Annotated in this window: 62 protein-coding genes; 40 read left to right on the top strand and 22 right to left on the bottom strand. The window is 64.4% G+C overall.

The features are described 5' to 3' along the window. Positions 1-87: 87 nt before the first annotated feature. Positions 88-720: a methyltransferase domain-containing protein gene (locus tag IV113_RS22025; RefSeq protein WP_291089591.1), complete on the bottom strand. Its 633-nt coding sequence runs from the start codon at positions 718-720 to the stop codon at positions 88-90. A gap of 89 nt (positions 721-809) precedes the next feature. Here IV113_RS22025 and IV113_RS22020 point away from each other — a divergent pair, with 89 nt between their 5' ends. The 4 genes from IV113_RS22020 to IV113_RS22005 all read left to right on the top strand — a co-directional run bounded on the left by IV113_RS22020 (position 810) and on the right by IV113_RS22005 (position 5734). Continuing rightward, positions 810-2189, top strand: coding sequence for an FAD-containing oxidoreductase (locus IV113_RS22020; RefSeq protein ID WP_291089588.1), 1380 nt, complete (start codon positions 810-812; stop codon positions 2187-2189). 95 nt (positions 2190-2284) lie between these two features. After that, positions 2285-3229: an MBL fold metallo-hydrolase gene (locus IV113_RS22015; RefSeq protein ID WP_291089585.1), complete on the top strand. Its 945-nt coding sequence runs from the start codon at positions 2285-2287 to the stop codon at positions 3227-3229. Between the two features lie 93 nt (positions 3230-3322). Continuing rightward, a complete protein-coding gene (locus tag IV113_RS22010) occupies positions 3323-4045 on the top strand; it encodes a nitroreductase (protein WP_291089582.1) in 723 nt (240 codons plus the stop codon). 21 nt (positions 4046-4066) lie between these two features. After that, positions 4067-5734: an acyl-CoA synthetase gene (locus IV113_RS22005; protein WP_291089580.1), complete on the top strand. Its 1668-nt coding sequence runs from the start codon at positions 4067-4069 to the stop codon at positions 5732-5734. Positions 5735-5749: 15 nt separating this feature from the next. Here IV113_RS22005 and IV113_RS22000 read toward each other — a convergent pair whose 3' ends face one another. Further along, positions 5750-6436 carry a Crp/Fnr family transcriptional regulator gene (locus IV113_RS22000; protein ID WP_291089578.1) on the bottom strand — a complete coding sequence of 229 codons (687 nt, stop codon included), beginning with the start codon at positions 6434-6436 and terminating at the stop codon, positions 5750-5752. 170 nt (positions 6437-6606) lie between these two features. Between IV113_RS22000 and IV113_RS21995 the strand changes: the two genes are divergently transcribed. After that, a complete protein-coding gene (locus tag IV113_RS21995; RefSeq protein ID WP_291089575.1) occupies positions 6607-7185 on the top strand; it encodes a YfbM family protein in 579 nt (192 codons plus the stop codon). Positions 7186-7255: 70 nt separating this feature from the next. On the opposite strand, the gene IV113_RS21990 is transcribed toward IV113_RS21995, so the two are convergent. Continuing rightward, on the bottom strand, positions 7256-8605 hold the full coding sequence (locus tag IV113_RS21990) for an esterase-like activity of phytase family protein (protein ID WP_291089572.1): 1350 nt from the start codon (positions 8603-8605) through the stop codon (positions 7256-7258). A gap of 367 nt (positions 8606-8972) precedes the next feature. Beyond that, positions 8973-9551: a GNAT family N-acetyltransferase gene (locus IV113_RS21985; protein WP_291089569.1), complete on the bottom strand. Its 579-nt coding sequence runs from the start codon at positions 9549-9551 to the stop codon at positions 8973-8975. Positions 9552-9578: 27 nt separating this feature from the next. Here IV113_RS21985 and IV113_RS21980 point away from each other — a divergent pair, with 27 nt between their 5' ends. The 8 genes from IV113_RS21980 to IV113_RS21945 are packed head-to-tail and all read left to right on the top strand — an operon-like array spanning position 9579 to position 18012. Continuing rightward, positions 9579-12434 carry an ATP-binding protein gene (locus IV113_RS21980; RefSeq protein ID WP_291089566.1) on the top strand — a complete coding sequence of 952 codons (2856 nt, stop codon included), beginning with the start codon at positions 9579-9581 and terminating at the stop codon, positions 12432-12434. Beyond that, positions 12412-12771, top strand: coding sequence for a response regulator (locus IV113_RS21975; protein WP_291089563.1), 360 nt, complete (start codon positions 12412-12414; stop codon positions 12769-12771). The genes IV113_RS21980 and IV113_RS21975 overlap by 23 nt, the downstream gene beginning before the upstream one ends. Positions 12772-12796: 25 nt before the next feature. Then, on the top strand, positions 12797-14230 hold the full coding sequence (locus IV113_RS21970; RefSeq protein WP_291089560.1) for an ATP-binding protein: 1434 nt from the start codon (positions 12797-12799) through the stop codon (positions 14228-14230). Then, the gene (locus IV113_RS21965; RefSeq protein WP_363318650.1) at positions 14178-14672 is read left to right on the top strand and encodes an ATP-binding protein; all 495 of its coding nucleotides are present in this window, start codon (positions 14178-14180) and stop codon (positions 14670-14672) included. Before IV113_RS21970 ends, IV113_RS21965 begins: the two co-directional genes overlap by 53 nt. Positions 14673-14693: 21 nt before the next feature. Beyond that, complete coding sequence (locus tag IV113_RS21960) at positions 14694-15038, top strand: STAS domain-containing protein (protein ID WP_291089554.1); 345 nt, start codon at positions 14694-14696, stop codon at positions 15036-15038. Further along, complete coding sequence (locus tag IV113_RS21955) at positions 15035-15922, top strand: patatin-like phospholipase family protein (protein ID WP_291089551.1); 888 nt, start codon at positions 15035-15037, stop codon at positions 15920-15922. Before IV113_RS21960 ends, IV113_RS21955 begins: the two co-directional genes overlap by 4 nt. 12 nt (positions 15923-15934) lie before the next feature. Further along, positions 15935-16828, top strand: coding sequence for a patatin-like phospholipase family protein (locus IV113_RS21950; RefSeq protein ID WP_291089548.1), 894 nt, complete (start codon positions 15935-15937; stop codon positions 16826-16828). A 35-nt stretch (positions 16829-16863) separates the two neighbouring features. Further along, a complete protein-coding gene (locus tag IV113_RS21945) occupies positions 16864-18012 on the top strand; it encodes a SpoIIE family protein phosphatase (RefSeq protein WP_291089545.1) in 1149 nt (382 codons plus the stop codon). Here IV113_RS21945 and IV113_RS21940 read toward each other — a convergent pair. From IV113_RS21940 to IV113_RS21930, 3 genes are all read right to left on the bottom strand, one after another. Beyond that, entirely contained in the window at positions 18009-19556 is a 1548-nt protein-coding gene (locus tag IV113_RS21940) for an ATP-binding protein (protein WP_291089542.1), read from the bottom strand. The two genes, IV113_RS21945 and IV113_RS21940, sit on opposite strands and share 4 nt — an antisense overlap. A gap of 155 nt (positions 19557-19711) precedes the next feature. Further along, positions 19712-20401 carry a glutathione S-transferase family protein gene (locus IV113_RS21935; RefSeq protein ID WP_291089539.1) on the bottom strand — a complete coding sequence of 230 codons (690 nt, stop codon included), beginning with the start codon at positions 20399-20401 and terminating at the stop codon, positions 19712-19714. Between the two features lie 72 nt (positions 20402-20473). Then, positions 20474-21370 (bottom strand): LysR family transcriptional regulator ArgP, encoded by an 897-nt coding sequence (locus tag IV113_RS21930; protein WP_291089536.1) that lies wholly within the window; start codon positions 21368-21370, stop codon positions 20474-20476. Between the two features lie 73 nt (positions 21371-21443). On the opposite strand from IV113_RS21930, the gene IV113_RS21925 reads away from it, so the two are divergent. Both IV113_RS21925 and IV113_RS21920 read left to right on the top strand, forming a co-directional pair. Then, on the top strand, positions 21444-22094 hold the full coding sequence (locus IV113_RS21925) for a LysE/ArgO family amino acid transporter (RefSeq protein ID WP_291089533.1): 651 nt from the start codon (positions 21444-21446) through the stop codon (positions 22092-22094). Positions 22095-22103: 9 nt separating this feature from the next. Further along, complete coding sequence (locus IV113_RS21920) at positions 22104-22757, top strand: FMN-binding negative transcriptional regulator (RefSeq protein WP_291089530.1); 654 nt, start codon at positions 22104-22106, stop codon at positions 22755-22757. A 31-nt stretch (positions 22758-22788) separates the two neighbouring features. On the opposite strand, the gene IV113_RS21915 is transcribed toward IV113_RS21920, so the two are convergent. From IV113_RS21915 to IV113_RS21905, 3 genes are read right to left on the bottom strand one after another with little or no spacing between them, the layout of a single operon-like run. Then, the gene (locus tag IV113_RS21915) at positions 22789-23445 is read right to left on the bottom strand and encodes a thioredoxin domain-containing protein (RefSeq protein ID WP_291089527.1); all 657 of its coding nucleotides are present in this window, start codon (positions 23443-23445) and stop codon (positions 22789-22791) included. Beyond that, a complete protein-coding gene (locus tag IV113_RS21910; protein WP_291089524.1) occupies positions 23442-23885 on the bottom strand; it encodes a disulfide bond formation protein B in 444 nt (147 codons plus the stop codon). Before IV113_RS21910 ends, IV113_RS21915 begins: the two co-directional genes overlap by 4 nt. After that, positions 23869-24522 carry a cation transporter gene (locus IV113_RS21905; protein ID WP_291089521.1) on the bottom strand — a complete coding sequence of 218 codons (654 nt, stop codon included), beginning with the start codon at positions 24520-24522 and terminating at the stop codon, positions 23869-23871. The genes IV113_RS21910 and IV113_RS21905 overlap by 17 nt, the downstream gene beginning before the upstream one ends. A gap of 79 nt (positions 24523-24601) precedes the next feature. Between IV113_RS21905 and IV113_RS21900 the strand changes: the two genes are divergently transcribed. The 4 genes from IV113_RS21900 (at position 24602) to IV113_RS21885 (ending at position 26950) form a co-directional block, all read left to right on the top strand. Then, entirely contained in the window at positions 24602-25027 is a 426-nt protein-coding gene (locus IV113_RS21900; RefSeq protein WP_291089518.1) for a Cd(II)/Pb(II)-responsive transcriptional regulator, read from the top strand. A 97-nt stretch (positions 25028-25124) separates the two neighbouring features. Continuing rightward, entirely contained in the window at positions 25125-25502 is a 378-nt protein-coding gene (locus IV113_RS21895; RefSeq protein ID WP_291089515.1) for a hypothetical protein, read from the top strand. A gap of 66 nt (positions 25503-25568) precedes the next feature. Beyond that, positions 25569-26306 (top strand): HupE/UreJ family protein, encoded by a 738-nt coding sequence (locus IV113_RS21890; protein ID WP_291089512.1) that lies wholly within the window; start codon positions 25569-25571, stop codon positions 26304-26306. A gap of 20 nt (positions 26307-26326) precedes the next feature. Continuing rightward, complete coding sequence (locus tag IV113_RS21885) at positions 26327-26950, top strand: transmembrane anchor protein (protein WP_291089508.1); 624 nt, start codon at positions 26327-26329, stop codon at positions 26948-26950. A 15-nt stretch (positions 26951-26965) separates the two neighbouring features. On the opposite strand, the gene IV113_RS21880 is transcribed toward IV113_RS21885, so the two are convergent. After that, complete coding sequence (locus IV113_RS21880; protein ID WP_291089505.1) at positions 26966-27178, bottom strand: hypothetical protein; 213 nt, start codon at positions 27176-27178, stop codon at positions 26966-26968. Positions 27179-27276: 98 nt separating this feature from the next. On the opposite strand from IV113_RS21880, the gene IV113_RS21875 reads away from it, so the two are divergent. After that, positions 27277-28329: a DMT family transporter gene (locus IV113_RS21875; protein WP_291089502.1), complete on the top strand. Its 1053-nt coding sequence runs from the start codon at positions 27277-27279 to the stop codon at positions 28327-28329. A gap of 20 nt (positions 28330-28349) precedes the next feature. Here IV113_RS21875 and IV113_RS21870 read toward each other — a convergent pair whose 3' ends face one another. Further along, the gene (locus IV113_RS21870; protein ID WP_291089499.1) at positions 28350-28871 is read right to left on the bottom strand and encodes a TIGR00645 family protein; all 522 of its coding nucleotides are present in this window, start codon (positions 28869-28871) and stop codon (positions 28350-28352) included. Positions 28872-28981: 110 nt separating this feature from the next. After that, positions 28982-29134 carry a hypothetical protein gene (locus IV113_RS21865; RefSeq protein WP_291089496.1) on the bottom strand — a complete coding sequence of 51 codons (153 nt, stop codon included), beginning with the start codon at positions 29132-29134 and terminating at the stop codon, positions 28982-28984. 262 nt (positions 29135-29396) lie between these two features. On the opposite strand from IV113_RS21865, the gene IV113_RS21860 reads away from it, so the two are divergent. The 16 genes from IV113_RS21860 to IV113_RS21785 all read left to right on the top strand — a co-directional run bounded on the left by IV113_RS21860 (position 29397) and on the right by IV113_RS21785 (position 42333). Beyond that, positions 29397-30473: a tetratricopeptide repeat protein gene (locus IV113_RS21860; RefSeq protein WP_291089493.1), complete on the top strand. Its 1077-nt coding sequence runs from the start codon at positions 29397-29399 to the stop codon at positions 30471-30473. Then, positions 30473-31633, top strand: coding sequence for a HupE/UreJ family protein (locus IV113_RS21855; protein WP_291089490.1), 1161 nt, complete (start codon positions 30473-30475; stop codon positions 31631-31633). Before IV113_RS21860 ends, IV113_RS21855 begins: the two co-directional genes overlap by 1 nt. A 144-nt stretch (positions 31634-31777) precedes the next feature. Then, entirely contained in the window at positions 31778-32047 is a 270-nt protein-coding gene (locus IV113_RS21850) for a hypothetical protein (RefSeq protein WP_291089487.1), read from the top strand. A 73-nt stretch (positions 32048-32120) separates the two neighbouring features. Then, positions 32121-32897 (top strand): hypothetical protein, encoded by a 777-nt coding sequence (locus tag IV113_RS21845; protein ID WP_291089484.1) that lies wholly within the window; start codon positions 32121-32123, stop codon positions 32895-32897. A gap of 84 nt (positions 32898-32981) precedes the next feature. Next, positions 32982-33995 carry a sulfate ABC transporter substrate-binding protein gene (locus tag IV113_RS21840; RefSeq protein WP_291089481.1) on the top strand — a complete coding sequence of 338 codons (1014 nt, stop codon included), beginning with the start codon at positions 32982-32984 and terminating at the stop codon, positions 33993-33995. Between the two features lie 39 nt (positions 33996-34034). Then, entirely contained in the window at positions 34035-34619 is a 585-nt protein-coding gene (gene ssuE, locus IV113_RS21835; protein ID WP_291089478.1) for an NADPH-dependent FMN reductase, read from the top strand. Between the two features lie 123 nt (positions 34620-34742). After that, the gene (locus IV113_RS21830; protein ID WP_291089475.1) at positions 34743-35792 is read left to right on the top strand and encodes a sulfonate ABC transporter substrate-binding protein; all 1050 of its coding nucleotides are present in this window, start codon (positions 34743-34745) and stop codon (positions 35790-35792) included. Positions 35793-35829: 37 nt separating this feature from the next. Continuing rightward, positions 35830-36849: an aliphatic sulfonate ABC transporter substrate-binding protein gene (locus tag IV113_RS21825; RefSeq protein ID WP_291089472.1), complete on the top strand. Its 1020-nt coding sequence runs from the start codon at positions 35830-35832 to the stop codon at positions 36847-36849. After that, positions 36846-38009 carry an FMNH2-dependent alkanesulfonate monooxygenase gene (gene ssuD, locus IV113_RS21820; protein ID WP_291089469.1) on the top strand — a complete coding sequence of 388 codons (1164 nt, stop codon included), beginning with the start codon at positions 36846-36848 and terminating at the stop codon, positions 38007-38009. Before IV113_RS21825 ends, ssuD begins: the two co-directional genes overlap by 4 nt. A gap of 11 nt (positions 38010-38020) precedes the next feature. Beyond that, positions 38021-38395: a VOC family protein gene (locus IV113_RS21815; protein WP_291089466.1), complete on the top strand. Its 375-nt coding sequence runs from the start codon at positions 38021-38023 to the stop codon at positions 38393-38395. Next, positions 38392-39282, top strand: a complete 891-nt coding sequence (ssuC, locus tag IV113_RS21810; RefSeq protein WP_291089464.1) for an aliphatic sulfonate ABC transporter permease SsuC — start codon at positions 38392-38394, stop codon at positions 39280-39282. Before IV113_RS21815 ends, ssuC begins: the two co-directional genes overlap by 4 nt. Beyond that, complete coding sequence (locus IV113_RS21805) at positions 39279-40169, top strand: ATP-binding cassette domain-containing protein (RefSeq protein ID WP_291089461.1); 891 nt, start codon at positions 39279-39281, stop codon at positions 40167-40169. Before ssuC ends, IV113_RS21805 begins: the two co-directional genes overlap by 4 nt. 39 nt (positions 40170-40208) lie before the next feature. After that, positions 40209-40424, top strand: a complete 216-nt coding sequence (locus IV113_RS21800; protein ID WP_291089458.1) for a TOBE domain-containing protein — start codon at positions 40209-40211, stop codon at positions 40422-40424. A 34-nt stretch (positions 40425-40458) separates the two neighbouring features. Continuing rightward, a complete protein-coding gene (locus IV113_RS21795) occupies positions 40459-41448 on the top strand; it encodes a sulfonate ABC transporter substrate-binding protein (RefSeq protein WP_291089455.1) in 990 nt (329 codons plus the stop codon). Between the two features lie 90 nt (positions 41449-41538). Beyond that, entirely contained in the window at positions 41539-41832 is a 294-nt protein-coding gene (locus IV113_RS21790; RefSeq protein WP_291089452.1) for a DUF1330 domain-containing protein, read from the top strand. 27 nt (positions 41833-41859) lie between these two features. Beyond that, positions 41860-42333 (top strand): GFA family protein, encoded by a 474-nt coding sequence (locus tag IV113_RS21785; protein ID WP_291089449.1) that lies wholly within the window; start codon positions 41860-41862, stop codon positions 42331-42333. 12 nt (positions 42334-42345) lie between these two features. Here the strand turns inward: IV113_RS21785 and IV113_RS21780 are convergent, their stop codons facing one another. Further along, positions 42346-43299, bottom strand: coding sequence for a LysR family transcriptional regulator (locus IV113_RS21780; protein WP_291089446.1), 954 nt, complete (start codon positions 43297-43299; stop codon positions 42346-42348). Between the two features lie 123 nt (positions 43300-43422). Here IV113_RS21780 and IV113_RS21775 point away from each other — a divergent pair, with 123 nt between their 5' ends. The 3 genes from IV113_RS21775 to IV113_RS21765 all read left to right on the top strand — a co-directional run bounded on the left by IV113_RS21775 (position 43423) and on the right by IV113_RS21765 (position 45566). After that, a complete protein-coding gene (locus tag IV113_RS21775) occupies positions 43423-43800 on the top strand; it encodes a carboxymuconolactone decarboxylase family protein (RefSeq protein WP_291089443.1) in 378 nt (125 codons plus the stop codon). Continuing rightward, entirely contained in the window at positions 43797-44273 is a 477-nt protein-coding gene (locus IV113_RS21770) for a cupin domain-containing protein (protein ID WP_291089441.1), read from the top strand. Before IV113_RS21775 ends, IV113_RS21770 begins: the two co-directional genes overlap by 4 nt. Before the next feature lie 90 nt (positions 44274-44363). Continuing rightward, the gene (locus IV113_RS21765) at positions 44364-45566 is read left to right on the top strand and encodes an aldo/keto reductase (RefSeq protein WP_291089438.1); all 1203 of its coding nucleotides are present in this window, start codon (positions 44364-44366) and stop codon (positions 45564-45566) included. A gap of 62 nt (positions 45567-45628) precedes the next feature. Here IV113_RS21765 and IV113_RS21760 read toward each other — a convergent pair whose 3' ends face one another. From IV113_RS21760 to IV113_RS21730, 7 genes are all read right to left on the bottom strand, one after another. Next, positions 45629-46147 (bottom strand): DUF1269 domain-containing protein, encoded by a 519-nt coding sequence (locus IV113_RS21760; RefSeq protein ID WP_291089435.1) that lies wholly within the window; start codon positions 46145-46147, stop codon positions 45629-45631. A gap of 22 nt (positions 46148-46169) precedes the next feature. Continuing rightward, a complete protein-coding gene (locus IV113_RS21755) occupies positions 46170-46559 on the bottom strand; it encodes a cytochrome C oxidase subunit IV family protein (protein ID WP_291089433.1) in 390 nt (129 codons plus the stop codon). Between the two features lie 16 nt (positions 46560-46575). Beyond that, on the bottom strand, positions 46576-47280 hold the full coding sequence (locus tag IV113_RS21750; RefSeq protein ID WP_291089430.1) for a heme-copper oxidase subunit III family protein: 705 nt from the start codon (positions 47278-47280) through the stop codon (positions 46576-46578). A 13-nt stretch (positions 47281-47293) separates the two neighbouring features. After that, complete coding sequence (locus IV113_RS21745; RefSeq protein ID WP_291089427.1) at positions 47294-47989, bottom strand: cytochrome c oxidase subunit 3; 696 nt, start codon at positions 47987-47989, stop codon at positions 47294-47296. Between the two features lie 4 nt (positions 47990-47993). Further along, entirely contained in the window at positions 47994-49742 is a 1749-nt protein-coding gene (locus IV113_RS21740; protein ID WP_291089600.1) for a cbb3-type cytochrome c oxidase subunit I, read from the bottom strand. Between the two features lie 71 nt (positions 49743-49813). Then, a complete protein-coding gene (locus IV113_RS21735; protein ID WP_291089425.1) occupies positions 49814-51166 on the bottom strand; it encodes a c-type cytochrome in 1353 nt (450 codons plus the stop codon). A gap of 1 nt (position 51167) precedes the next feature. After that, positions 51168-51680, bottom strand: coding sequence for a hypothetical protein (locus IV113_RS21730; protein ID WP_291089423.1), 513 nt, complete (start codon positions 51678-51680; stop codon positions 51168-51170). A gap of 235 nt (positions 51681-51915) precedes the next feature. Here IV113_RS21730 and serA point away from each other — a divergent pair, with 235 nt between their 5' ends. After that, positions 51916-53169 (top strand): phosphoglycerate dehydrogenase, encoded by a 1254-nt coding sequence (serA, locus tag IV113_RS21725; protein WP_291089597.1) that lies wholly within the window; start codon positions 51916-51918, stop codon positions 53167-53169. A 45-nt stretch (positions 53170-53214) separates the two neighbouring features. On the opposite strand, the gene IV113_RS21720 is transcribed toward serA, so the two are convergent. Then, the gene (locus IV113_RS21720) at positions 53215-53415 is read right to left on the bottom strand and encodes a hypothetical protein (protein ID WP_291089603.1); all 201 of its coding nucleotides are present in this window, start codon (positions 53413-53415) and stop codon (positions 53215-53217) included. Positions 53416-53742: the final 327 nt, after the last annotated feature.

Genomic DNA, 53742 nt, shown 5'->3' with positions numbered 1-53742 from the left:
GACTTTCCCAAGGCCTCCAGCATGCGGCCTCACATGCGTGGCGACCTTGCGGCAGATCAAGGAATGGCCATGCACTGCAGATGAGCTTCAGGGCTTGCGCGCCACGATGGTCGCGAACGACTTCACCGTGTCGCCCGGTGCGGCAAAGTCCTGGTGCCCGGAGGCGATCACCTGCCAGCCGGCCAACCCGGTCTCCAGGAAATCCCTCGCAAACAGGCAATGCGCCTCGGGGTCGAACATGTCCATGTAGGTTGTGCCCTCGACCAGCACGTTCACCACCATCGTGCCACCCGGCACCAGGTGCGCCTGCAGGTCGGCCAGCGCCCTGTGCGCGGTGGCGCAGTCCAGGAACATCAGCAGACCGATGGAAACGATGGTGTCGAATTCGCCACTCACGCTGTAGCGGCGGAGGTCGGCCACCTGCGCCTGCACCGGCAGGCCCTCGTCACTGGCCACCTGTTGCAGATGTGAAATCGCGACCTCGCTGGCATCGAGCGCGAGCACCGAACAGCCCTGGCGCGCCGCGGCGAGGGCCAGATTGCCCATGCCGCAGCCGAAGTCCAGCACCCGGCCCCGCAGGTGCGGCAGCGCAGCCTGCTCGAACGGGTTGAGCGCCGAATTGGTCTGGTGGATCTGCCGTTCGAACTGGCGGTCGAAGAAGTCAACGCTGCGGTTGCTGCTCATGGGTGCCTTGCTGTGGTGGTCTGACGTGTCGAGCATGGTAGGCGCAAGCGCATCGACAGCGTCGTGATCCGGGTCCATCATCGAATTCTTCGACCCGCCATCCACACGCCAAGGAGGACCCAATCATGCCCGGTGAAGTTTTTGATGCCATCGTCGTCGGGGCCGGACAGGCCGGCCCGGCGCTGGCCGCGCGCTGTGCCCGCGAAGGCCTGCGCACGGCGGTGATCGAGCGCCACCATTTCGGCGGCACCTGCGTCAACGTGGGCTGCGTCCCGACCAAGACCCTGGTGGCCAGCGCACGCGCCGTGCGCCAGGCCCAGAGGGGCGCCGAATACGGCTTTGTCGCGGGCGAAATCCGGGTCGACATGGCGCGCGTGAAGGCTCGCAAGGACGGCATCGTGCTGCACTCGCGTCAGGGAGTGGAGGCCTGGATGCGGGGCCTGGACCACACCGAGGTGATCACCGGCGACGCGCGCTTCGTGGCGCCCGCCACCCTGGAGGTGAATGGCCGCCGGCTCACCGCGCCGCGCATCTTCCTCAACGTGGGCGGCCGCCCGGTGCGCCCCGATCTGGAGGGCATCGACAGTGTGCCGACGCTGGACAACGCGTCTGTAATGGAGCTGTCCACCGTGCCCGAACACCTGGCCATCGTCGGGGGCAGCTACATCGGCCTGGAGTTCGCGCAGATGATGCGCCGCTTCGGCGCCGAGGTGACGGTGGTGGAACGCGCGGCACGCCTGCTGCCCCGCGAAGACGCCGACGTGTCCGACGGCATCCGCGAGATTCTCGAAGCCGATGGCGTGCGCTTCGAACTCGAAGCCGAGTGCATGGCGCTGGCGCGCAACGGCAACCGCATCACGGTCGGCGCGCAATGCGCCGACGAACGCGCGTCCATCGAAGCCAGTCACGTGCTGCTGGCTGTGGGCCGGCGCCCCAACACCGACGGACTCGGCCTGGCGCATGCCGACATCCGCACGGACGACAAGGGCTACATCGAGGTGGACGACCAGTGCCGCACCAGCGCCGATGGCGTGTGGGCCGTGGGCGACTGCAACGGCCGCGGCGCCTTCACCCACACCGCCTGGAACGACCACGAGATCGTGGTGGCCAACCTGTTCGACAAGGACCCTCGCCGCCTCAGCGACCGCATTGCCTGCTACGCCCTCTTCATCGACCCGGCGCTGGGCCGCATGGGCATGAGCGAAACGCAGGCCCGCGAGAGCGGCCGCGAGGTGCTCATGGGCAAGATGGCGATGCAGAAGGTGGGCCGCGCGCGCGAGGCGGGCGAGACCCAGGGCTTCATGAAGGTGCTGGTGGATGCGGACTCGCGACAGTTGCTGGGCGCGGCCATCCTCGGCCTCAACGGCGACGAGGTGGTCCACAGCCTGCTCGACCAGATGGCCGCGGGTGTGCCCTGCGACGTGATGGCGCGCACCATGCACATCCACCCCACGGTGTCCGAACTGCTGCCCACGCTGCTGCAGCAGCTCAAGCCGCTGGACTGAAGCCGTCAGGGCCTGCGTGAACGCTTCCCGAACCCGCCCAAGTTCGCACACAATATCAGTGCTTGCTGATTTACTTTCAAACAACGGAGACAGGCATGCGCCGTCACATCGCTCTTTGGGTGCTGAGCACCCTCGCCCTGCTCGTTCCCACCGCCGTACTGGCCGAGATGCAGCCACAGAAGGTCGGCCCCAACACCTGGTACGTGCAAGGTCTGGCCGCGCTCGGTTCGCCGGCCAACCAGAACTTCATCAGCAACGCCGGCTTCGTGGTGGCGCCGCAGGGCGTGGTGGTGGTCGACGCACTGGGCTCACCCGCCCTGGCACGCCGGCTGGTGCAGAAGATCGCCGAGATCACACCCAAGCCGATCACCCATGTGGTGCTCACGCACTACCACGCCGACCACATCTACGGCCTGCAGGTGTTCAAGGAACTGGGCGCGCAGGTCATTGCGCAGCAAGACGCACGCGAGTACCTGAACTCCGACACGGCGGCGCAGCGACTGGTGGCCTCTCGCACGGAGCTGGCGCCCTGGGTGGACGAGAACACCCGCCTGGTGCCGGCCGACCGCTGGCTCACCGATTCCACCACGCTGGAGCTGTCGGGCATGCGCTTCGTGGTGGAGCGGGTGGGCCCCTCGCACACGCCGGAAGACCTGGCCATTCACGTGCCCGGTGAGCGGGTGCTGTTCGCCGGCGACCTCATGTTCAGCGGACGCCTGCCCTTCGTGGGCCAGGCCGACAGCGGCCAGTGGATCGCGTCACTGGACCGCCTGCTGCGCTTTGACGCGCAGGTGGTCGTGCCCGGCCATGGGGCGGCGTCCATCGAGCCACGCAAGGACATGGTGGTGATGCGCGACTACCTCAACTACCTGCGCATCACCATGGGCCAGGCGGCGAGAGACCTCGTGCCTTTCGAAGAGGCCTACACCAGCACCGACTGGAGCAGCTTCGAGCCCATGCCGATGTTCCGCTTTGCCAACCGCATGAACGCCTACAACACGTATCTGCTGATGGAAAAGGAAAGCCTGCGCGGACGCTGAGCAGGCGTCTTCCTGGGTGAATGTCTTTCGATCGACAGTCATGGCGAACATGCGCCGATAGCATCCAGGCATGTCCTGCCCGATGCCCACGCCATGAACCGACTTGATCCCGCTCCTGCCATCCCGCCGTCTCAGTTGCGCAGCGCGGTCGATTGGGCCGTTGTGTCGCGACGCAGCATCCGCGCTTTCCTGCCTGCCGAAGTGCACAGCAAGGAGATTGAAGCCATTCTGGACGTGGCTCGCCATGCCGCGTCGGGCGTGAACACCCAGCCTTGGAAGGTGCACGTGCTCACCGGTGCCGCGAAGGACCGGCTGAGCGCGGCAATCGCGGCGGTGGACGACGACGCTTCACAAGCAGATTCGCTGGAAGAGCCCTACACCTACTATCCGCTGGACTGGGTATCGCCCTATCTGGAGCGTCGCCGCAAGGTGGGGTGGGACCTGTACGGGTTGCTCGGCATTGCGAAGACGGACAAGGCCCGCATGCATGCGCAGCATGGCCGCAACTACCGGTTCTTTGGTGCGCCCGTCGGCTTGATCTTCACGATCGACCGGGTGATGCAGGCGGGCAGCCTGATCGACTACGGGATGTTTCTTCAGAGCGTGATGGTGGCCGCGCGCGCCCGTTCGCTCGACACCTGTCCGCAAGTGGCTTTCACCAAGTTCCATGGAGTCATTGCCCGCGAACTCGCCATTCCCGACCAGGAGATGGTGGTGTGTGGCATGAGTCTGGGCTACGCCGATCCGAGCCGCGTCGAGAACTCACTGGTCACGCACAGAGAGAACGTGGATTCATTCACGACCTTTCACAACTGACAAGGCACGGGAGACAACCGCATGAATCAAAGCCCCTACCGGCATGGCCTGGAGCGCGTTGAGGCGAACCATGTGCCGCTCACCCCTCTGGGGTTTCTGGAGCGCAGTGCACAGGTGCATCCGCAGCGTGTCGCCCTGGTGCACGCGGGATCGCGCCAGACCTGGGCGCAAACCCGTGAGCGGGCCTACCGTCTTGCCAGCGCGCTGACGCGTCGTGGCGTGCAACGCGGCGATACGGTCTCCGTCCTGGCGCCCAACACGCCCGCGATGCTGGAAGCGCATTTCGGCGTCCCTCTTTCCGGGGCGGTGCTCAACGCCATCAATTGCCGGCTGGATGCGGAGGGCATCGCCTTCATCCTGCGCCATGGGGAGTCAAGGATCCTGCTGGTGGACAGCGAATTTTCTGGCGTGGCACAGCGCGCCATCGCGATGCTGGAGCAGGCGCCGCTGGTGGTGAGGATCGATGACCTGGGTGCACCGGGCGAGACAAGCATCGGCGCGTTGGACTACGAAGCGTTGCTGGCGGAAGGCGACCCGGACTTCGAAGGTGTCTGGCCTCTGGACGAATGGGACCCCATCGCGCTGAACTACACGTCAGGCACCACGGGAGATCCCAAAGGTGTCGTTCCGAGCCATCGGGGCACCTATCTGATGAGCATGCTGCAACTCACCGACTGGGCCGTTCCGCGAGCGCCGGTCTACCTGTGGACCTTGCCGATGTTCCACGCCAACGGTTGGTGCTTCACCTGGGCCATCACGGCGGCGGCGGGCACCCACGTGTGTCTGCGCAAGGTCAGCGCGCAGACCATCTTCGACGCGATCGTCGAACACGGCGTGGACCACTTCTGCGCGGCGCCCACGGTGTTGGCCATGCTCGCCAACGCGACACCCGAAGAACGCAAGCCACTGCCACGCCGGGTTCGAATCCTCACGGCGGGGTCTCCACCGCCTGCCGCGATCCTGCAGGCCATTGCAGCCATGGGGTTTGATGTTGACCATGTCTACGGCATCACCGAAATATCGGGGACGCCCGTCAGCTGTGTGCGCCAGCCTGAGTGGGAGGCGTTGCCAGCAGCCGATCGCGCCCGCCTGCAGGCGCGCCAGGGCGTGCGCGCCGCCGGGCTGGAAGAGCTGCGCGTCCTCGATCCCCAGACCCTTCAGGAAGTGCCACACGACGGCACCACGGCGGGCGAAATCATGATCCGCGGCAACACCGTGATGAAGGGCTATCTGAAGAACCCCGATGCCACCGCGAAGGCCTTTGCCGGCGGTTGGTTCCACACCGGCGACATCGCCGTCGTGCATGCGGATGGATACCTCCAGATCACCGACCGCTCCAAGGACGTCATCATCTCCGGCGGAGAAAACATTTCGTCGGTGGAGGTCGAAGACGTGCTGCACCGACACCCTGCGGTGCTGCATGCCGCGGTGGTGGCTCAGCCGGACGAGCGTTGGGGTGAAGTGCCCTGCGCCTTCGTGGAACTCAAGCCGGGTGTGGACACCGTCAGCGAGAGCGAACTGATCGCGTTCTGCCGCAGCCAGTTGGCCCACTTCAAGTGCCCGCGCCGCGTGGTGTTCGACGCCCTTCCCAAGACCGCCACAGGCAAGATTCAGAAGTTCCGGCTGCGGGACATCGCGGGAAGCCGCGAAGCCATCACGCGGCTGGCCGGGCTGGCGGCAGACAGCTGAGCGGCGTCTGACGCCTCATGCTTCGCGCGCCACGCTCTGCAGCGCCTCAAGGTCAATGACCTCGATCGATCCGTAGCTGACGCGAATGGCGCCCCGTTCCTGCAGCTCCTGCAAGGCCCGATTCGCCACCTGGCGGGACACGCCGCTGAGGCGCCCCAGCTCCTCCTGGGAGATCGTGATGCACCGTTCCGTGTTGGGGAACAACGCCGGGTTGAAGAGGCCAGACAGGCTGTACGCCACCTGCGCCGTGGTGTCACCCAGGCGGAAGTTCTGAACCAGCGCCACGTAGTGCCCCAGCCGTGCATTGAGGTGCGCAATCAGCCAGAGGGCGAAGGGATGGCTTTCATTCAGCAGCCGAAGAAAGTTGTCGCGCGGCAGGAAGGCGACCCGGCTGTCGCGCAGGGCAACCACCTCATAGGGCCTCAATTCACCCTTGAGCACGGCGCCCTCACCAAACCAGGCGCCGGCAGGAACGCTGGCAAAGCTGCTGCTCTTGCCGCCCTCGGAGATGTTCTCCAGCTTGAGCATGCCGTCGATCACACCCAGCCAATGTGCCGAGGGCGTGGAGCGCGCGCATACCGTGGTGCCAGCCGCAAATGAAATGACAGAAATCGCTTGACGCACGCTCTCCGCCTGCAAGTCCGTGAGACAGGTCGTCCAGGACGACTGGGAGAGAAGGCGCTCAAGTGGATCTTCGGACATGGTGTGTGGGCAGGGCAGCAAAGGTCACGATTTTCAGGGGAATCGCTGCCAAGACCAAGGGCATTTGCGAAGACTCCTGGACCCTCAACCGAACATTCCAGCCCAGGCTTTCCCGCCGGTTCTGCGGGATACATTACGTCAAGAGTCACCAACCGCCCGGAACCACCGCCATGAGCATGTTGTGCAGTCTGTATCGTCTGACCTTGGAAGAAGCCGCGAGCGTACAGACCTTCCCTGACGCTGCGGGCGAACTACTGGGCCATACGCCACCCCCTCCAAAGGTCGGATTTCTCTCCAAGGTCTTCGGGAAGTCTCAAAAGGAAGTGCCGGCTTCAAGAGAGAAACTCCAACCTGTCGGCGAGAGCGATACCTTCAACCTTGATCAAGCCTGGCACATACTTCACTACCTCTTCACTGGGGGCGCCGAAGAAGGAAAGTGGCCCGCCGCCTTCATCATGTCCGGGGGTCAGGAAGTAGGCCCTGACCTGGGCTATGGAGCGCCCCGCCTGCTCACTTCAGAACAGTCAAGCGAGGTCGCCGCGTTCCTCAACGCTCAAACGCTCCAATCGCTGGACGATGCTTACAGCACACAAGGCATTGAGGCCGCGCAGATCTACTGGCAGGCATCCTCAGATCCCGCTGAGCGGCAGCGAGAGCTGGGGGAACTCTGGGGTGTCGTTCAGGAACTTCGGATCTTCATCGGGCACTTCGCACAAACGGGAAACTCGGCACTCGTTCACATCTATTGAAGTGATGCCTGCGCTGCTGGAAGTTCAGTCCGCATCCAAGCCTGGGCATCGATAAAGCCTGCGCTCGGACTTAGCGCGCGGACAGGAAGTCGCCCACTTCGAGCAACACCAGTTCGTTGTCGTCGGCCTTGTTGGGCTCGCGGCTACTGGAGAACGGCAGGTTGTTGTCGTTGCCGACCACGATGTGACGCGCATCGACCATGTCGACATTCTCGATCGTGAAGAAGGGGAAGGTCAGCACGCCGTTGTCCAGCGGCTTGCGGGCCAGCTTGTTCGGGTCGGCGATGTTCATCAGGTCGATGTAGCCGATCTTGCGCAAGGGGCCACCCACGTTGGCTTCGCTCAGCTCCACTTTGTACACGCGCTTGAATTTGGCCAGGTCGTGGAAACAATCGGCGCGTTTGGTGGCTTCCGGGCAGGCCTTGTCGGCCGTGCCTTCGCCGTTGTCGCGCTCGATGATCAGGCCCTCGGTCGGGCTGATCATGTTGAAGTCGCCAATGGCGTGGTGGTTGGCTTCCAGCACGTACTTCCAGTGGCGGCCGGTCCATTGCTGCGTTGCCACATCGAACTCGAGCACGCGCAGGAATTGCTTGCCGTCGACGGCTTCGGCGGCCTTGGCCGCTTCGTCGTAGAGCGCGCCTTCGAGCAAGGCGTAAAGCTTGCTGCCGTCCTTCGACGCGGCCATGCCCTCGTAGCCCTTTGAGCGGCGAACCTGGAACTTCACCTCTCCGCCTGGCGCACCGGGCGTGGTGACGGCAGGATGGTCGGGCGAGCGCACGACCTTGCCATCCACCTGCGTCTCGAACACGGCCTGCACCTTGCCGTTCATGTCGGCCTTGATGAGGTAGGGTCCGAATTCTTCGCCGATCCAGATCGAGCCGCCGGCGAACTGGAAGCTTTCGAGGTCGAAATCAGAGCCGCTCAGGTAGCGCTTCTTGGTGCCTTCGTGCAACACGCGGAAGGGCACCTTCTTGTCCGGGTCGTGCAGGAACACGGTCTTCAGACGCGTGAACTTGCCACTCTTGAAGTCGACCTTGTAGTGGTTGAGGTAGAGCCCGAAGTCGGGTGAGTTGGCCTTGGCGCCCGCGCCGTTGTCTGTGAGGATCCAGAACGTGCCGTCGGGCATTTTCTTGATACCCGAGTGGCCCTGGGCAGGCTGGCCTTTGAAGGGCACCGACACGCCCGTGGGGCGGCCACCCGAGAGGCCTTCGACACTGCCGATCTTCTCGACCAGTTTGCCGGTGGTGAACTTGCCGCTGACCTGCAGGTCGGCCGGTGCATCCTTGGGCGCGGGAATGAGGCTCTGCGCGGGCAGAAGGGCGTGACCCGCAAGCGTGGCCGGGTAGGCGGTCTGGGCCTGGGCGGCAACGCTCACACTGGCAACGGCCAAGGCGAGCAGTGCATGGGTATGGAGCTTCATGGGGAATGGCTTTCGTCGGTTTGGATGAACGCGCGCCTCGCTCTCCCGGTGGGTAGCGTGGACAGCGCGCCCAGCTTGCCGGTTCAGCTTGACAGCAGCGCGACACTTTCATGACGGCGCGTTGACACCCCAAGCTGCGTCCTCTATCCGCTCACAAGCGCTGCACACAGTTGCTCTTGGCACCTGGAGTCAGGTTCAGACTGGACTGAGTCGGTCAAGGCAGGTGTGTCGAAAGACAGCCTCGGTCCTCACCGGGCATTCGACGAACGACGTTTGGCGCGACTGCTGCGACTCCAGGATCGGGTACTCAACGAGCTGTGGTCGCAGTCTGGAGATGTGGGCGTAGGGTGGGATATGTGTTGACTCATCACCAAAGCGAGCTCAAACGTTCAAGCCAGGTCCGGCGAGCAGCTTTGGGGCTGCCGGGCACTGCCGGGGACACGTTGAACAAGCGGCCCACGCGCACGACCCCTGGGTCCGCGGGCGCTTCACAGATTCCCGGATGCATTCCATGTCGTCGCATGAAGGCAAGCATGCGCGCGTTGGCTTCAAGTACGTCTCCATAAAGTTCTCGCAGCTCGGCTTTCTCAGCCGATGCCATAAGCATTCGCATCAATTCATTTGCAACGCCCTGGCCCTGCCAGTCATCTCTGACGCTGATGGCCAACTCCCCGATGCGTTCAGTGGGATCCACGAGGTACCACACAGCCTCCCCCACGATCTCCTCACCGTTGGGGCCCCAGACGCATCCAACCCATGCTGCATGTCGTTCCCCGTCGGCATCAACGAGGCGGCGCAGCAAGGAGGGCGAGACAACGTTGACCACACCGTGAAATCGACTGCGTCTCGACGCTCCGCTTAGCCGCAACAGGAACTCCTGCATGGCTTGCGCATCCGGAAGGTGCACGCGGCGAACTACAACGGGTTTGCGCGAGGTCTGTGCCATGGAGTGAACTTTTAACAGTCAAGAAAAATGAGATTCTGCCGAATCAGCCCGGATGCGGTCCCAATCGCGTGCGGTTCGGCACGAGCAGGCAACGCACTTTCTCAGTGTGACATTTTGCATAGTCAGGCACAATCTGTGAGCAGTGTGAAGTCACGCGCCGTGCCCGTCCAAGCCACCCTCGCCGAAGGCCCAGATGTTCTATGCCGCAACCGTTTGCATCGCGCCCCTCGACCGGGAGGTGCTCTGATGCTTTTGCCGGACACTTTGTCCGACACCTTGAGCGGGGATCTGGGAGACCAGCGACGCGTTCACCCCATAGTGAAGCTCGACTATGGGGTGAGGGTGGTGAGCCACCTCTGCGTGGGCGCGGTCATGCTTTCCGTTCTGCTTGATCAGCCACCGTCCAGCGTGCTGTGGGTCGCCTTGGCCTTGACCAGCCTGTTGTGGCCACACGTCGCCTACCTGGTGTCCAGCAGGGCGCACAACAGCAAGAGGGCCGAACTGCGCAACCTCCTGGGTGATGCGCTGATCGTTGGGGCGTGGAGCACGCTGGCCGGGTTCAGCGTCTGGATCGCGGCTTGCTTTCTCGTGGCCATCACGACGGCGAACATGAGCGTCGGAGGTGTGCCATTGGCGCTCAAGACCATCGGCACCTACATCGCAGGTGCGGTACTGGCTGCGCTCGTCGTGGGGTTCCGGTGGAACGCGGAGGCTTCCGGGCTGACGCAGGGCTTTTCGCTGGTCGGTCTGACGTTTTTCAACTTGATGTTCTCATTGCAGTCGAACATACAAACGCGTCGGGCAGTTCAGGCCAACCGCGAGGTCAAGGAGCGCAACCGGCTGATTGAAGTGCAGAGCGCAGAACTCGACCACGCGCGCAAGCGCGCAGAGCTGGATCGGCTCGCCGCCGACGAGGCGAGGCTGCAGGCGGAAGAAGCCAACCGCAGCAAGAGCAGCTTTCTGGCCAACGTAAGCCACGAACTTCGCACGCCGTTGAACGCGGTGATCGGCTACACCGAAATGCTGGAAGAAGACTTCACGCACGGCGTGAATCTGACCACAGCTGTCAGCGACCTGCGCCGCATCAACGGCGCCGCCCGGCATCTCCTGGGGCTCATCAATGATGTGCTGGACCTGTCGAAGATCGAAGCGGGCAAGGTCGAGCTGCACCTGGAAGACTTCGAACTGGTGGAGTTGGTGGATCAAGTGGCGTCCACTTGCCAGCCGCTTGTTGCAGCGAATGGGAATCGCCTTGAAGTGGCGTTGTCGGATCAGATCGGCCAGATTCGCTCGGACGCGACGCGCCTGCGCCAGGTGCTGTTCAACCTCGTCTCCAACGCCGCCAAGTTCACGCACGGCGGCGTCATCCGGCTGGACGTGCGCTCCTTCCTGGATGCGCAGGGCGACGCATTGGTTGGGTTCGACATCACTGACTCCGGTATCGGGATGACGCCCGCGCAGCAAGGCCGCCTGTTTCAGGCTTTCGTTCAGGCGGAAGCCGAAACGACCAGCAAGTACGGCGGCACCGGCCTCGGCCTGGTGATCAGCCGCAGGCTGTGCCGGCTGCTGGGGGGTGACGTGACCGTGACGAGCGAACTCGGTGTCGGCAGCTGTTTTTCCGCCACGGTGCTCGCAGACGGGCCGCGGCGCGCACCGCCCGCCGCTGAGGCATGGGCCGAGCGCCAGGCCGCATCGCTGATTGACGTGCAACCGGCGCGCGCCAGCGCGGACGTGGACTCGGCGGAGGCGTCGGTTGACGCTGCCTCCGATGAGCGCATTCGCGCGCTCGTGCAGGCTGCGCCGATGTTTCTGATTCTGTGGCGAGCAGCCGACGACGAGATTCTCTTGGCCGGGCCATCGAGTGAGCGATTGTTTGGTTACCCGCCCCAGGACGTCGTGGGCCTTTCCATCAAGCGCCTGTATGGTGCCCACAGCGTGGACGGGGAGGCACTTCAAGATGCGCTTGAGCGAAACGGCGAAGTCCGCGATCACGAGGTGCGCTTTCTGCGCTCCAGCGGAGACGAATTCTGGGGCCGGGTTTCGGCCCATCACCTGGAGTTTGGCGGGCGCACTTGCCTGATTGCGGGCGTCATCGACATCAGCGATCTGCGCGAAGCCCAGATCACAACGCTCGCGGCGAGCACCGCAAAAACACGGTTCCTGAGCAACGTGAGCCATGCCATGCGCACGCCTCTCACGGACATCATTGGCTACGCCGATCTGCTGACCGAAACGTTGGCGGACGACGGTGCTGGAACTGCAGCGATCGCGCAGGCGGGGCACATTCGGGAATCGGGGCTGACCCTGCTCGCCATGATCAACGACTTGCTGGACTACTCCTCCATCGAGACGGACGAACTGCGGGTTCATCTTGAGCCTGTGAATGCGCACGCGCTAGTGGCCGAGGTGAAGACCGCGGCGCGCCAGATGATGGCGCGAGCGGGCAAGGTCCTGACCGTGCCTGAAGCGCCCTTGGTCGATGTGATGGCTGATCGCGTGCGTCTGAAGCAGGTGCTGCTGCACCTGCTCGCTCATTGCAGCCGCAGCAAGGATGCCAGCGAGATCAGCTTGTTCGCCACCTTGGGTTCCGATGGTTGTCTGGACATCCTGGTGCGCCACAACGGTGGGGGCCTGACGCCGCGTCAGCTTGAACTTGCATTGCAGCCCTTCAAGGGCACGCAGGAGACTGCGCCTCCCGCCGCAGGTGACCTCGGTCTGGACCTGGCGCTCAGCCGCGGCCTGTGCCACAGGATGGGCGCCGACTTTGTTGCCGAATCAGCGCCCGGACGAGGCGCGCGCTATCGCGTGCGGCTGCTGCTCGCGTCCGCCATTGCAGGCGAAGTCAACCCCCTGGAGGCACATGCCCAAGATCCTGCTCGTTGAAGACAACGAACTCAACCGCGACATGCTGTCGCGCAGGCTGATTCGTCGCGGTTACGAAATCGTGATGGCCGTGGACGGTGCCGAAGCGCTGACGGGTGCCGCCAGAGAGCGACCCGACCTCATTCTTATGGACATGAGCCTGCCGAAGATCGACGGATGGGAGGCCACCCGACGGCTCAAGGCCGACCCCACGCTGTGCGCCATACCGGTCATCGCGCTGACCGCTCACGCGATGACTGGGGACCGCGAGCGGGCCCTGGAAGCGGGCTGCGATGAGTTTGATACCAAGCCGATCGAGTTCGAGCGTCTTGTCGCCAAGATGGAGCGGTTGCTCTGAACAGCGGCCTCACATCCAATATTCGATGACGTTCACCACAGCCAAGCTCGACGCTCCGACAAGTGCTGCGCCTGCACCGCCACGGCCAGCCCACCGGATCGTGCGGCTGAACTATCCGGTCCGTATCGGCGCCCATGTCTTCAGTGCTTTGCTGCTGCTGTCCGTTTTCATCGGCAAGCTGCCGCCCACGGCCTTGTGGGTCTCCCTGGCGATCACAGTCGTTGCATGGCCCCATTTGGCTTTCTGGCTGGCCAACCGCTCGGTCAACAGCAAGCAGGTTGAGCTGCGCAACTTGCTGGTGGACTCGTTTTTGCTGGGCAGCTATGGGGGCATTGCCGGCTACAACCCGTGGATCATGGTGGGCATGTACGCGGCGATGAACTCATCCAACCTGAGCGTCGGGGGCTATCGCCACGCCCTGAGGGGCGTGGGCGCGCTGATGGCAGGCGCTTTGGCGGGCGGCGCTGCAACAGGCTTTCACTTCCAGCCCGAAACGCCGGTGCTCACCACCGTACTCTCGGCCACGGCGGTGGCCCTTTACCTCACGATTTTTGGCATATCGGTTCACGTGGAGGCGGGACGAGCTGCCAGGGTTCGGCTGGCGCTTCAAGACCGCAACCGCGAAATCGAAGCGCAGGCGGTGCGGCTGGAAGAAGCCCGCCGCCAAGCCGATGCGGCCAACGTTGCCAAGAGCGCCTTTCTGGCAAACATGAGCCATGAATTGCGCACGCCACTCAATGCAGTGATCGGCTACACAGAACTGCTGGAAGACGAGCTTGCCGATACCGCTCCGGCGCAAGTGGCGATGCCGGACCTGGCGCGAATCAAAGGCGCTGCCCGGCATCTGTTGCGGCTCATCAACGACGTGCTAGATCTCTCGAAAATGGACAGCGGTAGGGTTCAGTTGCATTTGGAAGATGTCGATCTGAACGACCTGATGCAAGGTGTGGCATCTTCCACAAGAAGCCTGATGGTCGCCAACGGCAACCAATTGGTGGTGAACGTAGCGCCCGACCTTGGCCCGATTCGTGCCGATGCTGCTCGCCTGCGTCAGGTTCTTTTCAACCTGATGTCGAACGCAGCGAAATTCACGTCCAACGGACGGGTCACCTTCAGCGTCCGGCGGCAATCGCCTGGCGACCAGATCGTGTTCGATGTGGAGGACACCGGTATCGGATTGACCAAGGAGCAGAAACATAACCTGTTCAAACCCTTCGAGCAGGTTGACTCCAGCACGACGCGGCCGTTTGGGGGCAGCGGTCTGGGGCTGGCCATCTGCCGAAGGCTTTGTGAATTGATGAACGGCAGCGTATCCGTGGTGAGCGAGCCCGGGCAAGGCTCCCGGTTCACCGTCTGCATCCCCTTTGCGGGGGAGCCCGGCGAAGGAGCCGCAAGCGACAGTCAGGATGAAGGGGACACTTCAAAGGGGATGCGAGCACATGCAGCCACGAGCCTTTGACCCTCCGGTGAGGACGAGTTGCCACGCCAATCCCGAAGGCCTTTCCAGCTTGTTGGACATGCTCGATCGCTACTGTGCTCAGAACCAGGTGGACAGTCACGCTCAGCACGACCTTCACCTCATCGTCGAAGAAGCTTGCTTCAACATTATTTCGTATGCCTATCCGGAGGGTGCGCCGGGGCGTCTGAGCCTGCAGGTCGGGGCCAGATATTCAGCTGGCAAGCCGTTGATCGAGATTACGATCGAAGACGCTGGAATCCCCTTCAACCCCTTGGCCTTGCACGTGACTGCCCGGACGACGCCGGTGGAAGAGATTGCGCCGGGAGGACTCGGCGTGCTGCTCATCCGCAGCCTCTCCGATCAGCAGCACTACGAACACGACCCCCAGCGCGGGAACGTTCTCACCATCGGCAAGTTCATCAGCGCGCCCCATCAACATTGACTTAACCATCGGGAGACGACCTTGGAGATAACCATAACGGAACGGGATACGGTAACTGTGGTGGCGATCAGGGGCAGTGTGGACAGCTTGAATGCCGAACAACTGACCTCCGCGTTTGCCGTCCCCATCAAAGAGGGCCGCATTCGCCTGGTGGCTGATTTCGGCGCAGTCACCTACACCAGCAGCGCGGGCTTGCGTTCGTTGTTGGCAACGGTCAAGGACTGCCGCAGGCTTGGTGGCGACCTTCGCATTGCATCGCTGCAGCCACAGGTGGAGCGCGTGCTGTCCATCTCGGGTTTCACCAGCATCATCAAGATCTTCAACGACCCTGAAGGGGCCGTCGAAAGCTTCCGGGCTGCCGCATGACGCCCCCCACCGTCCCAGCGCCAGCGGTGTCGCTCGTCATCGGCTCGGGAAGTGTCAAGTGCGCAGCGGCGCTGGGCGTCATGAAGGTCCTGAACGAGGCGGGCATTCCGATCGACCGTGTGGTCGGGTGCAGCGCAGGCGCGCTCTTCGCCTCGCTGGTGGCGCTCGGGTACGAAACCACCGAGGCGACCGACATTACCTTGCGCACATGGACCAAGGATCTGACGTCCAAACCCAGCCGCATGGGGTATTTGCGCCTTCTGGCGCCGAAGCTGTTTGGATTCAAGCCAGACAACTTCGCGCTGCGGGACGACAGATCGATGCTCGATCGTCTCCATGCCGTTTTTGGCGACAGGCGCATTGAGGACACTTCCATCCCACTGCACATCACCGCCACCGATTTCGCCACAGGCGAGTTGGTGGAGATCACCAAGGGGCGGATTGTCGACGCGATCCGTGCAAGCCTCGCGCTGCCGCTCGCATTCAGCCCTGTGAAACTGGACGGCCGGTTGTTGGTCGACGGCTATCTGTCCGACCCCTTGCCGCTGAGTGTGGCGATGAAGCATGGTTCCGGCGTCATTGTGGGCGTGGGCTTTGAGAGCCCGTACCAGGACAACATCACCAGCGCCGGACGCTTTGCATTCCAGCTGAGCGCCATCCTGGCCAACAATTTGCTCAAGTCAAGGCTGGCCTTCCACGGCATGGCGCACCACTGCGAAGTGATCATGATCCTGCCCGAGTTCAAGCAACGCGTCCGACTTTTCGACACAGCCAAGGTGCCATACATCGTCGAACAAGGTGAGCAAGCTGCGCTGCAGCAGTTGCCGTACTTGCGAGAGCTGCTTGCCGCGGAGCAGACGGCGTCCCCAGCCGCTGCGATCTAGTCAGTGTCGGTCATGCCGTCCGTACTCGGGCAGCCGCATACCCGGCGCAAGGTCGCTCTCGTGATCGGATCGGGCGCGCTCAAGTGCGCCGCCGCTTTTGGGGTCGCCAAGGTGCTCCAGCGTGAAGGCGTTCCCATCGACATGGTGGTGGGCTGCAGCGGGGGAGCCTTCTGCGCCGCGTGGCTTTCGGGCGGCGGGCGGGATGCCGACGCAGCGGCTTCGCTGTTTGCCGAAGGATGGGCAGGCGCATTTTCTCGGGTCGATTACCGTTCGATCCTGGGCGCAATCTTTCCGCGTGTATTGGGCTTCTCCGACGAGGCCAGCATCTTCAACGATCGCGCCGTGAACGCGGGCATCCAAAGCTTCGCCGGCGATGCAACAGTTGAAGGCCGGCCCATTCCTCTGTTTTTGGTAGCCACCGATTTTGTGAGCGGTGAAAAGGTGGTGCTATCCAGCGGCTCGCTGTTCGACGCGATCCGGGCCAGCATTGCGCTGCCGCTGATACTTCCGCCTTGGCGCGTACATGGGCGCAGGCTGGTCGACGGTGCCGTTTCGAATCCGATTCCGGTTGACGTGGCGATACAGCACGGCACGGAGATCATTCTCGCTGTGGGGTTCGAAAACGCGCTTGCCAGCGGCTTTGACTCCGGCATCGGACTGGTGATGCAGTTGCAGTCGTTGATGACGAACCACTTGGTGCGTGCGCAATATGCCTTTCACAGTCTCTCGCACCATGCCGAGGTGTTGCCCATCATTGCGCAGTTCGATCGCCGTATCGGCTTCAAGGATGCCCATCTGGTGCCGTACCTTGTGCAATGTGGTGAGCAGGCAGCAGAACAGCAGATGCCGTACCTGCACCGTTTGCTGAGCGAGCATGCGAGCGCTTCGGGTGCTGCGGCCGCATGAGCGCCGTGAATGATCCCGCCATGGCGCGTGGGCCCATGCGTTTGTTGGTGGTGGACGACCTCGAGATCAACCGCGATTTGCTCGTGCGGCGCGTTCGCCGGCTGGGACATGAAGCCGATGTGGCGGTGAACGGTCAGGAGGCGCTGGAGAAGCTGCGTGCGGCTTCCTGGGACCTGGTCTTGCTGGACATCACCATGCCCGTCATGGACGGCTACGACACGCTGCGCCACATCAAGGCCGATCCGCTGTTGGCGGACATCCCTGTGGTGATGGTGTCGGCGATCGACGAAACCGACAGCGTGGTACGTTGCCTGGAGCTCGGCGCCGACGACTACCTCACCAAGCCGTTCAACCCGATCATCCTGCAGGCCCGTATCGAGTCTTCGCTTGCGAAGAAGCGACTCGCCGATCAGCAGCGCTTGCTGCTGCAGGCACTTTCCCGAGAGATGCACATCGGCCAGCGAATCCAGCAAGGCTTTCTGCCGGAAGCCATGCCGGTGCTGGCGGGATGGGACCTGGCAGGCTGCTGCGTGCCTGCGCGGCAGGTTTCCGGCGACTTCTACGACGCGTTCATGCTGCCCAACGGCCGGCTGGCGCTCATCGTGGCCGATGTCTGTGACAAAGGGGTTGGCGCAGCGCTGTACATGGCGCTGTTTCGGACCCTGCTGCGTGCGATGTCTTGCCACGCCGGTGCCTCCGAGGCGTCCCATGAAACCTTGTCGCGCACGGTTGACTTCACCAACGACTACATCGCGGGGGTCCATGGGCGCGAGAGCATGTTTGCCACCGTATTTTTCGCCATCCTGGATCCGGCGAGCGGCCATCTCGACTACGTCAATGCCGGGCAAGACGCCCCAATGGTCAAGCGTGGCTCGGGTGGCGAGGTGGTGCGTCTGCCATCCTCAGGCGGCGCCGTCGGGCTTCTGCCGGGAATTCGTTGCTCCGTGCAAGCGTTCGACCTGCAGCCGGGCGATGGCCTGTTCGCCTTTACCGACGGCGTGACCGAGGCCGTGGGTGATACCGGGGAATTTGGCGAAGCGGCGTTGTTGCACGAGATCGCGGCCGCCGGTCCCCAGGCATTGAGTTATCTCGCATCGATTCAATCGCGAATGGCCATGCACGTCGGCAGCCACAACCCGCACGACGATGTCACGATGTTGTGCGTCGTGCGCGCTGCCGGCTAAACCAGCGGGCAGGACGGGGCCGACACGCCGTCCCCATCCGTCCGCGCGTGGACTGGCAGGATCACCTTGAAGCAAGTGCCGGCGCCGAGCTCACTTTTGACTTCAATGGTGCCGCCCATCATCTGGCAGAGCCTGTGGCTGATGGCCAGCCCGAGACCGGTGCCGCCGTACCTGCGCGTGGCGGCTGAATCGGCTTGCATGAAGGGGGTGAACAGCTTGTCGATCTGTTCGGCAGACATGCCGATGCCGGTGTCGCAGATCTCGATCACCAAGCGCTCTGTGGCCCCCGCGCCGTTTCGCGCCACGCTCATCCGAACCTCCCCCTGCTGCGTGAACTTGGCCGCGTTCGACAGCAGATTCAAAAGCACCTGGCGCAGGCGGCGAGCGTCTGCCGTCATCTCGCCGAGCGGTGCAGCCGCGAGAAGCTCAAAACGGTTGCCATTCTTGTGCAGCAGCGCACGGGTGGAAGAGATGACCTGTTCAATGAAGGGATTCAGGTCGACCCGCTCGACCTGAAGGTTGAATTCGCCCGCTTCGATCCTGGACAGATCGAGCAGGTCGTCGATCAAGCCGAGCAGGTGTTTGCCAGAGGCATTGATTTTCTGCAGGTCGGACTTTTGCTGAACTGCGTCCGGGTCTTCCTCCAGCAACTCCGCGTACCCGATGATGGCGTTGAGGGGCGTTCTCAACTCGTGGCTCATGTTGGCGAGAAAAGTGCTTTTTGCAAGATTGGCCGCCTCCGCCAGATGGAGTGCGTGCTCCACATGCTGGCGTTGTTCTTCCGTGTGCTGATGGCTGGCGCGCAGCTCCCGCTGCGCTCGAAGCAGCCGCTTGGCCTCGACATGTGTGCGATAACTGAATATCGCCGTGTATCCGAGAAAGCTGACCGCACACAGGAACGAGGTGACCAAGCTGGATTCGGGTGTAAATCGGTAGCCGTTGATGAACCCCAAAACCGCTGCGCTCGCTGCACAGATGACGGAAGCACGCAGAGCAAAGGCGATGCCGCCCACGCTCAAGCAAGCGGAGTTGAAGCCCGTCACCAGCACCACGCTGGGCCACAGGCTGAAGCCACAGAGGGCGACGAAGCCGCCGCTGAATGCCGCGTCAGTCAGAAGATTGCGCAATTCTGCGGCCCTGGAGTCCCGGCTGTGCAGCGCCATAAATCGGGCCACATGGGGCCAGGCCAAGCCATAAAACAGGGCGAGAGCCCATACCCATGTTGGCGCGCCGCTGCCGGCAAAACTGGAAGCCAGCAACAGCAAGGTACAGATGTGGGCGGGCACGCGCACCCTGAAACCGAGCTCGACGATCGGGTGGACTCGGATCGGAATGGAGGTGGCCTCCCCAGGCTGCTTGCCGACACTCGCCGCGATGCCGTCGGATGGGATCACAGCGGGCGCCAGGTTTCGGAGCAGAGCGACACCGCGCGTTTCGCCGAGACGCAAGATGTCAAAGCGAAAGTCGGTGATGTGGCATATACGGCCGTAGCGCTCGCAAATCCTGTGTTCATGTCCAAGCCAAGTTGTCAGCGTATGCAGCAATCGCTATTGCTTTAAATGCTTGTAATCGCCAAGTGCATATTTGTCAGTAGATTAGTCATTATGGACAACTCACGCAGGAGGGCAAAACCGACTGCCCGCCAGGGTCACAGTCACCCCCGCCAGATCCCAGCTGCTCGGGTGGATGCCATCTCAGTTCACTGGCTCAACGGGTCGAAGAAGCGCCGAGCCAAACCGCTGCGCCCCGGAAAGAACTTGAACCAGGGCCGCGCCTGGTCGATGGTGCGCGCCACCGGGGGATGCTCCATCAACCGATCAAAGTAAGCCGCCAGCCGCGCGTGTTGCGGCGCGAAGGGCACGTAAGTCACGGCGTAGAACAAGGCCGGCGCGGCGGCGCAATCGGCCATGCTGAACGCATCGCCGGTCACCCAGGTTCGCCCTTCGAGTTGGTGATCGATCAGCGCGTAGGCCGACGTCAGAGTGTCTCGAGCCCGCGCCACACCGTGTGCATCGCGCTCGCCCTCCGGTCGCAGAAGATCGGCGGTGAAGGCCTGCATCGGCGTCATCACGTACAGGTCGAAGAGGCGGTCCCACAAGCGCACTTCGATTGCCTGATCGGGGTCGTGCGGGATCAGCGTGCGGCCAGGGTGTGCATGGTGGCGCTGCAGGTGCTCGATGATGATGCTGGTCTCGGGCACGGGCCGGCCCTGGTCCACCAGCAGCGGCATCTTGCCCATGGGCCACAGTGCCAGATGCGCGGAGCGTTCTGCAGCATCACCCAGGTTCAGCAAACGCAGGTCGACGTCGATGCCGAGCACGTCGATGGCGATCAGCACCTTGTGGCAACACGACGAGAGTGGGTGGTAGTGAAGCGTCAGGGCACTCATGGGGTCTCCTGTGATTCCAATGATCCAGAGTATGAATCCGACCCCCGGCCCTGCCAACGTGGCCGAGGCGAGTCAGCTCGGTATCAACACGGTGCGCGCAGCAGAAACGACATGGCGGGTGAGTCCATCGAGCAGCGATGACGCCGCGCGCGCCTGCTGCCAATGCAGCGGCACGTCCAGCGGGGAATCGGGCACCAGCTGCACGAGAGCGCCCGTCTTCAACTGGGCGCGGATCATCACCTCCGGCTGCAGGCCCCAACCCATGCCCGCAACGGCCGCCACCACGAAGGCCTGTGACGACGGCAAGGTGTGCCGGGGCAACTCCACATGGCGATGGCACAGGCGCCGTACCCATCGCGCCTGCAACTCGTCCTTGGTGTTGAACTGCAGGCTGGGCGCTTGTGCCAGGCTCCCCGCTCCCACACCACCGGAAAAGTGCCGTTCGACGAAGGCGGAACTGGCGGTGGCCAGGTAGCGCATGGAGCCCAACGGCTGGCTGTTGCAACCGACGGCCTGTCGGGCCGAGGCGGTGACCGCAGCCAGTACCGCGCCGCTGCGCAACCACTCGGCGGTGTGGTCCTCGTCGTCCACCGCCACCTCCATCAGCACCGGAGCCACTGCAGCGAAGGCGGCCACAGCGGGGGCAAACCACGTGGCCAGGCTGTCAGCATTCACCGCCACGGGCAGCGCCACCCGCGCAATGCCTTCGGGCGCGAGTGCGGGCAACGCGCCTTGCAGCTCCTGTTCGAGCAGCCGCACACGGTCCACGTGCTGGCACAGCCGCCTGCCCGTCTCCGTCGCCTGGCACGGCTGACCACGCACCACCAGCGCACAACCGACGCGCTCCTCCAGCAACCGTATGCGCTGCGAAATTGCCGACGGTGTCACGTTGAGCGCACGGGCCGCGCGATCAAAGCTGCCCTCGCGGACCACAGCGGCCAGTGCAGAGAGCGATGCATAGTCCAGCATGAGTTCAGTTTCTCTTAATCCATCAAAGGAAAGATAGTTTGCCTTCACGTTGCGGGGCTGGCAATCTCCCCTCATGACGACGTTTTCTTCCACCGTATCCGGCGCTTGGCCGGTCTTCATCCAGGGCCTCTTTCTGAGCCTCGGGCTCATCGTGGCCATCGGCGCGCAAAACGCCTTCGTGCTGCGCCAGGGGCTTCGCCGAGAGCATGTGGGCAGCGTGGTGCTCTTCTGTGCCGTGGCAGACGCGGTGCTGATCATGGCGGGCGTGCTGGGCATGGCGCAGGCCCTGGCAGACAGTCCCGGCATTGCCCGTTCGCTGGCGCTGGCCGGCGCGGCCTTCCTGGCGGTGTATGGGTGGCAGGCTCTGCGTCGCGCGCGCAACCCGCAGCTTCTGAAGGCCTCCGAGGGCGGCGAGACCTTCAGCCGTGGCGCGGCCGTGGCGCAGGCAGCGGCGTTCACGCTGCTCAATCCCCATGTCTACCTGGACACGGTGCTGCTGGTGGGCAGCATTGGCGCGCAGCAACCGGCAGCGCTGCGTGGCTGGTTCGTGGCTGGCGCGAGCACGGCCAGCCTGTTCTGGTTCGGGCTGCTCGGCTTTGGCGCTCGCTGGCTGGCGCCCTGGTTTGCGCGTCCGAGGGCTTGGCAGGTGCTGGACGGTCTGATCGGTGTGACCATGTGGGTGCTGGCCGCGCTGCTGTTGCGCCACGCCCTCACCAACATCTGAAGGTTCGCCATGTACGTTCCCACGCGCCACCAACTCACCGACCGTGAGGACATCTTCGCGCTGGTGGAATCGCATCCGCTGGCGACGTGGGTGTGTCAAGGCGCGGGTGGCCTTGTCACGAACCACATCCCCTTGTTCCTGGAGCGCAACCGGGGCGAGTTCGGCACCTTGATCGGCCATGTGTCACGGGCCAACCCCGTCTGGCGCGAGCTGGAAGAAAGCACCGCATCGGTCGTGATCTTCCACGGGCCGCAAACCTACATTTCACCCGGCTGGTATCCGGGCAAGGTGGAGCATGGGAAGGTCGTGCCGACCTGGAACTACGCGGTGGCGCATGCACACGGCATCGCGCGCGCGGTGCACGACCGCGGCTGGCTGCTCGACATGCTGGACCGCCTCACGAACGCTCAAGAGGCCCGGCAGCCGACGCCGTGGCGCACAGGCGATGCACCTGCGCCGTACATCGACAGGATGCTCAACGGCATCGTCGGCATCGAGATTCCGATCGATCGGCTCGAAGGCAAGCTCAAGGCCAGTCAGGATGAAGATCTGCAGGACCGGCTCGGCACTGTCAGCGCGCTGCGCGAGGATCCTCGCCAAGAGGCGAGGCAGATGGCCAATCTGGTCATGAAGGCCATTGACGACGAGACCCCCGGCCGCTAGCGGGTGGACGTGCGGGGCAAAGGCCTCGTCGCTATCGGTTTGCCTTGGCCACCTCTTCGGCCACCAGCGCCGCCAGCTGATCCGGGCCAAAGCTCGGCAGGCTGCGGCCATTGACAAAGAAGGTGGGCGTCTTGGTGACTTGCAGCGCCGTGAGGTCTTCAATGTCTTGCTGCAACAGCGCCTGCATCCCGGGCTTCTCGATGTCCTGCCGCGCCTTCACGAGGTCCAGCCCGGCCCGCTCGGCCACCTTGAAAGCGGTCTCGATGTTGGGCTGACCGTGATCGGCCCAGGTGGGCTGCGCGGCGAGCACCGCTTCAAGCACCACCTGGTACTTGCCCTGGCTCCGGGCCGCTTCCAGCAGCTTGACCACCTGGTCAGAGCCTGGGTGAAACGGTGCGTAGCGGATCACGAGGCGTACATCGTTCGGGTACTGAGCCATCAGGTTCTTGACGAGGGGATAAAACGCGCGGCAGGTCTCGCAGGCCGGGTCAAAGAACTCGACGATGGTGACCGGCGCAGCTTGAGGGCCGAAGATCGGTGAGTGCATGCGCACCAGGCGGGTCTGCTCGGCCTTGACCTGCACGTCCTGCACGGTCTGCACGCGCTTCTGGTAGGCGTTCATGCCCAGGTAAAAGAACAGGGCAACGAGGGTCACGAGGCCGATGACGGTGAGTTTTTTGGCGTTCATGAACGGGTTTTTCTCAAGTAAACAAACAGCAGGATCGCGATGGCGATGAAGGCCGCGAGAGACAACCAGGGAATCTGGATGCCGTCCAGAATCTCCAGGCTCTGATCGCTGCACGAGGGCCCCGTGCCGCAAGGCACCCACCACTTCGGCACCCACCCCGCCACCAGCGCGGTGTGGTACGCCGCCACCGCCACGCCGATCAGGGCCAGGGGCAGCGCATACACGGCGCCACGCCGGTCCTCGGCAAAGGCCGCCATGCCCAGGATGAGCGCCAGCGGAAACATGAAGATGCGCTGGTACCAGCAAAGCAGGCAGGGCGTCATGCCCATGACTTCGCCGATGAACAAGGCACCCAGGGTGGACACCAGGGCCACACCCCAGGCCGCCACCAACACCGACCAGCCACGCATCGGCCCGGGCCGCTCAGTGGACGTGGCCATGGGGGTCCTTGCCGGCGTCCTCGCCCAGTTCTCCCCTCGCCTGCCGCAGCACCGTCCAGCCGCCGTGCAAGGCCAGCGCCCCCATCAGGCTGGCCACCGCCAGGTCGGGCCAGGCCGAGCCGGTGCCGAACACGCCGAGCGCGGCCATGAACACCGCCACGTTGCCAATGGCGTCGTTGCGCGAGCACAGCCACACGCTGCGCATGTTGGCGTCACCTTCTCGAAACGCATAGAGCATCCACGCCACGGCCACGTTGGCCACCAGTGCGAGCAGCGCCACGGCGCCCATGGTCACGGCTTGTGGCACGCCGCCATGCCAGACCGACCACACCGCAGCCCCCAGCACATACAGGCCAAAGCCCATCATGCTGAACGCCTTGAGGATGGCCGCGCGCGCACGCCAGGCCAGCGCCGAGGCCAGCACGGCAAGCGAGACCGCGTAGTTGAGCGCGTCGCCCGCGAAGTCGACCGCATCGGCCAGCAGCGAGAGCGATCCGGCCTGCACACCCGCGCCGATCTCGATCAGGAACATGGCAACGTTGATGATCAAGGCGATCCAGAGAATCTTGCGGTAGCGAGGCAGGTTGACGATGGTCTCGGCCTGGGGGGTGTCGTGGTCACAGCAATGGGCGGACATGGTTTTTCCTTTTGATGCCTGTATTGGAAACCCTGGAGCCGCTACAGTGTCAATCACTCAATTGAACGAGGGTTGTGCGATGCAGATCAAGGAACTGTCCCGAGCCACGGGCGTGGATGTTGAAACCATCCGCTACTACGAAAAACAGGGTCTGCTGCCCGAGCCGGCGCGGCGCGACAACGGCTACCGCGACTACGCGGCCGCCCACCTGGAACGGCTGTCGTTCATCCGCCACTGCCGGGCGCTGGACATGCCGCTGGCCGATGTGAACCGGCTGCTGGGTTTTGTGGATGCGCCCGCGGAGCACTTTGGCGAGGTGGACCTGCTGGTGGACGAACAGCTGGCGCGTGTGCGCGCCCGCCTCAAGAGCATGCGTGCGCTGGAAAAACAGTTGCTCCAGCTGCGGGCGCGTTGCTCGGGCACCCACGAGGGTCACTGCGGCATCCTGGATGAGCTTGTATCTGCGGCGCACGGTGAAGCCTGTGCCTGCCATGCAGACAACTGACTCTACGCTCGCTGCGCGATGTCCTGACTGGCAGGGCCCTCCCTGGCGGCGTTACCATGATCAACCTTGCCCCCACACCAGGACACCCTCGCACACCATGAACTTGCGCACCCACCTCCCTGCGAGCCCCACCCGGCTCACACTGGGCTTCAGGTGGCTGGTGCTGCTGGCTTTGATTGTCGGCACCGTGATGGCCTCCATGGGCAGCGTGACGTCTCATGGGCTGGCTGCCCTCGCAGCCATGCATCAAGATGCCCATTCGCATGAGGAAGATACCGGCACTTCCCACCCGTCTGGCACAAACACGACGGCAGACCACGCGCACCACAGTGCCGATCACTCCCACGACAAGGCCCATGCATTGCCGCACGCGTGGGCCTGCGTCGCTGCACATCCCCCGAGCTGGCTGAGTGCACCCCGGCCGTGGATCGAACGGGTGCAGACGTTCCGGCTGGATCGCCCGCCCATGGTCTGAAAGACGGTTTGTCTTTGCGCTGCTTTTGGGGCGGCGGTTTCTTTTTTTCAGACCAATGGAGTCTTCATGCACAGCACTCTTCAAGACAGGCTGCCACGTTCGCCATGGGCGATCAGGCCCGGGCACCTGTTGCTCCTGTCGACATTCTTCATCTCGCTGCTCTTCGGAGCGCCCGAAGCACTGGCCCACGCGGTGACTTCGGGCGACAAGGGCTACATCCAGGAAATCTCCGGCGTCAAGCTGCTGCCCTTCATGTACCTGGGCGCCAAGCACATGATGACCGGCTACGACCACCTGCTCTTCCTGTTCGGGGTGATCTTCTTCCTGTATCGGCTCTCGCACATCGGTCTCTACGTGAGTCTGTTCGCGCTGGGTCACTCCACCACCATGATCCTGGGCGTGTACTTCAACGTCGGGATCAACAGCTACCTGATCGACGCGGTCATCGGCTTGTCGGTGGTCTACAAGGCGCTCGACAACCTCGGTGCCTTTCGGCGCTGGCTCGGCTTCCAGCCCGACACGCGCATGGCCACGCTGGTGTTCGGTCTGTTTCACGGCTTTGGCCTGGCCACCAAGATCCTCGAGTACGAGATCTCGCCCGATGGTTTGGTGCCCAACCTGCTGGCGTTCAACGTCGGCGTGGAGATCGGGCAATTGCTGGCGCTCACCGTCATCCTCATCGGCATGGGCTTCTGGCGTCGCACACCGAGCTTTTCCCGCAACGCCTACACCGCCAACGTCGCCATGATGAGCGCGGGCTTCATCCTGGTGGGCATGCAGCTCACCGGCTACTTCATTTCGTGAACACCCCAGGAGTGCCAACCATGTACAACAGCAACACCCCCTCCCCCGACGAGTTGCCCTCTTCCAGCCAACTGCTGCGTTCCACGGCCTTGGCGGTACTCGCTGCCGTGGTCCTGCTGATGGCCGTCGTCTTGCCGGCCGAGTACGGCATCGACCCCACCGGCGTCGGAAGCGTCTTGCGCCTGACCGAGATGGGCCAGATCAAGCAGCAACTGGCAACCGACGCCGCAACGGACGCGGCAACGCCGTCAGCTGCGGTGCCACCAGCACCCGCCGCCATCACAGCACCTCAGGCGCCTGCGGCCATCGCCGAAGCCGCGCAGGCGGCGCCTTGGCGTGACGAAATGAGCTTGACGCTCACACCGGGGGAAGGCGTCGAAGTGAAGCTGCGCATGCAGGAGGGCGACCAAGCGCAATACAGCTGGGTGGTCGAAGGTGGGGCGGTCAACTTTGATACCCACGGCGACGACGGCGGGCGCTCCATCAGCTACGAAAAGGGGCGCGGCGCACCGGCCGATGAGGGCACCCTGGTGGCCGCCTTCACCGGCAACCACGGCTGGTACTGGCGCAACCGCGGTCAGGCCGACGTGAAACTGGTGCTGCGCACGCGTGGCACCTACAGCGACATCAAGCGAGCGATCTGATCGCTGCTGCCGACTTCAGGCGTCCAGCTTGATCAGCCCTTCAGCCACATAGCGCTTGAAGTCGGCCAGCGGTATGGCCGCCGAACCGTGCGTCTCTTCGTCGGTCCAGCTCAGCGTGACGTCGTTGATGCCGGTCGCCACATCCACCGGGCCGGGACGGATTTCGACATTCGGGCCGTCACCACTGCGGTATTCGACCTTGCCGACGATGTGTGCTTTTTGAGCCATTTGGAATCCCCCAGTTAAAGACCCACAGCATCGCCTTGCGGCGCCACAAGGTCGGTGCGCTGGCGTACGCTTCGCATTCACGCCCACCGTTCAAGACCATGCCCCACACACCGTTTTCTCCAGCCATGCGCGGCGGACTGCTCGCCCTGGTGGCTGCTGTGCTGTTTGGCCTGAGCACGCCGCTGGTGCAGCGCTTCGGGCTGGGCGTGGGCGCATTCACCACCGCCGCGCTGCTCTACGCGGGCGCAGGGCTGGTGGCCTTGCTGCTGCGCCAGCCCATGCAGCGCGAGGCGCAGCTGCGCCGCTCCGACCTGCCGCGCCTGCTGGCCATGGCGGCCAGCGGCGCGGTGATCGGGCCGGTGGCGCTGGCCTGGGGCCTTCAGCGAACCAGTGGCTCAAGCGCCTCGCTCATGCTCACGCTTGAAGCCGTGTTCACCGCGGTGCTGGCCTGGCGCTGGTATGGAGAAACCATGGACCGCCGCGTGATCGGCGCCGTGCTGCTGCTGCTCGCCGGTGGCTCGCTGCTGGTCGTCGAACAAGGCCTGGCCGGTCAGGTGCAATTGCTCGGACTGCTGGCCGTGGCACTCGCGACCGTGGCCTGGGGCGTGGACAACACCCTCTCGCGCGGCGTGGCCGACCGCGACCCTGGCCAGGTGGTGTGGGTCAAGGCACTGCTGGGCACCTGCGCCACGGTGGCACTGGCCTTCATGGCAGGCGAAGCCCTGCCCGGCTGGGCCAGTGCGCTGGCCTTGCTGGCCGTGGGCGCCACCGGCTACGGCCTGAGCCTGCGCTTTTACTTGTTGGCCCAGCGCACATTTGGTGCGGCGCGCACCGGCTCGGTGTTTGCCTTTGCCCCCTTCATCGGCGCGGCGGGCGCCTTCGCGCTCGGTGAGCGCTCGGCCACCGCGCTCATGGTCCTGGGCGGTGCACTCATGGCGCTGGGCGTGCTGCTGCACCTGATCGAGCGCCACAGCCATGCGCACACGCACGAAGCGCTGGAGCACGAACACGCCCATGCGCATGACGATGGGCACCACGTGCATGCGCACCAGCCCATGCCCGGAGGCGCCCACAGCCACTGGCACACGCATGCGCCAACGCAGCACACGCACCCGCATGTGCCCGACGCACACCACCTGCATCGGCATTGAGCCGCCGGTGCAGCGCGCGTTCAGTTGTTCTTGCGGTTGTCGCTGATCCAGTCCGACGCCGCGAACAGCAGGCCCGAGATCACGAAGGTGAGGTGGATCGCGATCTTCCAGCCGATCTGTTCACCGGTGAGCGTGGTGCTCACCAGAAACGCCTTGAGCAACTCCACCGCCGAGATCGCCACGATGGCGCCGATCAGCTTCATCTTGAGGTCGGAGAAGCTGACCTTGCCCATCCAGGCGGGCCGGTCCTCGTGGTCGCCGATGCTCAGCTTGGAGACGAAGTTCTCGTAGCCGCTGAACACGATGATGAGCAGCAGCACTGCGATGAGCGCCGTGTCCACGAGCGTGAGGATGGAGATGATCGAGTCGTGCTGGTGCAGGCCCAGCACGCCCATGAGCAGCGACACCAGTTCCTTGCCGAACTTCAGCAGCAGCACGAGCATCGCGATGATCAGGCCGATGAAGAACGGCGCGAGGATCCAGCGGCTGGCGAAGATGGCCGACTCCATGAATCGTTCGAAGGTGTTGGACTGTTTTGACATGGGCGGATTTGAAGAATGGGGTGAAGTCTGACGGGATGATGCCGCACGCGAGTTCCCACCGCCAAAACAAAAGGGCCCACATGAGTGGGCCCTTTCTCGCGCTGAGCGAATTACTTCTTCTTGCACTCGTCCTTGGCTTTGTTTTCTTCTTTCATGCAATCCACTTTCTTGTCGTCCATTTTGCCGCCGGCATGGCTGGCAGCAAACGCGGGAACGGAAGCCATCATGAATGCAGCGATCATTGCGGAGATGAGAGTTTTCATAGATTACCTTTGGGGATGAAATGTCTTTTGACACCGGCACACAATGGGAAATCGCCCACCGCTGCCATTGCCAAGGATATCGATTTCAATGACCCTCAACCTGACAGACGTTGTTCCCAAGAACGCCCCTCGGGTATTGATTGGATTCAGGTGGAAACCCTATTGCAAAGCTCTGCTGCCCCTTGTAATTAGTGCTTCATTGAGTGCCTGGGCGCAACCCCGGTTGACGCCAGCGCCCGAACAGATCGTATTGCCGGCTTCCGTGCATGCGCAAAACAATCAGGCAGGCTCATTGCGCGAGGTGGAACGCGAATGGCGCAAGAACCGCAACAACCTGCCCGCCTCGCTCGCCTACGCGCGCGCCGTGTTTCTGCTGGGACTGACCGAAGGCGATTTGCGTTGGTACGGCGCGGCCAAGGCAGCGCTGCAACCCTGGTGGAGTGCGAGCACGCTGCCGGCCGACGGCCACTTTCTGCGCGCGCTGGTCAAACAGGGCTTCCACGATTTCAAGGGCGGCATTGACGACCTGAGCGCTGCCATCGCCCTCGATCCAGCGCAACCCGAGTACTGGTCTTGGCGCTTCTCGCTGCACCTGCTCACCGCCAACATGGCTGCGGCGCGGACCGACTGCGATGCCATCGGACAACGCTTCGGCCGCGATGAAGGTCAAGCCTGTGCGGCCACGCTCCTGTACCGCAGCGGTCAGGCGCAGCAAGCCATTCCCGTGTTCAACCGCCTGGTCGACCTGCCGGACTACCAGGGCCCGTTCACGCAGGACTGGCTGCGCTACCACCAGGGCGAGGCCTATCGCACCGCCGGGCAGTACGCACAAGCCATTGCCGTGTGGGAGAAGCACCTGCAGGCGCGACCCAACTCGCACCTGGTGAGGCTCACGCTCACCGAACTGCTGAACCAGCAAGGCCAGTTCGCCAAAGCCCGGCGCTACGCGGACTCGCCCTCACCCACCGACGCACTGCTGGTGCAGGCGCTGCTGGCCAGCCGCGGCCTGAAGGACAGCGACACGCAGCGGATGGCCGACCAGTTCGAAAGCCGGATGAACAACCAGTCCTTGCGCGGCGAGAGCCTGATCGAACGGCCCACCATGGTCTACCTCATCACCTACGGACGCGACAACGCGCAAGGTCTCAAGCTCGCGGCTGAAAACTGGCGCACGCAGAACGAACCGGCTGACGCGGTGCTGCTGGTGCAGGCCGCGCTGAAGGCCAACCAACCCAAACTGGCCGAGCCCGTGCTCGGCTGGATGGCCACCACCGGCTACACCGATCCGGTGCTCAAGGCCCTGAGCGCAGAACTCCAGACCCGTCTGGGCAAATCCTGATGAGCCACCTGTTCCGATGCCTGGCGCGGCGCTGTGCCCTGCCCGCCTTGTTCGTCCTGTTCGCCTGCGCGGCAGCCCCCGCCTTCGCGCACTCCAGCAGCAACAGCTACCTTTCGCTCTCGCAGCGCGACGCCGATCTGGTGCTGCGCACCGACATCAACCTTCGCGACGTGGACCTGATCTTCGATCTGGACGACGACCGCGATGGCCAGGTGAGCTGGGGTGAAACGGCGGCCCGCATCGATGAGCTCACGGCGTGGATGCAGCAAGGCATCACCGTGCGAGGACCATCGGCCGCGTGCGCGCTGCGGCCGCTCGACGTGATGGCCAGCCCGCACTCGGATGGCTTCTACCTCAGCGCGGAATGGACCGTGGCCTGCGCCGATCCCGAGGACATCGCGGCCCGGCGCCTCACCCTCCAGTACAAGCTGATCTTCGACCAGGACAACCTGCACCGCGGTCTGCTCAAGGTGGATCTGCCGGGTGCGCAGAGCAGCGCCATCTTGAGCCCTGACCAACCCGAAGCCGCGTTGCTGGCCGGTGAAGTCTCGGGGTGGTCGGTGTTCACGCGATATGTGGTGGAAGGCATCTGGCACATCTGGATCGGTATCGACCACATCCTCTTCCTGCTCAGCCTGCTGGTGCTCGCGCCGCTCGTGCCGTCACGCGAGCGCGTGACCAACTGGCCTGCGGTGGAGAATTTCCGCACCTCGTTCATGGACGTGCTGGCGGTGGTGACCGCCTTCACCGTGGCGCACTCCATCACGCTGGTGGCGTCCATCCTGGGCTGGGTCAACCCGCCGGTGGCCATCATCGAATCGGTGATCGCGCTCTCGGTGATTCTGGCGGCGCTCAACAACCTGCTCGGCTGGTTCTCGCTCAAGCGCTGGCGCCTGGCCTTCGCCTTCGGCCTCATCCACGGCTTCGGCTTTGCGAATGTGCTGCTCGACCTGGCCCTGCCCGCGCAACAGCTGGCGCTCGCGCTCGGTGGGTTCAACGTGGGCGTCGAGATCGGCCAGCTCGCCATTGTGCTGGCGTTCCTGCCGGTGGCCTGGCTGCTGCGACACACCGCGTTCTACCGCTGGGTGGTGGTGGGGGGTGGGTCGCTCGCCATCTTGGTGATCGGCTCGATCTGGCTGGCTCAGCGCATGGGCTTCTGAACACGCACTGTTACCGGATTGACGACTGGTTCGTACGGTCACGAACAGACGGGTTTTTTCATGGAACCTAACCTGAAGGCCAGTCGGATTCTTCGGCTGCGAGTCTTAAACGCTGCCACGTGCAGCATGTTCAAAGGATCCTCCATGAAAACGTCCAGTTTCATCACTTCCTCGATTGCCGCTTTGGCCGTGGTCGGCTCCGTCGGTCTCGTGTTCGCGCAATCAAGCACGTCCGGCTCCCCATCGACCCCCGCACCTGCGGAAGCCAACCAGTCGGCCCCTTCCACTACCACCACCACGCCCATGGCCACGCCACCCGCTGGCGGCATGACCACCCCCGCACCCGCCACCACCGACAGCGCGAACAACAACGCTTCGATGAACGAACCCGTGGCCCGCGCTGATCGCAACTGATCCGGGCAGCTTGCGCGCAGCGCCCCTTGACCCGCGCGGTCCGGGGGCGTTGTCGTTTGAGCGGATTCGATCCATGGACCCCACCACACCCACTCTGGACGACCCAGGCCCCTGGGTGGCCATCCGCAATGGCGTCATGGTCGGCATGGCCATGCTCGCGTTGCTGTTGCCCCCCGGTGCACCCCGGCCAGACGGCAGCGCGACGCAGCTCACCGCATCGCGCGAACCCGCGGCGCTGCGCCAAGCGGAGCTTGGCGACGTCAATGCTTCAAACGACTTGCGCCACATGGCCAACTGGATTGCCGGCTCAGGCGATCACGCCGCCATGCCGTTCGTGGTGATCGACAAACGCGCGGCACGACTGTATGTGTTCGACGCACAGGCCCGCCTGCTGGACCACACTGCTGTGCTGCTGGGCTCCGCGCACGGCGACGACTCGGTGCCCGGCATCGGCGACAAGGCCATTGCCGACGTGCTGCCCGAAGAACGCACCACGCCAGCCGGTCGATTCAAAGGTCAGCGTGGGCTCAACATCGTTGGTGAGGACGTGGTGTGGGTCGACTACGCCGCTGCCGTTTCCATGCACCGGGTGCGCACCACGCAGCCGAAAGAGCGTCGCCTGCAGCGCCTGGCCAGCGAGACGACGGACGACAACCGCATCAGCTACGGCTGCATCAACGTTCCCGCATCTTTCTTCGACGCGCACATCGCGCCCACGTTCTCGGTACAGCGGGCGATGGTGTACGTGCTGCCCGAACAGAAATCCCTGCACACGGTCTTTGGCGTGCAGGTTCCCGAGGCCCTCCACGCCGAGCAGGCACAAGGGCATTTGGCTCAGATGATTAAGTAATTAACAACCAAAAATCCATTCGTTCCCGAATTGCACCGAAGCCCGGATCATCCGGTCACTTCAACAGTTCACACAAGGAACGACATGACCACCCGCCGCCAACTCATTCAGGCCCTCGCGGCCACCGCCCTCACCGCCAGTGCCCTGTCTGCCGTGGCCCAGCCCGCCCCGGTGACCTTGCTCAACGTGTCCTACGACCCCACGCGCGAGCTGTACGTGGAGTACAACGCTGCGTTCATCAAACACTGGAAAGCCAAGACCGGCCAGGACGTGACCATCAAACAAAGCCATGGTGGCTCGGGCAAGCAGGCGCGCTCCATCATCGACGGCCTGGACGCCGACGTGGCCACGCTGGCCCTGGCTGGCGACACCGACGCGCTGCACACCAACGGTGGCTGGATTCCGAAAGACTGGCAGAAACGTCTGCCACTCAACAGCTCGCCCTACACCTCCACCATCGTGCTGGTGACGCGCGCGGGCAACCCCAAGAACATCAAGGACTGGGATGACCTGATCCGCCCCGATGTGAAGGTCATCACCCCCAACCCCAAGACCTCGGGCGGCGCGCGCTGGAACTACCTGGCCGCATGGGAATTCGCCAAACGCAAGTTTGGCAGCGACGCCAAGGCGCAGGAATTCGTGGCCAGGCTCTACGCCAACGTGCCGGTGCTCGACTCTGGCGCGCGCGGCTCCTCCATCACCTTCGCGCAGCGCGCCCAGGGCGACGTGTTCATCTCCTGGGAAAACGAGGCCTACCTGCTGGAGAAGGAATTCGGCAACAAGGTCGACTTCGTCTACCCCTCGCTCTCGATCCTGGCCGAGCCCGCCGTGACGGTGGTCGACAAGAACGTCGACAAGAAGGGCACGCGCGCCGTGGCCCAGGCCTACCTGGAGTACCTCTACACCGAAGAAGCGCAGGACATCATCGGCAAACACTTCTACCGCCCCACCTCGACCAAGGCCCAGGCCAAGTACGCCAAGCAGTTGCCCAAGCTCAACCTCTTCAAGATCGAAGACGCGTTCGGTGGCTGGGAGCAGGCGGCCAAAGTGCACTTTGCCGACGGCGGCACCTTTGACCAGATCTACACCAAGAAGTAAACCGGTTCTGCTGTCACACACGATTCAGGGAAGAACAACGTGTCCATTCTGTTGATCGCCGGCAGCCCGTCCGAGCATTCGCGGTCCGCCGCGCTGCTCGATGCGGTGTCCCAGCGGCTGGGGTTGCGCCACGCGCTCATCGAGCGTCTGCACATCCGCGATCTTTCACCCCAGGCCTTGCTGCTGGCGGACGTGGGCCACAAGTCCATTCGTGCCGCGGTGAGCCAGGTTGAGACGGCCCGTGCCATCGTGGTGGCCACGCCGGTCTACAAGGCGGCCTACAGCGGCGTGCTCAAGGTCTTCCTGGACCTGCTGCCGCAATCGGCCCTGAAGGGCAAGGTGGTGCTGCCGCTGGCCACGGGTGGCAGCCCGCACCACATGCTCGCGCTCGACTACGCGCTGCGCCCCGTGCTGCAGTCGCTGGCCGCGCGCCACATCCTGCCCGGGGTCTACGCCACTGACGCGCAGATCCCGAAGGACACCGAAGGCGAGTACCAGGTGGGTTCCGAAATCGGCGACCGCCTCGACGACGCCGTGCACACCCTGTTGCACGAAGGCTTGCGAATGCCGTTCGCCACGGGCTTTGCATCCGTGCCGTTTTCCCAGGTGCGATGTAGCGTCTGACCCGCTGCGAGCCGGGACCACCCGGCCGATCTTTCCCGCATCCCCATTCCGTTTTTTCAGCCACCACACCCGGTGGCCGGGGCGCCCTTTGCCCGCGCGCGGCCACCCACCAAGGAATTCACCATGAACCACCCGATCGAACACCTCGCCTCTGCGGAGGCGCACGCCAACCCGCCCACACCCCTGGCCAGCCGTCTCAATCGATTCAAGCGCTGGGCATTTGCCCTGCTCGCCGCGGCCATCGCCGCTGCGGGTCTGGCGCTGCTGGTGTTGCCAGCGCCCTCGGCCCATGCCCAAAACAGGAGTGAGCTGCGCATCGGTTACCAGAAGTCGGCGAGTCTGTTCGTGCTGCAGAAGGCCCAGGGCACGCTGGAGAAGAAGCTTGGCTCCCTGGGCTTCGGCGTGAAGTGGGTCGAGTTTCCCGCCGGACCCCAACTGCTCGAAGGCCTGAACGTGGGCGCGGTGGACGTGGGCTACGTGGGTGAGGCGCCGCCCATCTTCGCGCAGGCCGCGGGTGCCCAGTTCGTCTACTTCGGTGTCGACCCTGCGGCGCCGCGTGCCGAGGCCATCCTCGTCACCAGGGACTCCCCCATCAAGTCGGTGGCCGATCTCAAAGGCAAGAAGGTGGCGCTCAACAAAGGCAGCAACGTGCACTACCTGCTGGTCAAGCAGCTCGAAAAACACGGCCTGAAACTCACCGACATCCAGCCCGTTTACCTGGCCCCGGCCGACGGCCGCGCCGCCTTCGAGAGCAAGAATGTGGACGCCTGGGTGATCTGGGATCCGTTCCAGGCTGCCGCCGAAAAAGCCACCGGCGCCCGCGTGCTGGCCGACGGCACGGGCGGTGTGGTCAACAACTACCAGTACTACCTGGGCGCGCGCAACTTCGTGACGAAGAACCCCAAGGTGATCGAAGCCCTGTTCGAGGACTCGGTGGCGCAAGGCATCTGGCTCAAGAAGAACCTGCGCCAGGCGGCCGAGCTGATCGCACCGCTGCAGGGCCTGCCGGTCGAGGTGGTGGAGCTCGCGCTGCAGCGCTACGAGTTCAACGTCAAGCCGATCACCCCCGCCGTGGCCGCCGACCAGCAAAAGATCGCCGACACCTTCTTCGATCTCAAGCTGATCCCCAAGGCCATCCAGGTCAGCGAAGCGGTCGTCATCTCCCAGCCCTGATGCGACAGCCCTGAACACCCACCGGAAGGAAGCCACCATGTCCGACACATCCCACCCACCGGTCTCGCGCCGCCACCTCTTCAAGCTGCTGGCGGTCACCGCTACCGCCTGGGGCATTGCCGCGGCGAAGGCCCGCGCGCAGACCACCACCGACAAACCTGCTGCGCCCGGGCCTGCCCTGCTGCGCATCGGCTACCAGAAGTCCGCCGCCAACCTCGTCATCATCAAGCAGCAGGGCTGGCTTGAACAGCGCCTGCCTGGCACCAAGGTCAGCTGGATCGAGTTTCCCGCCGGGCCGCAGTTGCTCGAAGCGCTGGCCGTGGGCGCGCTCGAATTCGGCCTGACCGGCGATTCACCCCCGGTGTTCGCCCAGGCCGCCGGCAAGGACCTGCTCTACGTAGGCGCCGAGCCGCCCAAGCCCGACAGCTCGGCGCTGCTGGTGCTCGGCGACTCGCCGCTCAAAACCCTCGCCGATCTCAAGGGCCGCAAGATCGCGGTGCAGAAGGGATCGAGCGCGCACTACCTGCTGGTGCGCGCGGTCGACAAGGCCGGCCTGCAGTGGAACGACATCCAGCCGATCTACCTCACCCCGGCCGACGCACGCGCCGCCTTCGAACGCAGGAGCGTGGACGCCTGGGCGATCTGGGATCCGTTCTACGCTGCCACCGAACTGGCCGTGCGGCCGCGTGTGCTCGCCACCGGCCGCGACCTCGCGAGCAACAACTCGTTCTACCTGGCTTCGCGCCCGTTCGCCACCGAGCACACGGCCACGCTGCTCACGCTGTTCGAGGAGCTCACGCGCGCCGACCGCTTCGTGCAGCAGAAGCGGCCCGAGGCCATCAAGCTGATCGCCGACTTCAGCGGGCTCGACGCCGGCGTGGTCAGCCTGTTCCTGCAGCGGCGGCCTCCTTCTCCGGTCGGGCCACTCACACCGGCCACGGTGATCGACCAGCAGCGCGTGGCCGATGCCTTTCACCGCATTGGTCTCATCCCCAAACCCGTGAAGGTCGCCGACATCGTGTGGCGACCGGATTTCTCGAAAAAGAACGCATCATGAAAATCTTCTGGTTCATCCCCACCCACGGCGACAGCCGCTACCTCGGCACCGTCGAGGGTGCGCGCGCGCTCAGCCACGACTACCTCAAACAGGTCGCGCAAGCGGCGGATAGCCTGGGTTACGAAGGCGTTCTGATTCCCACCGGCCGCTCCTGCGAAGACCCGTGGGTGGTCGCGGCCAGCCTGCTGCCGGTGACGCAGCGGCTGAAGTTCCTGGTGGCCGTGCGCCCCGGCCTGCACCAGCCGGCGTTGGCCGCGCGCATGGCCGCCAGCTTCGACCGCCTCTCGGGCGGGCGCCTGCTGATCAACCTCGTCACCGGCGGCGACCGCGCAGAGCTCGAAGGCGACGGCGTGTTCCTGGACCACGCGCAGCGCTACGAACAATCGGCCGAGTTCATCCGCATCTGGCGCGAGATCCTCTCGCGCAGCCATGCCGGCGAGAGCTTCGATTTCGACGGCGAGCACCTGCAGGTGAAGGGCGCCAAGCTGTTCTTCCCGCCGCTGCAGAACCCGCACCCGCCGGTGTACTTCGGTGGTTCGTCCGAAGCCGCGCACGAGCTGGCCGCCGAGCAGGTCGACACCTACCTCACCTGGGGCGAACCGCCGGCCGACGTGGCAAAGAAGGTGGCCGATGTGCGCGCCAGAGCAGCCAGGCATGGCCGCACAGTGAAGTTCGGCATCCGCCTGCACGTGATCGTGCGCGAGACCGATGACGAAGCCTGGCGCGCCGCCGAATCGCTGATCAGCCGGCTCGACGACGACACCGTGATCCGTGCGCAGAACGCGTTCTCGAAGATGGATTCCGAAGGCCAGCGCCGCATGGCCGCGCTGCACGCCGGGGGCAAGAAGCGCACGCGCGCCGACCTGGAGATCAGCCCCAACCTGTGGGCGGGTGTGGGCCTGGTGCGCGGTGGCGCCGGCACCGCGCTGGTGGGCGACCCGCAGACCGTGGCCGAGCGCATCCAGGAATACGCCGAGCTGGGGCTGGAGAACTTCATTTTCTCGGGCTACCCGCACCTGGAAGAGGCCTACCGCTTCGCCGAGCTGGTGTTCCCGCTGCTGCCGCGCGCGCTGCGCGAGAAGCTGCCCGGCCCCACGCTGAGCGGTCCGTTCGGTGAAGCCGTGGCCAACGTGTTCGTGCCCCGCGCTTCGCAAAGCTGAGGTGCCACGTCATGAGCATCCATTCGATCAACCACGTGCAGCTGGGCTTTCCGGCTGGCCAGCAGTCGCTGGTACGCCACTTCTACGGCGAGCTGCTGGGTCTCAAGGAATTCCGAGCCGGCGGCGGGAATGCCCTGCGCTTTTTCGCCGGCCCACAGCGGGTGGACCTGGTGCCGGTGGCGAACTGGCACGGCACGCCCACGCCTGCACACCTGGCCTTTGAAGTGCAGAACCTGCCGGGCTTTCGCGCCAAGCTGCTCGCAGCCGGCTTCGAGCTCGACGAAACCCGCCCGCTCGGTGGCCACCTGCGCTTCTACGTGAACGACCCGGCTGGCAACACGCTGGAGTTCCTCGAACCCGACCTGTCCCAGGAACATACCCAATGACGACGATCCAGACCTTCCGAGAAGCTCCCGTGACGCCGATCCCCGACACGATCGATGCACCCGGCTGGGGATTCACGCCGGACACCGACTTCAGAGCGCTGCTGGGGCGCGTGCTGCGCTCGGCCTGGAAGCGTTTTCTCCCGTGGCTGGTCCCCGCGCTGCTCATTGCGGTGTGGCAAGCGTCTTCGTCGTTCGGCTGGTTGTCCACGCGCGTCTTGCCCGCGCCCCTGGCCGTGGTCACGGCGTTCTGGACACTCGCCGTCTCCGGTGAACTCTGGACCCACGTGCAGGTGAGCGCCGGGCGCGCGCTGATCGGGCTGGCCATCGGCGGCGGTCTGGGCCTGCTGCTGGGGTTGCTGACCGGCTCGGTGCGTTTCTTCGAGACGCTGCTGGATTCCAGCATCCAGATGGTGCGCAACATCCCGGCGCTCGCGCTCATTCCGCTGGTGATCCTGTGGTTCGGCATCGACGAGGCGGCCAAGCTCTTCCTGATCTCGGTGGCCGTGTTCTTCCCGATCTACCTCAACACCTTCCACGGCATCCGCAACGTGGACCCGGGCCTGATCGAGATGGGCCGCACCTACGGCCTCTCCCGCTGGGGCCTGTACACGCAGATCATCCTGCCCGGCGCGCTGTCTTCCATCCTGGTCGGTCTGCGGTTCTCGCTCGGCCTGATGTGGGTGATCCTGATCGTGGCCGAGACCATTTCGGCGCAGGCCGGCATCGGTTACCTCACGATGAATGCGCGCGAATTCCTGCAGACCGACATCGTGCTCGTGGGCATCCTGCTCTATGCGGCGCTGGGCAAGCTGGCCGACGTGTTTGCACGCGGCCTGGAGAACTACTGGCTGCGCTGGCACCCGGGCTACCAGGGAGGCAAGGCATGACGCACTCACATGCTTCCGTTCGCCCTGAGCTTGTCGAAGGGCTCACCAACACCTCGGCACGGCTTCGACAGGCTCAGCCCGAACGGGGTGTTGCTACGTCTACCGGTGTGCGCCTGCAACTCAAAGGCCTGAGCAAGCGCTACGGCGCGCGCGAGGTTCTGCGCGACAACGAGCTCATCATCGAACCGGGCGAATTCGTCGCCATCGTCGGCCGCAGCGGCTGCGGCAAGAGCACGCTGCTGCGCCTGGTCGCCGGCCTGGAACAGGCCAGCGGCGGCGAGCTGCTGCTCGACGGCAAGCCCGTCGATGGCCTGCACGAAGACACCCGCATCATGTTCCAGGACGCGCGCCTGTTGCCCTGGAAGCGCGTGGTCGACAACGTGGCACTGGGTTTGCCCAAAGAGCGTCGCAGGGACGCCGAGGCCGTGCTGGGCCAGGTCGGCCTGGGCGACCGCCTGGCCGACTGGCCGGCCAAGCTCTCGGGTGGCCAACGCCAGCGCGTCTCGCTGGCCCGCGCGCTGGTGCATCGGCCGCAGCTGCTGCTGCTCGACGAGCCTTTGGGTGCGCTGGACGCGCTCACCCGCATCGAGATGCACGAACTCATCGAAGGCCTGTGGAAGCGCCACGGCTTCACCGCGCTGCTGGTCACACACGACGTGCAGGAAGCGGTGGCTCTGGCCGACCGCGTGATCCTGATCGAGGACGGCGCCATTGCGCTGGACGAGCGCGTGCCGCTGGCGCGCCCGCGCTCGCGTGGTGATGCCACCTTCGCCGCGATCGAGAAGCGCATCCTCGACCGCGTGCTGCAGGTGCCCGACAGCGCACCGCCTTCCATCGATCCTCCATGGCCCGGCACCCTCGCTCACGGCCTGCGCTGGGCCATCTGAATCCCTTCTCGCTTTCTGTTCAAACCAAAGGAATACACCGTGTCCATTCAAGCCATCAACGTTCGCAACCAGTTCAAGGGCAAGGTCAAGGAAATCATCCGTGGCGACGTGGTCTCCGAGGTCGATGTCGAAACGCCCTGGGGCATCGTCACCTCCGTCATCACCACCCGCTCGGTGGTTGACCTCGACCTGAAGGTGGGGTCGGAAGTCGTGGCCTTGGTGAAGTCGACCGAAGTCTCCATCGCCAAACTCTGATCTGCAGAACCCCAACCCCATCAAGGAGCCCCCTGTGCACACCGACCACACCCCCTACCTGCGCCGCCGCGATGTTGGCCGCGCGCTGCTCGCCCTCTCGGCCTGGGCCTCGGGCCTGGGCTCTTCGGCCTGGGCACAGGCCCCACTGCCCAAGGAAGTGCGGATCGGTTTCCAGAAGGGCTCGGCGATTCTCGTGCTGATCAAAAAACAGCAAGCGATTGAAGCGCGCCTGAAGTCCTTGGGCGTGACCAACGTGAAATGGGTCGAATTCCAGTTTGGCCCACCGCTGCTGGAAGCACTGGGTGCCGGTGCCATCGACCTCGGATCCGTGGGTGACACGCCACCCATCTTTGCGCAGGCCGGTGGCTCCAACCTCGTCTACGCCGCCGCCACGCCATCGGCCCAGCACGCGGTGCTGGTGCCGAAAAACTCGCCCATCAAAACCCTGGCCGAGCTCAAGGGCAAAAAGGTCGCCTTCGGCAAAGGCTCGAGCGCACAGAACGTGACGGTGAAGGCCCTCGCGCTGGTCGGCCTTAAGTTTGACGACATCGTGCCGACCTATCTGTCCCCCGCCGACGCCACCGCCGCCTTCAACGGCGGCAACATCGACGCCTGGGTGGTCTGGGACCCGTACCACGCCATTGCCGAAGAACGCTACGGCGCACGCGCCATCGCCAACACCGCCGACAAGCGACTGGCCAGCTCGTCGTACTACATCGCCTCCAGGAGCTTTGCCACCCAGCACCCGGCCGTGCTCTCGACCGTGCTCGACGAGATCCGCAAGGTCACGGTGTGGGCCGGCAACCACCGCGATGAGCTCGCCACCCTCGCATCGGAAGCGACAGGCATCGACGTGAAATCCTGGTCGGCCGCCTTCGCGCGCGCGGAGTTTTCTCTTGGCCCCGTGACCGACGCCCACATCGCCCAGCAACAGCAACTGGCCGACACCTTCCAGGCCCTGGGCATCATCCCGCGCAAGATCAATGTGAGCGACATCGTCTGGCGCGCGCCCGCTCCCCAATGACGCTGCAGGCGGTGGCCACGGGCGGCTGGGTTGCGGTGGGTGAGTTGGTCGACAATCTCTCCCTTCACCAACCCAATCAAGGAACCTGAAATGCCCAAGGCGTACTGGATGGCCACCTACCGATCGATCAACGACCCCGCCGCACTCGCGGCCTACGCGGCACTCGCCGGCCCCGCCATTCAGGCCGCGGGTGGACGTTTCCTGGCGCGTGGCATGCCCGCGAAGGTGTATGAGGCGGCTGTCAACCAGCGCGCCGTGTTGATCGAGTTCGACAGCGTGGCGCAGGCCACCGGCGCGCACGACAGCCCGGCCTACCAGGAAGCGCTGAAGGCCCTGGGCCAGGGCGCTGAACGCGACATCCGGATCATCGAAGCGGTGGCGTAAAAGCCCGACTTCACCTGCGGAGGCGCCATGCATCTGGAAGGTTCATGCCATTGCGGCAGCGTCAAGTTCTCGGTCGAATCCACCGAGCCCGTTCCGTTCATGCGGTGCTACTGCTCCATCTGTCGAAAGACGGCCGGTACCGGTGGCTACGCCATCAACCTCGGCGCCGACCACCGCACCCTGAAGGTGACCGGCAAACGCCACCTGCGCATCTACCAGGCGCAGATCATCGAGGGCGACCATGTGCGGCACAGCAGCGCGCAACGTCATTTTTGCGGCAAGTGCGGCACGGCACTCTGGTTGTGGGACCCCACCTGGCCCGAGCTGGTGCATCCGCACGCCGGTGCCATCGACACGCCCTTGCCCACGCCGCCGGCGAATGTGCATCTCATGCTGGGCTCGAAGGCCTCATGGGTTCCAGTGGAAGGCAGCAAGGACGACGAGCGCTTTGACGTGTACCCCGACTTTTCGCTCAAGGAATGGCATCAGCGACACCTGTGAGCAGGGTCTGGCTTACCGGCCTTTGCGAGCAGCCGCCTTCAACTCCCGGGCGCTCAACAGGTGCTCGGGGCTGTCGACCAGACGCTGGACCGCGAGGTCGATGAAGGCACGTGCCCGCGCCGGTTGTGAATGGCGGCTGCCGAAGTACACGAAGTAGTTCGACCGGGTGGGGATGTGATCGACCAGCAGCGGCACCAGTTGTTTTGACCGGATGAAGGGTGCAGCCGTCACGCCCGCGAGCTGCCCGATCACCTGACCCGCCAGCACGGCTTGCAGCTCCAGCATTTCGTCGTTGGTGCAGATGCTGGGCGTCACCGCCTGCTCCACGGTGTCGTCGCCCATCTTGAGGCGCCAGGGCACGATGGCTCCCGTGGCGGGATGCCGGAACACACTGCACCGGTGCGACTGCAGCGACGCCACGCTGTCCGGATGGCCATGGCGCTCCAGGTACGCGGGCGATGCACACACGATCATCTGAACAGGAAACAGGCGCCGCGCAATCACGCCTTCGTGCGCAGACGATCCGAGCCGGAAGCCGACATCGACGCGGTCCTCGACCCAGTTGCCCACACGGTCTTCCAACTGCACGTCGGGCACGATCTCGGGGTACAGGCCACAGAACTCTTCCAGCAGCGGCCACAGCACCGGTTGGAACGCTGTTCGTGGGCCCACGATGCGCAGCGGCCCCGCAATGTCGTCCTTCGCCCGCTTCGCCGTGTTCAAGGCCCTTTGCAGACCCAACAGCGCAGGTTGGGCAATCTCCAGAAACTGGCGGCCCTCGTCGGTCAGCGCCATCACGCGCGTGGTTCGGTGAAAGAGGCGCACGTTCAGGTGCTGCTCCAGCTGGGTGAGCGCCTGGCTGGCCGCCTGCGGGCTGATCTCCAACGCTGCGGCGGCTTTGCGCAAGCTGCCCAGCTCGGTGGCCTTGATGAAGACGGAGATGGTGCGCAGTTCGTTGAATGCCATGGGGGTCTCGTGCGATGAACTGTGTTGTTTTGCTTGTCAATCCATCAAGCATTTGCAGTCTATTCGCATGCCAATCGTTTTCCTAGACTTGGCCGCAACACCGCGTTTTCCAAGGAACACCTCATGAAGCTGCTCACCACCGCCGTCATGGCCGCCGCGCTGCTGACACCCCTGATGGCTGCCGCACAAGCGACGCGTGCGCAGCAGCTGATGGGCGATGTCGCGCCCAAGCTCGCCCAACTCACCGACGATGTGCTGTTCGGCGATGTCTGGGCCAGGCCGGGGCTCTCGCGGCGCGACCGCAGCCTGGTGACCGTGAGCGCGCTGATCGCGCTCAACCGGCCCGACCAGTTGCGATCACACATGGCGCTCGCACGAGACAACGGCGTGACCCAGGAAGAACTGGTCGAGGCGTTGACGCAGTTGGCCTTCTACACCGGTTGGCCCAACGCCGTGACGGCGGTGGGCGTGGTGCGCGACGTGTTCGCGACCCGACCATGAACGTGAACTGGATGCGTGCCACCGCCCTGGCCCTGACGGTGGGCATGTCGACGATCACTGCGGCACAAACCGGGGCCGCCGTCGTGACCCGCGTGGGCACACAGCCTTCCAGCGCAGGCCCCGAGCAGTACTTCACCGGATCGGTCCGTGTGGACAGCCGCTTCCAGGCAGCGTCACCTGCCCGGGTGGGCGGCGGCATCGTGACCTTCGAGCCCGGTGCACACACGGCCTGGCACACGCACCCACTGGGCCAGACCCTCATCGTCACTGCGGGCGTGGGTCGCGTGCAGACATGGGGCGATGCCGTTCAGGAGATTCGCCCCGGCGATGTGGTGTGGATACCGCCGGGCGCCAAGCATTGGCACGGCGCGAGTCCCACGGTGGGCATGAGCCATGTCGCCATCTCCGAGTCCCTCAACGGCACATCGGTGGAGTGGATGGAAAAGCTCGGGCGGGAGCAGTACGGGCAGTGATCCGGCCAACGCTGGCGTTGTGTCCGATACGCCGCCAGGCTTTCAACACATCGATGCCGCTGCAGGCATCTCGAACCAGGAATCTTCACCATGTTCAACACAGACCCACACACCTCTTGCGCTCCGGACCCCCAGGGCCTTCAACGGCGACAGCTGCTGGCCACCACCGCCAGCCTGGGCATCGCTCCCTGGCTGCTGTCCGCCTGCGCCAGCCCGGCCGGCACCAACACCTCCAGCCCACAAGCCACGGGACAACGCCGCAAGCTCGGTGGGCTCGAGGTGTCCTCGATCGGGCTGGGATGCCAATGGCGCCCGGGCGCAACGCCCGGGGTGGTGTCCGACCTCTACAGCAGCCGGATGGACCGGCCGGCTGCTCTGCGGTTGATTCGTCGGGCCGCGGAGAAAGGCGTCACGCTGTTCGACACCGCCGAAGCGTACGGGCCTTTCCTCTCGGAAGACATCTTGGGTGAGGCGCTTCAGGGCATTCGCAACCAGGTCGTGGTATCCACCAAGTTCGGCTTCGACATCGATCAAAAGACCGGTCAGCGCCTGGGCGGCACCCAGAGCCGGCCCGAGCACATCAAGCAGGTGGTCGAAGGCCAGCTGCGTCGCCTCAGGACCGACCGGATCGACCTGCTGTACCAGCATCGGGTGGACCCGCTGGTGCCCATCGAGGACGTGGCCGGCGCCGTGAAAGACCTGATGGCACAAGGCAAGGTGCTGCACTGGGGTCTGTCCGAGCCCGGTGTGCAGACCATCCGCCGCGCGCACGCCGTGCAGCCGCTCTCAGCGATCCAGAACGAGTACTCCATGTTGTGGCGCGGCCCCGAGGCGCAGGTGCTCCCGCTGTGTGAGGAACTCGGCATCGGCTTGGTGTGCTGGAGTCCGCTGGGCATGGGTTTCCTGGCCGGCTCGGTGCGCTCCGATGCGCGCTTCGAGTCCGCACCTCCCGTGCCGGATTTCCGCGCCGCGGTGCCCCGCTTCGCACCCGATGCCCTGCCGGCCAACATGGCGCTGGTCGACGTGGTCCGGGCCTGGGCGCAGCGCAAGAACGCCACGCCCGCCCAGCTGAGCCTGGCCTGGCTGCTGGCGCAAAAGCCCTGGATCGTCCCCATTCCGGGCACCACGAATGTGGCCCACATGGAAGAGAACATCGGCGCCGCGGCCATCTCGTTCACACCCGATGAGTTGCGGCAACTGAACGCAGCGGTGGCCGCGGTTCGCATCCAGGGTGATCGCCTGCCCCCGGCGGTGATGCGGATGGCCGGGGTGGAGGCGCCTCTCAAGCGCTGATCAGGACGAGCTTGCTCTTGGCCCCGTGCGGCCCTGCGGCGCGCCCGGCCGTGGCAGCCCGCTCAGGGAAACGCGGGGATGTCCGGCTCCGTCCCCTCCAGGTGCGCCTCGGGATGCAATTCCTGCAGCCGCTTTTCGATGGTCTCGACCCGCCACATGGACACGTCCACCATCAGCAGCACCTGACCACGCTCGATCTGCGCGGCGAAGCGCTGCAGGCGCTTGCTGGGCGTGGAGATGCCGATCATGGAGGACGTCCAGATGCCAAACAGCGCGCCAAAGATGGCCAGTCCGGGAACAACCAATCCCAGTTGCGTCCCGTCACCCCCGATGGGATAGAACACGGCCACCAGTGCCCCCAGCAGCCCGCCGAGGCCCGCGCCGACGACCAGGCCTATCTCGGCCGAGCGCACCACGTCGGAGGTTTGCAGCACGTTGGCCGCGTGCAGGCCGCGCATGTCGGTTCCCTCCCGGGCGACGAAATGGATGTGGCGCTCCTCGATGTGCGCCAGCAGCAGGTCGTCCATCGTGGCGCGGGCACTTTTCAGGTCAGGCAGAAGCCAGTAGATACGTTTGCGCATGATCAACTCCTTTGGGATGGTTTCAATGGTTTGCGCTTGTCTTCAGTTCCACCACCGGCGCGAAGAATTCACTGCGCGACAGGAAGGTGTAGTCGGCCTCCAGCGCACCGATGCCGATCAGCGTGATCAGCAGCAGCGGTGGCACCAGGATGGCGTAGACAAGGGCCAGGCGCTCCCACACCATGTGCATGAAGACGGCCACGATCAGCCCCGCCTTCAGCAGCATGAAGATGATGATGAGCGACCAGCGCAACAGGCCCTGCACCTGGGCGTAGTCCACCATGTAGGAGGCGGCGCTCAGCACGAACAGCAGGCCCCAGATCTTGAAGTAGATGCCCAGGGGATGCTGCTGGCCCTTGTCGTTCGAGCCGCCGCCGTGCTCTGCGTGCTGTCCGTGTTCTGCGTGGTCCATGTGAGGCTCCCTTGGCCTACCAGAGGTAGAAGAACGCGAAGATGAAGACCCACACCAGGTCCACGAAGTGCCAGTACAGGCCCATGATCTCCACGATCTCGTAGTTGCCCTTGCGGTGGGTGAGGAAGCCGGGCCGCTCGTGGTCGAGGTCGCCGCGCGCCACCTTGGCGGCGACGATGACCAGGAAGATCACGCCGATGCTCACGTGCGTTCCGTGGAAGCCCGTGATCATGAAGAAGGAGGCGCCGAACTGCGCCGCACCCCAGGGGTTGCCCCAGGGCCGCACGCCCTCGGAGATGAGCTTGTACCACTCGAAGGCCTGCATGCCGACGAAGGTGGCCCCGAGCACCGCGGTGGCCACCAGCAGCCAGAAGGTCGTCCGGCGGTTGCGCCGGTAGCCGTAGTTGACCGCGAGGGCCATCGTGCCGCTGCTGGAGATCAACACGAAGGTCATGAAGGCGATCAGCAGCAGGGGCACGTTCTTGCCGAACATCATGAGCGAGAACACCTCGCTCGTGTTGGGCCAGGGCGTGACGGTCGACATGCGCGCCGACATGTACGCGATCAGGAAGCTGCCGAAGATGAAGGTGTCCGAAAGCAGGAAGATCCACATCATCGGCTTGCCCCAGGGCACGCCCTTGAAGGCGCGCTGGTCCGAGGCGACGTCACGCACGGCGCCGCGCCAGCCCTCGCCTGCCGCCAACATCGCTTCGTTCACCATGGTTTATCTCCGGTCAGAGGGGCGCGGCGGAACAGATCGCCAGCCCCAGGTCTTCCGACACCAGCAGCACGTACAGCAGCAACCACACCGCCAGCAGGTAGTGCCAATAGGTGGCGCACAGTTCGCAGGCCAGTCGCATGCGCGCGGCGTCGGCCCCGCGCCAGACCCGCAGCGAGGCCCGCGCCCAGGCCACCAGCCCGCCCAGCACGTGCAGGCCGTGCACCGCCGTGAACAGGTAGAAGAAGGCGGTGGCCGCGCTGCTGGAGAGGAGGAGGCCTGCGTCGTGGTACTGCTTCCACACGTAGAGCTGGCCGGCCAGGAAGGCGAAGGTCAGCAGGCCGCTGGCGGCCAGGCCGCGGCGCACGTTGCCGGCATCGGCACGGCGCGCGGAGTACACGGTCCATTCCATGGCCAGGCTGGCCCCCATCAGGAAGACGGTATTGAGCAGCAGGAGGCGCGGCCGCGGAATGGGACTCCAGTCGGCCAGGCCCAGCCGCATGACATAGGCGCTGACGAACAGAACAAACAGGGAACTGGCCACGCCGAGGAAGACCCACAGCGCCACCTTGGCCGTGGGCATGGCCGCCAGGCCCACGCGCACCTCGGGCACCACCACCTCGGCGCGCCAGGGCTCCACCAGGGTCTGCCGCATCAGCCACCCGACGATGACGGCCACCAGCAGCGATAGAAAGATCAGGCCGATGGTCATGGCATCAGGCTCCAGTCGGCCGATCGTTCCTGGCCCACGCTTCGGCCGCCACTTCCGAGGGCGGCACGTTCTGCGGGATGTAGTCGGTCTTCAGGCCTGCAACGCCGTAGTCGTAGGCCCAGCGGTGCACCGTCGGCAGTTCCTTGCCGAAGTTGCCATGGGCGGGCGGTGTCTCGGGCGTCATCCATTCCAGGCTGGTGGCCTGCCAGGGATTGCCGCCCGCGGGCTTGCCCTTGAAATAGCTGTGCGCCAGGTTGTAGAAAAAGACCAGTTGCACCGCGCCGACCACGAAGGCCGCCAACGAGATCCAGACATTGAGCAGGTGCGCCGAGTCCGGGATGAAGTTGGTGCCACCGAAGCCGTAGTAGCGCCGCGGGACCCCCATGAAGCCCAGGTAGTGCATGGGATAGAAGATGGCGTAGGTGCCGACGAAGGTCACCCAGAAGTGCAACTTGCCCATGGTGTCGTCAAGCATGCGACCTGTGACCTTGGGATACCAGTGATAGATGGCGCCGAACACCACCAGCACCGGCGCGATGCCCATCACCATGTGGAAGTGGGCCACGACGAACATGGTGTCCGACAGCGGCAGGTCGACCACCACGTTGCCGAGGAACAGCCCCGTCAAGCCGCCGTTGACGAAGGTGAAGATGAAGGCGATGGCGAACAGCATCGGCACGTTCAGGCGGATGTTGCCCTTCCACAGGGTCAGCACCCAGTTGTAGACCTTGATCGCCGTGGGCACCGCGATGATCAGGGTGGTGGTGGCGAAGAAGAAGCCGAAGTACGGGTTCATGCCGCTCACGTACATGTGGTGCGCCCACACGATGAAGCTCAGGCCGCCGATGATCAGGATCGCCCACACCATCATGCGGTAGCCGAAGATGCTCTTGCGCGAGTGCACGCTGATAAGGTCCGACACGATGCCGAAGGCCGGCAGCGCCACGATGTAGACCTCCGGGTGGCCGAAGAACCAGAACAGGTGCTGGAACAGCAGCGGGCTGCCACCGGTGTGGCCGAGCTGCTGGCCCTTGGAGACCAGCGCGGGCATGAAGAAGCTGGTGCCCAGCGTCTGGTCGAGGAACATCATGATGGCGCTCACGAACAGCGCCGGAAAGGCCAGCAGCGCCATGATCGTGGCCATGAAGATGCCCCACACCGTCAGCGGCATCCGCATCAGGGTCATGCCTCGGGTGCGCGCCTGCAGCACGGTCACCACGTAGTTGAGGCCACCCATGGTGAATCCGATGACGAACACGCCCAGCGAGATCAGCATCAGCAGGATGCCCCAGTTGGCGCCCGGTGTGCCGTCCAGGATGGCCTGCGGCGGATAGAGCGTCCAGCCTGCGCCGGTGGGCCCGCCCGGCACGAAAAAGCTGGCCACCAGGATCAGCACGGCCGCCAGGTAGATCCAGTAGCTGAGCATGTTGACGTAGGGGAACACCATGTCGCGCGCGCCCACCATCAGCGGGATCAGGTAGTTGCCGAAGCCTCCCAGGAACAGCGCCGTCAGCAGGTAGATCACCATGATCATCCCGTGCATGCTCACCAGCTGCAGGTAGACGACCGGATCGATGAACGAGACCTGGCCCGGAAAGCCCAGCTGCAATCGCATGAGCCAGGAGAACACCAGCGCCACCAGGCCGATGGCCATGGCGGTCAGCGCGTACTGGATCGCGATGACCTTGGCGTCCTGGCTCCAGATGTACTTGCCGATGAAGGTCTTGGGGTGGTAGAGGTGGGCCTCTGCCACTTCCGCCGGCGGAGCGACTTCCGTTTCGTCGTGCGCGACATGAGTGCCCATTCAGCCTCCCCGGTGTGGTTTCAACGCGTGTTGATGTAGGCGAGCATGTCGCCGACCGCGGCGTCGTCCCTGAGCATTTCCGAGACCAGTCCCATCTGGCCGCCGTAGATGTCCTGCGGGTGCGCACCGCGCACGCCCTCACGGAAGTTCTTCAGTTGCGTGGCCATGTACCAGTCGTTCATGCCCTGCAGCCGCGGCGCGTTGGTCGCTGCAATGCCCTGGCCCTCGGCGCCGTGGCAGGCGGCGCAGGTGGCCCAGCGCGCACGTCCCTTGTCGGCGTTGCCCTTGATGGTGCTTGCCGGCCGGGTGTCGGGCAGCGAGGCGATGTAGGCCACCACGTCGGCGACGGCGCTGCCATCCGCCAGCGTGGCCGCCATGGGCGCCATCATCTTGCCGAAGGTGTCTTTCTCGTGCGTTCCCCGGGCGCCGCTCTTGAACAGGTGCAGCTGCCGCTCGAGGTACCACGCGCTCTGCCCCGCGAGCTTGGGCGAGTTGAGCGCCACGTTGCCCTCGCCGTTGGCGCCGTGGCAGGCGACGCAGACGGCATAGAGGTTCTTGCCGATGGTGGCATTGGCGGCTGGCGTGTCGCGCAACTGGGCATAGGTTGGTTGCTTCTCCAACCAGGCGGCGTAAGCGGCGGGCTCGTCCACCACCAGGCGGCCGCGCATGGCGAAGTGGCCGACGCCACACAGTTCCTCGCACAGCAGGTCGAAGGAGCCCGTACGGATGGGCGTGAACCAGGTATAGGTGACCATGCCGGGCACCATGTCCATCTTCACCCGCATTTCGGCGATGGCGAAGTTGTGCAGGACGTCCTTGGAGCGCAGCAGCAGCTTGAGCGGCTTGCCCAGCGGCACCCGCAGTTCCGGGGTGGTCAGCAGGATGTCGTCGCGGCCGGCGGCATCCGTGGGATTCATGCCGAAGGGATTGGCGTCCGTCACGTAGCGGGCGTGGGTGGTTCCGAGCTTGTCGTCCTTGCCGGGCAGGCGATAGCTCCAGTGCCATTGCTGCGCAACTGCCTCGACCACCTGCGCTTCCTGCGGCACGTTGACGACCTGCGACCACACCACCAAGCCGGGCGCGAGCATGGCGGCGACGCCGACGGCTGTGAGGACCAGCAGCCACCATTCGAGCTTCTTGTTCTCGGGCTGGTATTCGGCGTGCGAGCCTGGGCGATGGCGGTAGCGGATCACCGCCCAGGCCATGAAGAGGCTGAGGGCGACAAAGACGAAACCGGTCACCCAGAAGGTGATGGTGATCGTGGTGTCGATGGCCTGCCAGTTGGAGGCGATCGGCGTGAAGTACCAGGGGCTCAGGAAGTGGAAGAGGACCGAGCCCAGCGCCAGGATGACGAGTGCGAGGGCGATCGCCATGCTAGGACTCCGTCGCAGTTCGTTTCAGTCGCCAGTAGAGGACGGCGGCCACACAGCCGAAGACGAGGTGCGCGGCCAGGGTGGCCGTGCCACGCAGGCCGGCCAGCCAGGGAAAGAATGCAGTGAGCCCTTCGAAGTTGACCACGTACAGCAGCAAGCCCATGAACGCGCCCGTCACCAATGCCTGTAGCGGCTCGGTGTCGAGCCGCAGCTGCGCCAGAATGACCGCCAGCACCAGTCCGAAGACGATGCCCAGCACGTAATGGGTGAGCAGCGCGATGAAGACCACGCTGACGCTGAAGCGGTAATCGCCCGTTTGCAGGCTGTCGGTTACGCCGCTGAAGATCGGCGCAATCATGTGGGACGTCCGCCAGGGGCCGTCAGGGTTGAAGATGGTCGACCAGACCAGGTCCAGGACCATCAGCACGGCACCCGCAGCGAAACCGGAGACCGCTGCCGCGACCCAGTCCATCGCACGCCAGCGCCTGCTGCGCAAACCAAGAAACGTGTCCATGGTGCCCCCCTCGTGCGCGAGTTGTGCCCATGCTGTCCGGCCTGCGCCGGAACAACGCCCGGTAACCTTGTACACCCGTTAACCCGTCAACGCAAGCAAGCGCACTTGGGGCCGACGGCGTGGATGGATCAGCGCAGGCACAGTTGGAATGGGAATGCCCCTTCCCCAAATGGGAGACCCACCCACCGAATGGTCTGGGGCCAGCCCACCACCTATATTGCTTTCCATGAACAACATGGCCCCTGCGGATGTGAACACCAGCCCCAAGACATCGGTCGACAAGGAAAAGATCCGCTTTCTGTTGCTGGAAGGCATACACCCCTCTGCCGTTGACGTGCTGAAGGCGGCCGGCTACTCCAGGATCGAGAGCCTTCCCGGTGCACTGCCGGAGGCGGAACTCAAAGCCCGCATCGCGGACGCCCATTTCCTGGGCATACGCTCACGCACTCAGCTCACGGTTGAGGTGCTGGCCCATGCCCGCCGGTTGACAGCCGTGGGGTGCTTCTGCATCGGCACGAACCAGGTGGACCTTGCGGCGGCGCGGGAACGGGGTATTGCGGTTTTCAATGCACCGTTTTCCAACACCCGATCCGTTGCCGAGCTGGTGCTCGCCGAGGCCATTCTGTTGATGCGTGGCGTTCCCGAAAAAAACGCGGTCGCCCATCGGGGCGGATGGCTCAAATCCGCCAGCAACGCGTACGAGATCCGAGGCAAGACGCTGGGCATCGTGGGCTACGGGGCCATCGGCACGCAGCTGTCGGTGCTGGCCGAAGGGCTGGGAATGAAGGTGGTTTTCTTCGATATCACCGCCAAACTTCCCATGGGCAATTCGCGGCCAATGTCCACCCTGGCCGAGTTGCTGTCGGTGTCTGATGTGGTGAGCCTGCATGTGCCGGAAACCGCTGACACGCAATGGATGATCGGCGCACCTCAAATCGCGCTCATGAAACCGCAATCGGTGTTGATCAACGCCTCGCGCGGCAGTGTGGTCGAACTTGAAGCGCTGGCCAGCGCACTGCGTCGCAAGACCTTGCTGGGTGCCGCCATCGACGTGTTCCCGCAAGAGCCTCATGGCAACGACGACAGCTTCGAGTCACCCCTGCGCGGCCTGGACAACGTGATCCTCACGCCCCACATTGGCGGATCGACGCTGGAAGCGCAGGAGAACATCGGTGTCGAGGTGGCGGAAAAACTCGTCAAGTACAGCGACAACGGCACCACCACCTCGGCGGTCAACTTTCCCGAAGTGGCCTTGCCGGCACACCCGGGCAAGCACCGTCTGCTGCACATCCACCACAACGTCCCTGGTGTGCTCTCCAGCATCAACCGCATCTTTTCGGACCTCCACATCAACATTGCGGCGCAGTACCTGCAAACGCGCGAGAACGTGGGCTACGTGGTGATGGACATCGAAGCGGCCCACTCAGAACTGGCGTTGTCCCGACTGGCCGAGGTGCCCGGAACACTGCGCAGCCGCGTCTTGTTTTGAGGCGTTCGTACCAGTTGGAGCGCGCGGGTTCCAGGCGCATCGGTCTCACGCCATGTAGACGGCGATGAAGGCCAGCATGAAGATGAGGATGGCGCCCATGATGGGCAACAACAGAGGCATGTAGTGCACCACCGAATCGAGAATGTCTTCAGCCTGCTCCTCGGCGTACGCTCGCAGCTCTGGGTCCGAGTATTCCAGGGGATGTTCGGCCAGGGCCTGATCTGGCGGTGGTTGTCGGTGCGGCATGGTGATCTCCTTTTTTGGTCTCATTCGCCCGGGGGGGCGAACGGCTTCTCCGCCCTTGCAAGGCGATCGGCTCTTGCAGTGTGCCCCGATCTCTCTTTCTCGCGTGTGTCTTTTCGTCAGACCCCGTGGATCTCAGGCCTCGCGGCCCTCGATGTCCTCGCCCAGCGCGTGCAGGAGTTGCTCGACGAAGGCACCCATGGCCGGCAGTGCGTGCGGCAGAAACATGCCTGTGTGGTCCACACATCGCGCGACTCGCCGGCGTCCATGTCGCTCCATATGCCAAGCCCCCATAAACAAACTACTTCATAGTTGTTTGGTTATTTGGAA

Origin of the sequence: Hydrogenophaga sp., from assembly GCF_018780385.1 — a bacterium.
GTDB lineage: Bacteria > Pseudomonadota > Gammaproteobacteria > Burkholderiales > Burkholderiaceae_C > Hydrogenophaga.
The sequence above is the reverse complement of the archived record's forward strand: the minus strand, read 5'-3'. Positions and strand labels throughout refer to the sequence as shown.

What these genes read in the sequence shown, in the direction of transcription:
- IV113_RS21880 (WP_291089505.1), bottom strand. Translation starts at nt 27,178, where the DNA reads ATGGCTCAAAAAGCACACATCGTCGGCAAGGTCGAATACCGCAGTGGT.
- IV113_RS22020 (WP_291089588.1), top strand. Translation starts at nt 810, where the DNA reads ATGCCCGGTGAAGTTTTTGATGCCATCGTCGTCGGGGCCGGACAGGCC.
- IV113_RS22000 (WP_291089578.1), bottom strand. Translation starts at nt 6,436, where the DNA reads ATGTCCGAAGATCCACTTGAGCGCCTTCTCTCCCAGTCGTCCTGGACG.
- IV113_RS21830 (WP_291089475.1), top strand. Translation starts at nt 34,743, where the DNA reads ATGAACCACCCGATCGAACACCTCGCCTCTGCGGAGGCGCACGCCAAC.
- IV113_RS21910 (WP_291089524.1), bottom strand. Translation starts at nt 23,885, where the DNA reads ATGGCCACGTCCACTGAGCGGCCCGGGCCGATGCGTGGCTGGTCGGTG.
- IV113_RS21745 (WP_291089427.1), bottom strand. Translation starts at nt 47,989, where the DNA reads ATGACCATCGGCCTGATCTTTCTATCGCTGCTGGTGGCCGTCATCGTC.
- IV113_RS21980 (WP_291089566.1), top strand. Translation starts at nt 9,579, where the DNA reads ATGAGATTCTGCCGAATCAGCCCGGATGCGGTCCCAATCGCGTGCGGT.
- IV113_RS21915 (WP_291089527.1), bottom strand. Translation starts at nt 23,445, where the DNA reads ATGAACGCCAAAAAACTCACCGTCATCGGCCTCGTGACCCTCGTTGCC.
- IV113_RS21760 (WP_291089435.1), bottom strand. Translation starts at nt 46,147, where the DNA reads ATGCGCAAACGTATCTACTGGCTTCTGCCTGACCTGAAAAGTGCCCGC.
- ssuD (WP_291089469.1), top strand. Translation starts at nt 36,846, where the DNA reads ATGAAAATCTTCTGGTTCATCCCCACCCACGGCGACAGCCGCTACCTC.
- IV113_RS21850 (WP_291089487.1), top strand. Translation starts at nt 31,778, where the DNA reads ATGAAAACGTCCAGTTTCATCACTTCCTCGATTGCCGCTTTGGCCGTG.
- IV113_RS21790 (WP_291089452.1), top strand. Translation starts at nt 41,539, where the DNA reads ATGCCCAAGGCGTACTGGATGGCCACCTACCGATCGATCAACGACCCC.
- IV113_RS21805 (WP_291089461.1), top strand. Translation starts at nt 39,279, where the DNA reads ATGACGCACTCACATGCTTCCGTTCGCCCTGAGCTTGTCGAAGGGCTC.
- IV113_RS21720 (WP_291089603.1), bottom strand. Translation starts at nt 53,415, where the DNA reads ATGCCGCACCGACAACCACCGCCAGATCAGGCCCTGGCCGAACATCCC.
- IV113_RS21765 (WP_291089438.1), top strand. Translation starts at nt 44,364, where the DNA reads ATGTTCAACACAGACCCACACACCTCTTGCGCTCCGGACCCCCAGGGC.
- IV113_RS21905 (WP_291089521.1), bottom strand. Translation starts at nt 24,522, where the DNA reads ATGTCCGCCCATTGCTGTGACCACGACACCCCCCAGGCCGAGACCATC.
- IV113_RS21945 (WP_291089545.1), top strand. Translation starts at nt 16,864, where the DNA reads ATGCGTTTGTTGGTGGTGGACGACCTCGAGATCAACCGCGATTTGCTC.
- IV113_RS21970 (WP_291089560.1), top strand. Translation starts at nt 12,797, where the DNA reads ATGACGTTCACCACAGCCAAGCTCGACGCTCCGACAAGTGCTGCGCCT.
- serA (WP_291089597.1), top strand. Translation starts at nt 51,916, where the DNA reads ATGGCCCCTGCGGATGTGAACACCAGCCCCAAGACATCGGTCGACAAG.
- IV113_RS21935 (WP_291089539.1), bottom strand. Translation starts at nt 20,401, where the DNA reads ATGAGTGCCCTGACGCTTCACTACCACCCACTCTCGTCGTGTTGCCAC.
- IV113_RS21955 (WP_291089551.1), top strand. Translation starts at nt 15,035, where the DNA reads ATGACGCCCCCCACCGTCCCAGCGCCAGCGGTGTCGCTCGTCATCGGC.
- IV113_RS21885 (WP_291089508.1), top strand. Translation starts at nt 26,327, where the DNA reads ATGTACAACAGCAACACCCCCTCCCCCGACGAGTTGCCCTCTTCCAGC.
- IV113_RS21750 (WP_291089430.1), bottom strand. Translation starts at nt 47,280, where the DNA reads ATGGTGAACGAAGCGATGTTGGCGGCAGGCGAGGGCTGGCGCGGCGCC.
- IV113_RS22005 (WP_291089580.1), top strand. Translation starts at nt 4,067, where the DNA reads ATGAATCAAAGCCCCTACCGGCATGGCCTGGAGCGCGTTGAGGCGAAC.
- IV113_RS21780 (WP_291089446.1), bottom strand. Translation starts at nt 43,299, where the DNA reads ATGGCATTCAACGAACTGCGCACCATCTCCGTCTTCATCAAGGCCACC.
- IV113_RS21735 (WP_291089425.1), bottom strand. Translation starts at nt 51,166, where the DNA reads ATGGCGATCGCCCTCGCACTCGTCATCCTGGCGCTGGGCTCGGTCCTC.
- IV113_RS21825 (WP_291089472.1), top strand. Translation starts at nt 35,830, where the DNA reads ATGTCCGACACATCCCACCCACCGGTCTCGCGCCGCCACCTCTTCAAG.
- IV113_RS21840 (WP_291089481.1), top strand. Translation starts at nt 32,982, where the DNA reads ATGACCACCCGCCGCCAACTCATTCAGGCCCTCGCGGCCACCGCCCTC.
- IV113_RS21770 (WP_291089441.1), top strand. Translation starts at nt 43,797, where the DNA reads ATGAACGTGAACTGGATGCGTGCCACCGCCCTGGCCCTGACGGTGGGC.
- IV113_RS21730 (WP_291089423.1), bottom strand. Translation starts at nt 51,680, where the DNA reads ATGGACACGTTTCTTGGTTTGCGCAGCAGGCGCTGGCGTGCGATGGAC.
- IV113_RS21785 (WP_291089449.1), top strand. Translation starts at nt 41,860, where the DNA reads ATGCATCTGGAAGGTTCATGCCATTGCGGCAGCGTCAAGTTCTCGGTC.
- ssuC (WP_291089464.1), top strand. Translation starts at nt 38,392, where the DNA reads ATGACGACGATCCAGACCTTCCGAGAAGCTCCCGTGACGCCGATCCCC.
- IV113_RS21975 (WP_291089563.1), top strand. Translation starts at nt 12,412, where the DNA reads ATGCCCAAGATCCTGCTCGTTGAAGACAACGAACTCAACCGCGACATG.
- IV113_RS22015 (WP_291089585.1), top strand. Translation starts at nt 2,285, where the DNA reads ATGCGCCGTCACATCGCTCTTTGGGTGCTGAGCACCCTCGCCCTGCTC.
- IV113_RS21920 (WP_291089530.1), top strand. Translation starts at nt 22,104, where the DNA reads ATGTACGTTCCCACGCGCCACCAACTCACCGACCGTGAGGACATCTTC.
- IV113_RS21995 (WP_291089575.1), top strand. Translation starts at nt 6,607, where the DNA reads ATGAGCATGTTGTGCAGTCTGTATCGTCTGACCTTGGAAGAAGCCGCG.
- IV113_RS21815 (WP_291089466.1), top strand. Translation starts at nt 38,021, where the DNA reads ATGAGCATCCATTCGATCAACCACGTGCAGCTGGGCTTTCCGGCTGGC.
- IV113_RS21900 (WP_291089518.1), top strand. Translation starts at nt 24,602, where the DNA reads ATGCAGATCAAGGAACTGTCCCGAGCCACGGGCGTGGATGTTGAAACC.
- IV113_RS22025 (WP_291089591.1), bottom strand. Translation starts at nt 720, where the DNA reads ATGCTCGACACGTCAGACCACCACAGCAAGGCACCCATGAGCAGCAAC.
- IV113_RS21895 (WP_291089515.1), top strand. Translation starts at nt 25,125, where the DNA reads ATGAACTTGCGCACCCACCTCCCTGCGAGCCCCACCCGGCTCACACTG.
- IV113_RS21890 (WP_291089512.1), top strand. Translation starts at nt 25,569, where the DNA reads ATGCACAGCACTCTTCAAGACAGGCTGCCACGTTCGCCATGGGCGATC.
- IV113_RS21775 (WP_291089443.1), top strand. Translation starts at nt 43,423, where the DNA reads ATGAAGCTGCTCACCACCGCCGTCATGGCCGCCGCGCTGCTGACACCC.
- IV113_RS21925 (WP_291089533.1), top strand. Translation starts at nt 21,444, where the DNA reads ATGACGACGTTTTCTTCCACCGTATCCGGCGCTTGGCCGGTCTTCATC.
- IV113_RS22010 (WP_291089582.1), top strand. Translation starts at nt 3,323, where the DNA reads ATGAACCGACTTGATCCCGCTCCTGCCATCCCGCCGTCTCAGTTGCGC.
- IV113_RS21990 (WP_291089572.1), bottom strand. Translation starts at nt 8,605, where the DNA reads ATGAAGCTCCATACCCATGCACTGCTCGCCTTGGCCGTTGCCAGTGTG.
- IV113_RS21930 (WP_291089536.1), bottom strand. Translation starts at nt 21,370, where the DNA reads ATGCTGGACTATGCATCGCTCTCTGCACTGGCCGCTGTGGTCCGCGAG.
- IV113_RS21875 (WP_291089502.1), top strand. Translation starts at nt 27,277, where the DNA reads ATGCCCCACACACCGTTTTCTCCAGCCATGCGCGGCGGACTGCTCGCC.
- IV113_RS21845 (WP_291089484.1), top strand. Translation starts at nt 32,121, where the DNA reads ATGGACCCCACCACACCCACTCTGGACGACCCAGGCCCCTGGGTGGCC.
- IV113_RS21965 (WP_363318650.1), top strand. Translation starts at nt 14,178, where the DNA reads ATGAAGGGGACACTTCAAAGGGGATGCGAGCACATGCAGCCACGAGCC.
- IV113_RS21870 (WP_291089499.1), bottom strand. Translation starts at nt 28,871, where the DNA reads ATGTCAAAACAGTCCAACACCTTCGAACGATTCATGGAGTCGGCCATC.
- IV113_RS21865 (WP_291089496.1), bottom strand. Translation starts at nt 29,134, where the DNA reads ATGAAAACTCTCATCTCCGCAATGATCGCTGCATTCATGATGGCTTCC.
- IV113_RS21985 (WP_291089569.1), bottom strand. Translation starts at nt 9,551, where the DNA reads ATGGCACAGACCTCGCGCAAACCCGTTGTAGTTCGCCGCGTGCACCTT.
- IV113_RS21855 (WP_291089490.1), top strand. Translation starts at nt 30,473, where the DNA reads ATGAGCCACCTGTTCCGATGCCTGGCGCGGCGCTGTGCCCTGCCCGCC.
- IV113_RS21950 (WP_291089548.1), top strand. Translation starts at nt 15,935, where the DNA reads ATGCCGTCCGTACTCGGGCAGCCGCATACCCGGCGCAAGGTCGCTCTC.
- IV113_RS21755 (WP_291089433.1), bottom strand. Translation starts at nt 46,559, where the DNA reads ATGGACCACGCAGAACACGGACAGCACGCAGAGCACGGCGGCGGCTCG.